The sequence below is a fragment of the Streptomyces sp. NBC_01275 genome, from assembly GCF_026340655.1.
In the GTDB taxonomy this organism is placed as follows: domain Bacteria; phylum Actinomycetota; class Actinomycetes; order Streptomycetales; family Streptomycetaceae; genus Streptomyces.
The window spans coordinates 8,470,475-8,528,145 of record NZ_JAPEOZ010000001.1 but is presented as its reverse complement, the minus strand read 5'-3'; the positions used below and the strand labels follow the sequence as shown (position 1 = coordinate 8,528,145).

At 73.0% G+C, this 57,671-nt stretch carries 44 protein-coding genes and 1 tRNA gene (2 of these 45 running past the window's edge); 23 read left to right on the top strand and 22 right to left on the bottom strand.

What is annotated here, in order from left to right; translation table 11 throughout:
* A protein-coding gene (locus OG562_RS37440; protein WP_266405998.1) for a carbohydrate kinase family protein crosses the window boundary here: on the bottom strand, positions 1-435 show its 5' portion. The gene continues 495 nt to the left of window position 1, outside the view; the window shows 435 of its 930 coding nt (coding positions 1-435); its start codon is at positions 433-435; its stop codon lies off the left edge, out of view.
* Positions 432-1,118: a class II aldolase/adducin family protein gene (locus OG562_RS37435; RefSeq protein ID WP_266405996.1), complete on the bottom strand. Its 687-nt coding sequence runs from the start codon at positions 1,116-1,118 to the stop codon at positions 432-434. Before OG562_RS37435 ends, OG562_RS37440 begins: the two co-directional genes overlap by 4 nt.
* Before the next feature lie 154 nt (positions 1,119-1,272).
* Here OG562_RS37435 and OG562_RS37430 point away from each other — a divergent pair, with 154 nt between their 5' ends.
* Positions 1,273-1,875 carry a TetR family transcriptional regulator gene (locus OG562_RS37430; RefSeq protein WP_266405995.1) on the top strand — a complete coding sequence of 201 codons (603 nt, stop codon included), beginning with the start codon at positions 1,273-1,275 and terminating at the stop codon, positions 1,873-1,875.
* A 191-nt stretch (positions 1,876-2,066) separates the two neighbouring features.
* The gene (locus OG562_RS37425) at positions 2,067-5,270 is read left to right on the top strand and encodes a glycoside hydrolase N-terminal domain-containing protein (protein WP_266405994.1); all 3,204 of its coding nucleotides are present in this window, start codon (positions 2,067-2,069) and stop codon (positions 5,268-5,270) included.
* A 66-nt stretch (positions 5,271-5,336) separates the two neighbouring features.
* Here the strand turns inward: OG562_RS37425 and OG562_RS37420 are convergent.
* Together OG562_RS37420 and OG562_RS37415 are read right to left on the bottom strand one after the other, a co-directional pair.
* Positions 5,337-5,410, bottom strand: a tRNA-Pro gene (locus OG562_RS37420).
* Between the two features lie 44 nt (positions 5,411-5,454).
* Positions 5,455-6,903, bottom strand: a complete 1,449-nt coding sequence (locus OG562_RS37415) for an MFS transporter (RefSeq protein WP_266405992.1) — start codon at positions 6,901-6,903, stop codon at positions 5,455-5,457.
* A 183-nt stretch (positions 6,904-7,086) separates the two neighbouring features.
* Here OG562_RS37415 and OG562_RS37410 point away from each other — a divergent pair, with 183 nt between their 5' ends.
* On the top strand, positions 7,087-7,665 hold the full coding sequence (locus tag OG562_RS37410) for a TetR/AcrR family transcriptional regulator (RefSeq protein ID WP_266405990.1): 579 nt from the start codon (positions 7,087-7,089) through the stop codon (positions 7,663-7,665).
* A gap of 70 nt (positions 7,666-7,735) precedes the next feature.
* On the opposite strand, the gene OG562_RS37405 is transcribed toward OG562_RS37410, so the two are convergent.
* Positions 7,736-8,932: a serine hydrolase gene (locus OG562_RS37405; protein ID WP_266405989.1), complete on the bottom strand. Its 1,197-nt coding sequence runs from the start codon at positions 8,930-8,932 to the stop codon at positions 7,736-7,738.
* A 170-nt stretch (positions 8,933-9,102) separates the two neighbouring features.
* On the opposite strand from OG562_RS37405, the gene OG562_RS37400 reads away from it, so the two are divergent.
* The 12 genes from OG562_RS37400 (at position 9,103) to OG562_RS37345 (ending at position 21,898) form a co-directional block, all read left to right on the top strand.
* Positions 9,103-10,269 (top strand): acyl-CoA dehydrogenase family protein, encoded by a 1,167-nt coding sequence (locus OG562_RS37400; RefSeq protein ID WP_266405987.1) that lies wholly within the window; start codon positions 9,103-9,105, stop codon positions 10,267-10,269.
* A gap of 32 nt (positions 10,270-10,301) precedes the next feature.
* A complete protein-coding gene (locus OG562_RS37395) occupies positions 10,302-11,069 on the top strand; it encodes an SDR family NAD(P)-dependent oxidoreductase (RefSeq protein ID WP_266405985.1) in 768 nt (255 codons plus the stop codon).
* 114 nt (positions 11,070-11,183) lie between these two features.
* A complete protein-coding gene (locus tag OG562_RS37390) occupies positions 11,184-11,972 on the top strand; it encodes a FadR/GntR family transcriptional regulator (protein WP_266405983.1) in 789 nt (262 codons plus the stop codon).
* Positions 11,973-12,143: 171 nt separating this feature from the next.
* A complete protein-coding gene (locus OG562_RS37385; protein ID WP_266405981.1) occupies positions 12,144-12,947 on the top strand; it encodes an enoyl-CoA hydratase/isomerase family protein in 804 nt (267 codons plus the stop codon).
* Between the two features lie 2 nt (positions 12,948-12,949).
* Positions 12,950-13,978 carry an acyl-CoA dehydrogenase family protein gene (locus OG562_RS37380; protein WP_266405979.1) on the top strand — a complete coding sequence of 343 codons (1,029 nt, stop codon included), beginning with the start codon at positions 12,950-12,952 and terminating at the stop codon, positions 13,976-13,978.
* Positions 13,975-15,123 (top strand): acyl-CoA dehydrogenase family protein, encoded by a 1,149-nt coding sequence (locus tag OG562_RS37375; protein WP_266405977.1) that lies wholly within the window; start codon positions 13,975-13,977, stop codon positions 15,121-15,123. Before OG562_RS37380 ends, OG562_RS37375 begins: the two co-directional genes overlap by 4 nt.
* Positions 15,123-16,691: a FadD3 family acyl-CoA ligase gene (locus OG562_RS37370; RefSeq protein WP_266405975.1), complete on the top strand. Its 1,569-nt coding sequence runs from the start codon at positions 15,123-15,125 to the stop codon at positions 16,689-16,691. The genes OG562_RS37375 and OG562_RS37370 overlap by 1 nt, the downstream gene beginning before the upstream one ends.
* Position 16,692: 1 nt before the next feature.
* On the top strand, positions 16,693-17,883 hold the full coding sequence (locus tag OG562_RS37365; protein WP_266405973.1) for a CaiB/BaiF CoA-transferase family protein: 1,191 nt from the start codon (positions 16,693-16,695) through the stop codon (positions 17,881-17,883).
* Complete coding sequence (locus OG562_RS37360) at positions 17,880-18,677, top strand: enoyl-CoA hydratase/isomerase family protein (RefSeq protein ID WP_266405972.1); 798 nt, start codon at positions 17,880-17,882, stop codon at positions 18,675-18,677. The genes OG562_RS37365 and OG562_RS37360 overlap by 4 nt, the downstream gene beginning before the upstream one ends.
* A 117-nt stretch (positions 18,678-18,794) precedes the next feature.
* Positions 18,795-19,928, top strand: coding sequence for an acetyl-CoA C-acyltransferase (locus OG562_RS37355; RefSeq protein ID WP_266405970.1), 1,134 nt, complete (start codon positions 18,795-18,797; stop codon positions 19,926-19,928).
* A gap of 11 nt (positions 19,929-19,939) precedes the next feature.
* Positions 19,940-21,088, top strand: a complete 1,149-nt coding sequence (locus tag OG562_RS37350; RefSeq protein ID WP_323187595.1) for an acyl-CoA dehydrogenase family protein — start codon at positions 19,940-19,942, stop codon at positions 21,086-21,088.
* Between the two features lie 3 nt (positions 21,089-21,091).
* Positions 21,092-21,898 carry an SDR family NAD(P)-dependent oxidoreductase gene (locus OG562_RS37345; RefSeq protein ID WP_266405968.1) on the top strand — a complete coding sequence of 269 codons (807 nt, stop codon included), beginning with the start codon at positions 21,092-21,094 and terminating at the stop codon, positions 21,896-21,898.
* A gap of 29 nt (positions 21,899-21,927) precedes the next feature.
* Here OG562_RS37345 and OG562_RS37340 read toward each other — a convergent pair whose 3' ends face one another.
* Together OG562_RS37340 and OG562_RS37335 are read right to left on the bottom strand one after the other, a co-directional pair.
* Entirely contained in the window at positions 21,928-23,190 is a 1,263-nt protein-coding gene (locus OG562_RS37340; protein WP_266405967.1) for an amidohydrolase family protein, read from the bottom strand.
* 144 nt (positions 23,191-23,334) lie between these two features.
* Positions 23,335-24,414, bottom strand: a complete 1,080-nt coding sequence (locus OG562_RS37335) for a CoA transferase (protein WP_266405965.1) — start codon at positions 24,412-24,414, stop codon at positions 23,335-23,337.
* A 710-nt stretch (positions 24,415-25,124) separates the two neighbouring features.
* On the opposite strand from OG562_RS37335, the gene OG562_RS37330 reads away from it, so the two are divergent.
* From OG562_RS37330 to OG562_RS37300, 7 genes are all read left to right on the top strand, one after another.
* Positions 25,125-32,138 carry a type I polyketide synthase gene (locus OG562_RS37330; RefSeq protein ID WP_266405964.1) on the top strand — a complete coding sequence of 2,338 codons (7,014 nt, stop codon included), beginning with the start codon at positions 25,125-25,127 and terminating at the stop codon, positions 32,136-32,138.
* Positions 32,139-32,182: 44 nt separating this feature from the next.
* Positions 32,183-37,276, top strand: a complete 5,094-nt coding sequence (locus OG562_RS37325) for a type I polyketide synthase (protein WP_266405963.1) — start codon at positions 32,183-32,185, stop codon at positions 37,274-37,276.
* Complete coding sequence (locus tag OG562_RS37320) at positions 37,273-37,590, top strand: acyl carrier protein (RefSeq protein WP_266405962.1); 318 nt, start codon at positions 37,273-37,275, stop codon at positions 37,588-37,590. Before OG562_RS37325 ends, OG562_RS37320 begins: the two co-directional genes overlap by 4 nt.
* Before the next feature lie 2 nt (positions 37,591-37,592).
* Positions 37,593-38,408: an alpha/beta fold hydrolase gene (locus OG562_RS37315; protein WP_266405960.1), complete on the top strand. Its 816-nt coding sequence runs from the start codon at positions 37,593-37,595 to the stop codon at positions 38,406-38,408.
* Positions 38,405-39,583, top strand: coding sequence for a glycosyltransferase (locus OG562_RS37310; protein WP_266405958.1), 1,179 nt, complete (start codon positions 38,405-38,407; stop codon positions 39,581-39,583). Before OG562_RS37315 ends, OG562_RS37310 begins: the two co-directional genes overlap by 4 nt.
* 89 nt (positions 39,584-39,672) lie before the next feature.
* Positions 39,673-40,710 (top strand): class I SAM-dependent methyltransferase, encoded by a 1,038-nt coding sequence (locus OG562_RS37305; protein WP_266409724.1) that lies wholly within the window; start codon positions 39,673-39,675, stop codon positions 40,708-40,710.
* Between the two features lie 185 nt (positions 40,711-40,895).
* Positions 40,896-41,852, top strand: a complete 957-nt coding sequence (locus tag OG562_RS37300) for an alpha/beta hydrolase (protein ID WP_266405956.1) — start codon at positions 40,896-40,898, stop codon at positions 41,850-41,852.
* 45 nt (positions 41,853-41,897) lie between these two features.
* On the opposite strand, the gene OG562_RS37295 is transcribed toward OG562_RS37300, so the two are convergent.
* The 5 genes from OG562_RS37295 to OG562_RS37275 all read right to left on the bottom strand — a co-directional run bounded on the left by OG562_RS37295 (position 41,898) and on the right by OG562_RS37275 (position 48,609).
* Positions 41,898-42,980 carry an Ldh family oxidoreductase gene (locus tag OG562_RS37295; protein ID WP_266405954.1) on the bottom strand — a complete coding sequence of 361 codons (1,083 nt, stop codon included), beginning with the start codon at positions 42,978-42,980 and terminating at the stop codon, positions 41,898-41,900.
* 91 nt (positions 42,981-43,071) lie between these two features.
* Positions 43,072-44,829 carry a thiamine pyrophosphate-dependent enzyme gene (locus OG562_RS37290; protein WP_266405952.1) on the bottom strand — a complete coding sequence of 586 codons (1,758 nt, stop codon included), beginning with the start codon at positions 44,827-44,829 and terminating at the stop codon, positions 43,072-43,074.
* Between the two features lie 13 nt (positions 44,830-44,842).
* Positions 44,843-45,703: an amidohydrolase gene (locus OG562_RS37285; RefSeq protein ID WP_266405950.1), complete on the bottom strand. Its 861-nt coding sequence runs from the start codon at positions 45,701-45,703 to the stop codon at positions 44,843-44,845.
* A gap of 177 nt (positions 45,704-45,880) precedes the next feature.
* Positions 45,881-47,089 (bottom strand): L-2-hydroxyglutarate oxidase, encoded by a 1,209-nt coding sequence (gene lhgO / locus OG562_RS37280; protein WP_266405948.1) that lies wholly within the window; start codon positions 47,087-47,089, stop codon positions 45,881-45,883.
* A 71-nt stretch (positions 47,090-47,160) separates the two neighbouring features.
* Entirely contained in the window at positions 47,161-48,609 is a 1,449-nt protein-coding gene (locus OG562_RS37275) for an aldehyde dehydrogenase (RefSeq protein WP_266405947.1), read from the bottom strand.
* Between the two features lie 184 nt (positions 48,610-48,793).
* Between OG562_RS37275 and OG562_RS37270 the strand changes: the two genes are divergently transcribed.
* On the top strand, positions 48,794-49,081 hold the full coding sequence (locus tag OG562_RS37270) for a putative quinol monooxygenase (RefSeq protein ID WP_266405945.1): 288 nt from the start codon (positions 48,794-48,796) through the stop codon (positions 49,079-49,081).
* 41 nt (positions 49,082-49,122) lie between these two features.
* Here OG562_RS37270 and OG562_RS37265 read toward each other — a convergent pair whose 3' ends face one another.
* From OG562_RS37265 to OG562_RS37220, 10 genes are all read right to left on the bottom strand, one after another.
* Entirely contained in the window at positions 49,123-50,151 is a 1,029-nt protein-coding gene (locus OG562_RS37265; protein ID WP_266405943.1) for a methionine synthase II (cobalamin-independent)-like protein, read from the bottom strand.
* A 3-nt stretch (positions 50,152-50,154) separates the two neighbouring features.
* On the bottom strand, positions 50,155-50,631 hold the full coding sequence (locus tag OG562_RS37260; RefSeq protein ID WP_266405941.1) for a heme-binding protein: 477 nt from the start codon (positions 50,629-50,631) through the stop codon (positions 50,155-50,157).
* Positions 50,628-51,431: an alpha/beta fold hydrolase gene (locus tag OG562_RS37255; protein WP_266405939.1), complete on the bottom strand. Its 804-nt coding sequence runs from the start codon at positions 51,429-51,431 to the stop codon at positions 50,628-50,630. The genes OG562_RS37260 and OG562_RS37255 overlap by 4 nt, the downstream gene beginning before the upstream one ends.
* 26 nt (positions 51,432-51,457) lie before the next feature.
* Entirely contained in the window at positions 51,458-51,829 is a 372-nt protein-coding gene (locus tag OG562_RS37250) for a VOC family protein (RefSeq protein ID WP_266405937.1), read from the bottom strand.
* The gene (locus OG562_RS37245) at positions 51,826-52,641 is read right to left on the bottom strand and encodes a fumarylacetoacetate hydrolase family protein (RefSeq protein ID WP_266405935.1); all 816 of its coding nucleotides are present in this window, start codon (positions 52,639-52,641) and stop codon (positions 51,826-51,828) included. Before OG562_RS37245 ends, OG562_RS37250 begins: the two co-directional genes overlap by 4 nt.
* A complete protein-coding gene (locus OG562_RS37240; RefSeq protein WP_266405934.1) occupies positions 52,638-54,086 on the bottom strand; it encodes an NAD-dependent succinate-semialdehyde dehydrogenase in 1,449 nt (482 codons plus the stop codon). Before OG562_RS37240 ends, OG562_RS37245 begins: the two co-directional genes overlap by 4 nt.
* Before the next feature lie 90 nt (positions 54,087-54,176).
* A complete protein-coding gene (locus OG562_RS37235; protein WP_266405932.1) occupies positions 54,177-55,097 on the bottom strand; it encodes a VOC family protein in 921 nt (306 codons plus the stop codon).
* 177 nt (positions 55,098-55,274) lie between these two features.
* Positions 55,275-56,183, bottom strand: a complete 909-nt coding sequence (locus OG562_RS37230) for a LysR family transcriptional regulator (protein ID WP_266405931.1) — start codon at positions 56,181-56,183, stop codon at positions 55,275-55,277.
* 94 nt (positions 56,184-56,277) lie between these two features.
* A complete protein-coding gene (locus tag OG562_RS37225) occupies positions 56,278-57,225 on the bottom strand; it encodes a sugar ABC transporter substrate-binding protein (RefSeq protein WP_266405929.1) in 948 nt (315 codons plus the stop codon).
* A 73-nt stretch (positions 57,226-57,298) separates the two neighbouring features.
* On the bottom strand, positions 57,299-57,671 hold the final stretch of the coding sequence (locus OG562_RS37220; RefSeq protein WP_266405927.1) for an ABC transporter permease. The gene runs 653 nt beyond the window's last position; the window shows 373 of its 1,026 coding nt (coding positions 654-1,026); its start codon lies off the right edge, out of view; its stop codon occupies positions 57,299-57,301.

Below are 57,671 nucleotides of genomic sequence, written 5' to 3'. Positions count from 1 at the left end.
CACCTCGACGCCGATCAGCTCGGGGCCGCCGAGGTGCAGGTGGGTGGCTTCGGCGAGGGCGTCCCAGGGGACGTCGTCGAGGCCGTAGGTGATGTTGGCGCCGAGCAGGTGCAGCGAGGGCCGGTCGCCGTTGGGGCGGATGGGCAGGACGCTCGCGGAGGTGGCGGTGTCGGTGCGTCTGACGAGGAACTCGGTGTCGATGCCCGCTCTGCCGAGGAGCTGCACCAGCATGTCGCCGGTGGGGTCGGAGCCGACGGCTCCCGCGCTGCGCACCTGCGCGCCGAGCTTGGCGAGGGTGAGGGCGGTGCCGCCGGCCGTCCCGGCGGCGGTCATCCGGATGTCCTCGACCAGCGTCGCGCCCTGTCCCTCGGGTATCGCGTCGACCGGCCGTACCAGTACGTCCAGCACATGGACGCCCATCGTGACGACCTTCATCGGCTCTCCTCCTGCGCGGGCGGTACGGGGTGGGTGGTGCCGTAGTTCCGGGCGATCGCGGCCTCGATCACCGCGAGCTGCTGCTGTTCGTCGAGGACCCGGGGCCGTCCCATGGCGGCCGCGCGCTGGTAGACGCCACAGGCCCATTCGAGCAGCAGCGCGTGCTCGACCGCCTGGTCGAGGGTGGTCGCATGGGTGACCGCGCCATGGTTCGCCATCAGGGCGGCGCTACGGCCGTCGAGCGCGGAGAGCACCGACTCGGCGAGCTCCGGGCTGCCGAAGGTGGCGTACGGCGCGACGCGCACGGTGCCGCCCAGCGCGAGCAACTGGTAGTGGATGCAGGGGAGTTCGTCGAGCACGCAGGACAGGGCGGTGACCATCGGGGCGTGGGTGTGGACGACGGCGCCCGTGCCGTAGCGCCCGTACACGCCTAGGTGGAGTTCCAGTTCGGAGGTCGGCCGCAGGGTCCCGGCCACGACTTTGCCGTCGAGGTCGACCACGGTCACCTGGTCCGGGGTGAGTTCGGCGAGGGCCGCTCCGGTCGCGGTGATCGCGACCCGGTCCCCCGTGCGCACGCTCACGTTCCCCGATGTGCCGATGAGGAGGCCCTCGGCCCCCAGGCGCCGGCAGGCGTCGGCCACGGCGGCCCGCTCCTGACCCAGCGCGGAGCTTGAGTCCGTCATGGCCGCGACGCTAGCCTAAACGTGAAACAAAGTCACGTTCAGGTTCGGAGGTATTTCGGTGGGTCGGTCGGCCGCAGAATCCGGCTCGGAGTCCGGTGCAGGATCCGGCGCGGAGTCCGGCGGGGCGCAGGGTCCCGTCCCGGGCGTCACCCCCTTGCGCCGCACCCCCCGGCAGGCACGCAGCAGGGCGCGGCTGGCCCTGCTGCTGGAGGCGGCCGAGCGCCTCCTGGTCGACGAGGGCGTCGAGGCGCTCACCACGACGCGGGTCGCGGCCGCGGCCAAGGTGTCGGTCGGCTCGCTGTACCAGTACCTCCCGGACCGCGGCGCGATCATCGACGCCCTCGCGGCGGGCTACTTCGCGCGCCTGGAGTCGGTGATGGACGACCTGGCGCGCAGCGCGGCGCAGGAGCCCTGGGACGACCCCGTCGGCGTGCTCGTCGACGCGTACGCCGGGATCTACCGCACCGAACACGGCTTCCGCGCCCTGTGGTTCGGCAGCGGGCTGACCGAGCAGACCCGCGCCGCCGACCGGGAGCACAAGCGCCGGATGGCCGACGGCATCCGCCGGGTCCTGCTCGCGCTGGAGGTCGCCCGCGACGACGAGGCGCTGGCCCGGTCCTGCCATGCGGCGATCCTCGCCGCCGACGCACTAGCCCAGGAGGCCTTCCGCCGCGACCCCCAGGGCGACGCGGCCCTCCTGGCGGAGGCGAAGGTGATGCTGCGCGGCTACCTGGCGGAGGTGACGGCCCGCTACTGACTCTCTCCGGGAGACGTCGCACGCCCGCCGGTTGCCGCCGACCTCGGCGACACAGCAGCCGAGCCGATGGCATCCCACCCCTAGACATCCGATCTATTCACCGGCGACGATGATCGCGCCCCGGGAAGGGCACCGATGCGACCGTCAATTCCTCTGTGAAAGAGCCGATGAATGGGCCTGGAGATCTTACCGTGATCAATGAATTCCCACCGCAGCGACGCAGCATCCTCAAGTACGGCGGAGCCCTCGCCCTTGCCCCTCTGCTCACCGAGCCGGCCGGCGGAACCCCCGTGGGACAGGCCGTCGCCGCAGGAACCGACGCGCCCGCGGCCGTCCGGTGGCCGACCCTGTCCCGCAAGGCGCTGACGTACTCCGTACCCGCCGTCGACTGGGAGTCGCAGGCCCTGCCGATCGGCAACGGCCGACTGGGCGCCATGCTCTTCGCCGATCCCGACGAGGAGCGCATCCAGTTCAACGAACAGAGTCTGTGGGGCGGGGTCAACGACTACGACAACGCTCTGGCGGGCAAGCCGGACAGCGACTTCGACACCGGCATGACCGGCTTCGGCTCGTACCGGAACTTCGGCGACGTCGTCGTCGCCTTCGCCACCCGTGCGCGTCCGAAGGTCACGGCCCCGGGGGGACCGTACAGCTCGTCCTCGTCGGAGGGCGTCGACAACACCTACGACGGCGACCCGAGCACCAAGTGGTGCATCGAGGGGCCTGGTTCGAAGGTGCAGTGGCAGGTCGAGCTCCCCGACCCCGTCGCGGTCGCGTCCTACCGTCTGACGAGCGCCAACGACGTGCCGCAGCGCGACCCGCAGGAGTGGACGTTCTCCGGTTCCGCCGACGGCGCCACCTGGACCACGCTGGACGGCCGCACGCTGGAGACGCCCTTCGAGAGCCGGTTCCAGACGAAGGAGTTCACCTGTGCCGCCACCGCGGCCTACCGCTTCTACCGGTTCGACTTCGTCCCCAAGGCGGGCGTCAGCCACTTCCAGGTGAGCGAGATCGGCCTGTCCGGCGTCGACCTCGGCGGGGCCGGCCCGACGTACCTGTCGTCGCCGAGCGGACACTCCAAGGGATCCGGCGCCGGATCCCGGGCCACGGACATCTCGCGTTCGGTGGACGGCGATCCGGCCACGGTCTGGCGGGTCGACGGCGCCGCACCGGCGGTCGTCTGGCAGGCCGAGCTGACCCGCGAGGCCGTCGTCACCTCGTACACGCTGACGGCGGCCCCGGACCGGCCGCGGGACGACCCCCGGCGATGGCGGCTCGAGGCGTCGCAGGACGGGCGCGCCTGGACGACCCTCGACACGCAGAAGCCCGCAAAGCCCTTCGCCGGCCGCGGCGAGAGGCGGACCTTCCAGGTCGCCAACAGCACGGCCTACCGCGTGTACCGGCTCACTCTGACCCCCGGCGCGTCCTCCACCGGCCTGCAGATCGGGGAGATCGCGCTGACAGGCGCGGGCTTCGACACGCGCACGCAGCGGACGGTCGTCGACTACCGGCGCAGCCTCGACTTCACGCAGGGCGTCCACGTCACCCGCTTCGGCGCGCCGGGACGGCGCGTCCTGCGCGAGGCCTTCGCCGGCCGGTCCGCGGACGTCATGGTCTTCCGGTACACGTCGGACGCCGCCCGGGGGCTCTCCGGAGCGATCTCGCTGACGTCCGGGCAGGACGAGGCCCCGACGAGCGTCGACGCCGCCGCCGGGCGGATCGCCTTCCGCGGCGTCATGGGCAACGGACTCAGGCACACGTGCACCGTCCAGGCCGTGCACACCGACGGCGACCTCCGCGCCGACGGGTCGGTGCTCCGGTTCAGCGGCTGCACGACCCTGACCCTGTTCCTCGACGCCCGCACCGACTACAAGCTCGACGCCGCCGCCGGGTGGCGCGGACCCGATCCGCAACCGATCGTCGAAAGGACGCTGGCCAGGGCGGCCGCCCGGTCCTACGACGAGCTGCGCGCCGAGCACACCGCCGAGACCCGCGCCCTCATGAACCGGGTCTCGGTCGCCTGGGGCGCCTCCGACGCCGCCGTCGTCGCCCTGCCGACCGACGCCCGGCTGGCGCGTTACGCGGCGGGCGGTCAGGACCCGACGCTCGAGCAGACGATGTTCGACTACGGCCGCTACCTGCTGATCAGTTCCTCTCGCCCGAACGGCCTGCCCGCCAATCTGCAGGGGCTCTGGAACGACAGCAACCAGCCGGCGTGGGCCTCCGACTACCACACCAACATCAATGTCCAGATGAACTACTGGGGAGCCGAGACGACGAACCTGTCGGAGTGCCATGAGGCGCTCGTCCGGTTCGTCCAGGAGGTGGCGGTGCCCAGCCGTGTGGCGACCCGCAACGCCTTCGGCGAGGACACGCGCGGCTGGACCGCCCGCACCAGCCAGAGCGTCTTCGGCGGCAACTCATGGGAGTGGAACACCGTCGCGAGCGCCTGGTACGCCCAACACCTGTACGAGCATTGGGCGTTCACCCAGGACCTGGACTATCTCCGCACCGTCGCCCACCCGATGATCAAGGAGATCTGCGAGTTCTGGGAGGACCAGCTCAAGGAGCGCGAGGACGGGCTCCTCGTCGCGCCGAACGGCTGGTCCCCCGAGCACGGGCCGCGCGAGGACGGCGTCATGTACGACCAGCAGATCATCTGGGACCTGTTCCAGAACTACCTCGACTGCGAGGCGGTGCTCAAGGCGGATCCCGCCTACCGGACCAAGATCGCGGACCTCCAGGCACGCCTCGCGCCGAACAAGATCGGCCAGTGGGGTCAGCTCCAGGAGTGGCAGGAGGACCTGGACAGCCCCACCGACATCCACCGCCACACCTCGCACCTCTTCGCGGTCTACCCGGGCCGCCAGATCACCCCGGGAACGCCTGCCTTCGCGGCCGCCGCGCTCGTCTCGCTCAAGGCGCGGTGCGGCGAGAAGGAGGGCGTCCCGTTCACGGCCGCGACGGTGTCCGGCGACAGCCGACGCTCATGGACCTGGCCCTGGCGGGCGGCGCTCTTCGCCCGCCTGGGAGACGGGCATCGCGCCCAGATCATGCTGCGCGGGCTGTTGACCTACAACACGCTGCCCAACCTGTTCGGCAACCACCCGCCCTTCCAGATGGACGGCAACTTCGGCATCACGGGCGCCGTGGCGGAGATGCTCCTGCAGAGCCACGACGGCGTCGTCCACCTGCTGCCCGCCCTGCCGGACGCGTGGAAGGCCGAGGGGTCCTTCACCGGGCTCCGCGCCCGTGGCGGCTACGAGGTCGGCTGCGCGTGGCGGGACGGGAAGGTCACGTCCTACAGCGTCGTGGCCGACCGGGCGCGCAACCGGAGGAGCGTCACCGTGCGGGTGAACGGCGTCGACAAGAAGGTGAAGCCGATCAAGCCCTGACGACGGCAGCGGAAAGGGCTGTTTCGGATTGCTCCGAAACAGCCCCTGAGCTGTGACTCCTTCGAGTCGGGACGACAGGATTTGAACCTGCGACCCCTTGACCCCCAGTCAAGTGCGCTACCAAGCTGCGCCACGTCCCGTCGCGCTTCCGCGGCGGTGAACCGCGGGAACGCGCAGGTAAACCCTACCGTACGCGGGCCGGTGCGGCGGCCGGGGCCGGCTGCGCGGTCGGGGCCGGTTGCGCGGTCGGGGCCGCGGGGCGGGCGGTGCGGCGGACGGGGACCAGGAGGGCGGCGAGGGCCGCGCCCAGGCAGAGCAGGGCCAGCAGGGTGAAGCCGTGGGTGTAGCCGGAGTCGTAGGGCAGGCCCGAGGGCTGGAGTCGGCCGGTGACCAGAACGCCGGTGACGGCCGCGCCGATGGAGCCGCCGATGGTGCGGATGTTGGCGTTCATGCCGGTGGCCGCGCCGGTCTGCTCGGCGGGAACGCTGCCGACGATCAGGTTGGCCATGGAGGCGAAGGCGAGCCCGATCCCGAGGCCGAACACGCCTGCCACAAGGGCGACTTGCCACTGGCGGTCGTGCCAGAGGGCGAGGAAGCCGAGGGCCAGGGCGCCGAGCGCGGCGCCGGTGGTGAGCAACGTCTTGGCGCCGAGGCGGGGTTCGAGGCGGCCGCTGAGCACGCCGGAGACGAACATCGCGACCAGCATCGGCAGCATGAGGAGCCCGGAGGCGGTGACGCTGGCGCCGAAGCCGTAGCCGGCCGTGGACGGGGTCTGGACGAAGCCGGGCAGGAAGGACCAGATCGCGTACATGCCCGCGCCGAACAGCAGGGCGGCGAGGTTGGTCGTCCACACGGCGGGCAGCCGCATGATGCGCAGGTCGATGAGCGGGCTGCGGGAGCGGGCCTCGGTCAGCAGCCACAGGACGAACAGGACGACGGCGAGGGCGAACAGACCGATCACGCGGACCGATCCCCAGCCCCAGCCCCCCGCCTGACTGAGCGGCAGCAGCAGGGCGACCAGCCAGCCCGACAGCAGCACCGCGCCGAGCCAACTGACCTTGCCCTCGGCCCTGTTGGGCGACTCGGGCACGTAGCGCAGGGCGATCAGCGCGGCGGCGGCGACGATGGCGACGGGGATCCAGAACAGCCAGCGGTAGTCGAGCGCGGAGACGATGGGTCCGGCGGCGACCATGCCGACGCCGCCGCCGGCGGCGATGACGGCGGACAGGTTGCTGATGCTGCCGGGCACCTCGGAGGCGGCGAACTCGTCCCGGATGATGCCGAAGGACAGCGGGAACAGGGCGCCGCCGACGCCCTGGACGACCCGGGCGACGATCAGGACGCCGATGGTCGGCGCGAGCGCGGCGAGCAGACAGCCCGCCAGGACGGCGACCAGGACCGCGACGAGGGTGCGCTTCTTGCCGATCAGGTCGCCGACGCGGCCGAGGATCGGGGTGAAGACGGAGGCGGACAGCAGATACGCGGTCATCACCCAGGTCGCGGTGGACTGCGAGGTGTGCAGGGCGTGCTGGACGGTCGGCAGGGCCGGCGCTATCAGCGACTGGAGCATGGAGAACACGCCGGCGCCGGTCGCGAGGACCGCGAAGGTGACGCGGGTGGAGGTGCGAGGCATGAGAGACCTCTCGGAAAGCGGAAAGAGGAAAGAGGAGCCGAAAGAGGAGCCGAAGGAGAGGCCAAGGACAGGCCGAAGGAGGAGGAAGGGGAGAAGAGGGCCTCGGACTGTTAAAGTGGAGGCACCCCTCCACTGTAGCGGAGGCACCCCTCCGGTTCAACCGGGTCCACTCGGGAGGCAGCAGTGACGGCCCAGCCGTTCCCCGTCAGCGAGATCGTCGCGGCCCAGCGCCCGCAGCGTAAGGACGCGGCGCGCAACTACGACGCGCTGCTGGCCGCCGCGCGCGAGGCGTTCGCCGAGCACGGCTCCGAGGCGTCCCTGGAGGACATCGCCCGGCGCGCGGGCGTCGGCATCGGCACCCTGTACCGCAACTTCCCGACCCGCCGGACGCTGTTCGAGAGCGTCTACGCGGACGAGGTCAACGCGCTGTGCCGGGCGGCCGTGGAACTCGCCGGCCTGGAGCCCTGGAAGGCGCTCACGTCCTGGCTCGACCGGTTCGTGGGCTACATGGTCACCAAGCGGGCGGTGCGCGAGGCGCTGGAGGACGGGTCGGAGATCTTCCAGGCCTGCCGCGACTCGATGTACGCGGCGGGCGGCCCGCTGTTCGAGCGGGCGCAGCAGGCCGGGCAGGCGCGGGCGGACATGGACTTCGGCGATCTGCTGCGCCTGGTCGCGGGCATCACGGCGACCGCCTTCGTGGACGACGCCCAGCGCGACCGCGTCCTGGCCATCGCCCTGGACGGGGTGCGCGCCGGGCGCTGAGGCTGCGGGAGCCGAGGCTTCGGGCGCTGAGGCTTCGGGAGTTGAGGCTTCGGGAGTTGAGACTTCGGGGTCAGCCCGCGAGCGGGTGGCCCGGGTCCAGCAGCCGCGCGATCCGCTCGGTGACGGTCTGCGCGGTGTTGCCGCCGGGCGCGTTCGGACCCACCGTCGTGGACACGGCGATGGACAGCCGCTTGTGCGGCTCGTACGCCATCACGGCCGCGTAGCCGAAGAAGGACGGGTTCTGCACCACCCAGCCGTTCTTGACGACCACGCCGACGCCGAAGTGGAAGTCCTTGGTCATGGGCAGACAGATCGTCGCCGGGCAGCTGGCGGTGGGGTGGCCGAGGCCGACCGTGCCCGGGTTCAGCTGGGTGCGGAAGGAGCGCTTCGACAGCAGCTCGCCCGAACCGACGGCCTGCCCGGAGCGGGCGAGGTCGCAGACGTCCTGGGTCAGGATGGCGCCGGGGGCGGTGGTCCAGGAGGGGTTCCAGTACGTGGACTCCTCGTAGGTCCCGCGCTCGTCGTCGTAGGCGTGCAGCACGGGCTGCGGGATGACCGCGGTGTCGTTGCTGCGCGTGTTGCGCAGCCCGAGGGGGCCGATGACGCGTTGTCGCAGCAGCCGGTCGAGCGGGGTGTGGGTGATCTTCTCCAGGGCGCGGCCGAGGAGGACGAAGTTGGCGTGCGAGTAGCTCCAGTTGGTGCCGGGCTTGTACCACAGGGGGTGGCTCAGGGAGATTCCGACGACCTCCCTGGGGGTCCAGTGCTGCCACGGGTCGGCGTAGAGCTTCTTCAGGAAGACCGGGTCCGAGACGTAGTCGTGCAGACCCGAGGTGGAGTCGCCGAGCATGCGCAGGGTGATCTTGTCGGCGTGCGGCAGGTGGGGCAGCCAGCGGGAGACCGGGTCGTCCAGGCCGACCTTGTGCTCCTCGACGAGCTGGAGCAGCACGGTGCCGAGGAAGGCGATGCCGACCGATCCGGTCCTGAAGTGCATGGCTGGGGTGGCGGGCACGTCCGTCATGGACTCGCCGACCGCGCCGGTGACGAGTTCACGCCCGTCGACCGTGACCTTGACCAGGGCGGCCTTGAGGTCGAGGTCCTTGCGGGCCTTGCGGGCGATGTCGAGGACCTTGCGCGCCTGGCCCTGCGGGTTGCGGGTCGCGGCGCAGGCCCGGTCATGGGGCGGGGGGCCGGCGGTGGCGACCGCCGTCTGGAGCGTCGAGGCGAGGAGAGCGGCGGCACACAGCACCGCCGTACGGGTACGCGTCATACGGGCACTATGGGTCGACCGCCGCGACGCCCCCGTGGACAACACTCCGGGCGACGCCTCCCCGGACCCGTACGGCGGATGCCGTGGAAAAGCGGCGCTCTTGACAGGCTTTTTGGTCTGACCTTTGATAGGTTCAACCAATCAGCGGCCGGTAGAGGGGTGTCCCCGCCGTGGACTTCGAGCTGACCGAGGACCAGAACACGATCCGCAAGGCCGTCGCCGGTCTCCTCAAGGACTTCGACGACCGGTACTGGATGGAGAAGGACCGCGATCACGTCTTCCCCTCCGAGTTCTACGACGCCGTCGCGCGCGGCGGCTGGCTGGGACTGACCGTCCCCGAGGAGTACGGCGGTCACGGCCTCGGCATCACCGAGGCCACGCTGCTGCTGGAGGAGGTCGCGCGCTCCGGCGGCGGGATGAACGCCGCCAGCGCGATCCACCTGAACGTCTTCGGCATGCATCCCGTGGTGCTGCACGGCTCCGAGGAGCTGAAACGACGGACCCTCCCCCGCATCGCCACGGGCGACCTGCACGTCTGCTTCGGGGTCACCGAGCCGGGCGCCGGGCTGGACACGACGAGCATCACGACGTACGCGCGACGCGACGGTGACGCGTACGTCGTCAGCGGCCGGAAGGTGTGGATCTCCAAGGCGCTGGAGTCGGAGAAGATCCTGCTGCTCACGCGCACGGCGAAGCGCGACGCGGGGGCCAGGCCCACGGACGGGATGACGCTGTTCCTCACCGACCTCGACCGGGCCCGGGTGGACGTCCGTCCGATCCCGAAGATGGGCCGCAACGCGGTCACCTCCAACGAGCTGTTCATCGACGAGCTGCGGGTGCCCGTCGAGGACCGGGTCGGCGAGGAGGGCCAGGGGTTCCGGTATCTGCTCGACGGACTCAACCCCGAGCGCATGCTGATCGCCGCCGAGGCGCTCGGCATCGGCCGCGTCGCCCTGGAGCGGGCGGTGCGCTACGGCAACGAGCGCGAGGTGTTCGGACGGCCCATCGGCATGAACCAGGCCGTCCAGTTCCCGCTCGCCGACTCGCTGGCCCGCCTCGACGCGGCCGAACTGGTGCTGCGCAAGGCGACCTGGCTGTACGACCAGGGCCGGCCCTGCGGGCGGGAGGCCAACACCGCCAAGTACCTCTGCGCGGACGCCGGGTTCGACGCCGCCGACCGCGCGCTGCAGACGCACGGCGGCATGGGCTACTCCGAGGAGTACCCGATCGCCCGCCTCTTCCGCGAGGCCCGGCTGATGCGGATCGCGCCGGTCAGCCAGGAGATGGTCCTGAACTATCTGGGCTCGCACACGCTGGGCCTGCCGCGCAGCTACTGAACAGCCACCGCATATCCACCGAGGAGTGGAAGATGACCGACAGCACGGGCCTGTTCGATCTGACGGGACGTTCGGCGCTGGTCACCGGCGCGGCCGGCGGCATCGGCGCGGCGGTCGCCGAGGCGCTCGCCCGGGCCGGCGCCGCGGTGCTGGTGACCGACGTGGACGGCACGGCCGCGGCGACCGTCGCCGGGAAGCTCACCGCCGCGGGGCATACGGCGGACAGCGCGGCGCTCGACGTGACGGACCGTACGGCGGCCGACGCGGCGGCGGCGCGGGCGGCCGGGCTCGCCGACGGGACGCTGCACATCCTGGTGAACAACGCCGGGGTCACCGCCCCGGCCATGTTCGAGAAGCTGGAGGAGGACTCCTTCCGGCGGATCCTCGACGTCCATGTCCTCGGCGCCTACCACTGCGCGCAGGCGGCCCTGCCGTTCCTGCCCGAGGACGGCCGGGGGCGGATCATCAACGTGACCTCGTCCGCGGGCCTGGTCGGCACCCTGGGCCAGGTGAACTACTCGGCCGCCAAGGCCGGGATCATCGGCCTGACCAAGTCCCTGGCCCGCGAACTGGCGCGCCGGCGCGTCCTGGTGAACGCGCTGGCGCCGCTCGCCGCGACGCCGATGACCGAGACCATCCGCACGAACGAGAAGTTCGCCGCCCCGATGCTGGCCCGGATCCCGCTGGGCCGCTGGGCCGAGCCGGAGGAGGTCGCGGGGGCGTTCGTCTTCCTCGCCTCCGACGCCGCGTCGTTCGTGACGGGGCAGGTGCTGCCGGTGGACGGCGGCATGGTCATGTGACGGAGACGTCGGCGGGGACGGCATGGTCATGTGACAGCGGCCCGCGCCCCTGTGTTGAATGGCCGATGTTGAACGGTCCGGCCGAAACGGGCCCCGACGAGAGGCCTCCACCCCGTGACCGGCTCCGAGCACCCCGCCCCCGCCCCGCGCTCCGAGCACCCCGCCCCGCGCTTCGGCACGCTGACCGTCCCGAAGGCGTCGGACGTGCTGGCGGCGGAGGTGCGCGAGCGGATCCTGTCCGGGGAGCTCGGCGAGGGCACCGCCCTGCCCCCGGAGCGGCAGCTCGTCGAGCAGACGGGACTCAGCCGGGCCACCGTGCGGGAGGCGCTGCGGATCCTGGAGGTCGAGGGGCTTGTGGACATCCGCCCCGGGCGCGGCGGCGGGGCCTTCGTGCACCGGCCGGGGCGTGAGTCCCTGGCGAGCACCGTGCAGTTGGTGATCCGCGGCCAGCGGATCCGGCTGGCGGCGCTGCACGAGACGCGCGAGGCGGTCGAGCCGACCTGCGCCGCACTGGCGGCGCAGCGCCGCACGGACGAGGACCTCGCGGAACTCGACGCCGCCAACGCCGAGTTGATCGAGGCGGGCGACGACATCCAGCGCTTCCTGCGGGCCAATGTGCGCTGGCACAACGCGGTGGCGCGGGCCAGCGGCAACGAGCTGCTCATCGGGTTCCTCAGCGCGCTCTCGCAGGCGATCCACGCGGCCACGGACCTGGAGCAGTTCATGGACGCCGGCATCCGGGAGGTCACCGCCCGCGCGCACACGAGGATCACCGAGGCCGTCCGGGCGGGCGACTCGGCGGCGGCCATGCGGCGGATGTCCCGGCATGTGTGCGGGTTCGCGCGCGCGGCCGCCGAGGTGGACGGGCGGGAGCGCGTGGAGCTGACGAAGCCCGAGAGCTGACCCCCACCCCCTGACCCCCGCCCTCACCCTCACCCTCACCCTCACCCTCACCCTCACCCCACTGTCCTGCCCCCACTCCACTGTTCTGCCCCCCACTCATTCGAGAATGTGATTCTCTAATTCGCGCAACACCATTGACAGTTTCGGTCTGACCTTTCATACCATCCGGGTATGAGCGAGGTGAGTCCAAGTCCCGTACTGACCGTGGCCGCCGACGGCGACGTCCGCGTGGTCACGCTGAACCGCCCCGACCGGCTGAACGGCGTGTCCGAAGATCTCCACCGCAGGCTCTCCGAGGTGTGGCGGGAGCTCGCGGACGACAGCAAGGCGCGTGCCGTCGTCCTGACCGGCGCGGGGCGGGCGTTCAGCGCGGGAGGCGACCTCGACCATCTGCGCCGCCACCACACCGATCCGGAGCTGCGGGAGCGGTCGATCCGCCTCGACCGGACGATCCAGACCGAGATGATCCGCTTCCCGCTGCCGGTCGTCGCCGCCGTCAACGGCCCGGCGGTGGGCCTGGGTTGCTCGCTCGCGCTCGGCTGCGACCTGGTGCTGATGGCCGAGGACGCCTATCTGGCCGACCCGCATGTGTCGGTCGGTCTGGTGGCGGGCGACGGCGGGGTGACGCTGTGGCCGCTGCTGACCAGTCTGCTGCGGGTCAAGGAGTACCTCTTCACCGGCGACCGGATCCCGGCCGCCGTCGCGGTCGAACTGGGCCTGGCCAACCGGGTCGTGCCCGGCGACCGGCTGTTGGAGGAGGCGCTGGCCCTCGCCCACCGGCTGGCCGCCCAGCCCGCCGAGGCGCTGCGCGCCACGAAGGCCGCTCTGTCGGCGGTCGTCGAACAGGTCTCGCGCGGCGGCATGGAGGCGGCGCTGCTGGCGGAGCGGGCCACGATGACCAGCCCGGACCACATCCGCATCGTCGAATCACTCGCCTCCCGGTCCGCCCGCCGGGCGGCGGCCGAGGAGGACTGAGCGTGGAGTCCGAGGAGTTCCTACTGGTCGGCGAGTTGCTGCGGTCGTTCGCCACCCGCTACCGGATCGGTTCGGCGGACGAGGTGAAGCCGGCCGCCCGCACGGCCGCCCAGGAGGCCCTCGCCGAACTGGGCCTGGCCAAACTGCGCCGTACGGCGCTGCCGGTCGCCACCGTCCAGGAGTGCGCGCTGCTCGCCGAGGAGCACGGCAGCCGGCCGCTGACCACCTCCCTGATCGGCACGGTCCTGCTCGCCCCCGAGCTGCTGCGCCTCCTCGGCGACGACCAGGGCGACGGAGCCGACGACGGCGAAGGCGAGGCGAGCGGCGCCCTCACGATCGCCCTCGCCCCCGATCTGCGCTTCCCCGGCCCGGCCCCCGTCCACCTCGTCGCCTGGGACTGCGAGGGCGCGGACGGCGCCCTGTGCGTGGACGCCGAAGGGACCGTCACCCGGGCCGCGTTGGGCCCGCCCGCCCCCAACGCCGACCTGCTGCGCAGCGTACGGACCGCTCTTCCCGGCCCCGTCGTCGGACGGCTCGACCCCGACCGCCTTCAGCGCTGGCAGGCATACGCCCTGGTCGTCGTGGCGAGCGAACTCGTCGGCGCGGCGCGGGCGTTCGTCGAGGCGAGCGTGGACTACGCCCGCGAGCGCCGCCAGTACGGTCAGCCCATCGGGGCCTTCCAGGCCGTACAGCATCTGCTGGCCGACGCGACGGTCCTGGTGGAGGCGTGCACCAGTGCCACCCGGTATGCCGCCTGGTGTCTGGACCACGAGCCGCCCGGGCGGGCGCTCACCGCGGCGCGCGTCGCCAAGGCGGAGGTCAACGTCTCGGCCGTGGAGGCGGTGTACGCCGGCATGCAGGTGTTCGGGGGCATCGCGCAGACGTGGGAGCACAGGGCCCACCTGTATCTGCGCAGGGTGCTGCTGGGCGCGACCGTGCTGGCCTCCACGGCCGACCTGCTGCCCGTCCTGGCCGAGCCCGAGGACGACTCCACGGGCGAGGCGACCAACGAGCCGGAGGCCGTGCGATGACCGTGGACGCTCCCCTGCACTTCGGGGACTCGGCGGACCTGGAGCGGCTGCGCCGCGAGGTCCGTGTCTGGCTGGCCGGACACCCGCTGCCCGAACGCCTCCCGGACGAGCCGACGCCCGTCTTCCTGCACCGCTGGCACCGCCTCCTGCACTCCGGCGGCTGGGTCGGCCTCGACGTCCCGCGGGAGTACGGCGGCCGTGGCCTGACGTCCCTTCATCAGGTCGCCGTCAGCGACGAGTTGGGGGCCGGCGGCGCGCCCGGGGTGCCCCGCATCGGCTATCTCGCGCACGCCCTGCTGGAGTTCGCCTCCGCCGAGCAGCGCCGACGGCTGCTGCCGCGGATGCTGGCCGGCGACGACGTCTGGTGCCAGGGCTTCAGCGAGCCGGGGGCCGGCTCGGACCTGGCCGGTCTCACCACGTACGCCGAACGCGGCGACGACGGCTCCTACACCGTCCGCGGCCAGAAGCTCTGGACGAGCTACGCACAGTACTCCGACTACTGCCTGCTGCTGGCCCGCACCGACCGCACGGCTCCTCCGCACTCCTCGATCACCGCGTTCGTGCTCCCCCTGGACCGGCCCGGGGTGACCGTGCGCCCGCTGCGGGCGGCAGGCGGCGACGACGAGTTCTGCGAGCTGTTCCTGGACGACGTGCGGCTGGCGCGGGAGGAACGGATCGGGGCCGAGGGGGACGGCTGGGCGCTGGCGATGACGACGGTGTCGTACGAGCGCAACGCGCTGGACACCGGGCATCTGTCGAAGTACGGGCTGCTGGTGGAGCGGCTGCGCCGGGCCGCGCGCGAGCGGCGCGGACAGCTGCCGGACGGACTGCTGTCGGAGATCGGGCGCTGCTTCGTCGACTACGAGGTACTGGTCGCGCACGCCCGGCGGCGGATCGCCGAACGGCTCGCCGGGCAGCTCGCGGGACCGGAGTCGTCCGTCGACAAGCTGCTGATGACCCGGGCCGAACAGCGCCTGTACGAGACGGCGTTGAAGGTGTTCCCGCAGGAGGTGCACGGCCCGGGCGGGGACGTCTTCGCCGAGTACCTCTACTCCCGGGCCGCCTCCGTGTACGGCGGCACGTCGCAGATCCAGCGGAACATCATCGCCAAGCGCCTGCTGCGCCTGCCCCATGGAGCCAAGTGATGCGTCACGACCAGGAGTTCCAGAGCATTCCCCAGGTCATCCGGCGGGCCGCTCGGCGGTTCGGGGACGCTCCCGCCCTCGTCGACGGCGAACTTCGCCTGAGCTTCCGGGACTTGGAGGCACTGATGGTGCGGGCCGTGCGTTCGGCGCTGGCGCTGGGCGTCGGACCGGGCGACCGGGTGGGGCTGTGTGCGCCGAACTCGGCGGAGTGGATCGTCGCCGCGCTCGGCATCCAGGGGGCCGGCGGGGTCGTCGTCCCGCTCAACACCCGTTTCAAGGCGGGGGAGATCTCCTACATCCTGCGCAGGTCCGGGGCGAAGGCCCTGTTCGCCGCCGCGTCCTTCCTCGGCGTCGACTTCATCGCCGACCTGCGCGCGGCCGATCCCGGCCTGCCCGCGCTGGACACCACCGTCTCCCTCCTCGGGCCGCGCGGGTCCGCAGGGCTGTCCTGGAGCGAATTCCTGCACCTGGGCGGCGAGTCGGAGGAGCGGGTCGCGCACACGGCGATCGACGGGCTCACCCCCGACGACGTCTCCGACGTGATGTTCACCTCCGGCACCACCGGCCATCCCAAAGGCGTGATCCTCACCCACGGCCAGTCGCTGCGCGCCTACGGCTGGATGTCCGAGGAGTACACGTTCCGCGCCTCGGACACCTTCCTGGTGATCCCGCCGTTCTTCCACTGCTTCGGCTACAAGGCGGGCTGGCTGGCCTCGTTCCTGCACGGCGTGACCGTCGTCCCGATGCCGGTCTTCGACGCCGGGCGGGCGCTGGAGATCATCGAGCGGGAGCGGGTGAGCGTCCTGCTCGGCCCGCCGACCATCTTCCAGGACCTGCTGCACCACCCCGACCGCCCGGCCCGCGACCTCACCTCCCTGCGGGTCTCCATGACCGGCGGCACCACCGTCCCGGAGCCCCTGGTCCGCGCGATGAAGAAGGAGCTGTCCTTCGAGATCGTGATGAGCGCGTACGGGCTCACCGAGTCCACCGCCCTGGTGACCACCACCCGGATCGGGGACGACGAGGAGACCGTCGCCCGGACCACCGGCCGCCCGATCCCGGACGTCGAGGTCCGCATCGCCGAGGACGGCGACCGCGGCGTCGGGGAGATCCTGGTCCGCGGCTACAACGTCACCCGCGGCTACTGGGACGACCCCGGGGCCACGGCCGAGGCGATCGACTCCGACGGCTGGCTGCACACGGGAGACGTCGGACGCCTCGACGCGGACGGCAATCTCTCGATCGTCGACCGGAAGAAGGAGATGTACATCGTCGGCGGGTTCAACGCCTACCCGGCCGAGATCGAGAAACTGCTGCTCGGCTACGAGCCCGTCGCCCAGGTCGCGGTCGTCGGCGTGCCGGACGAACGGCTCGGGGAGGTGGGCTGCGCGTTCGTCGTGCCCCGAGCGGGAGCGGAGATCGGCGAGGCGGACGTCGTCGCCTGGGCGCGCGAGCACATGGCCAACTTCAAGGTGCCCCGCCATGTGCGGTTCGTGGAGCGGCTCCCGCGCAACGCGAGCCAGAAGGTGCTCAAGCACGCCCTGCGCGAGTCCTTCGGGAGCCGCTGACATGAGCGGCGACGGACCGCTGGCCGGGATCACGGTCGTGGCGCTGGAGCAGGCGGTGTCGGCCCCCATGTGCACCCGCACGCTGGGGGACTTCGGGGCCCGGGTCGTCAAGGTGGAGAACCCGGCCGGCGGCGACTTCGCCCGGCACTACGACGACGTGGTCGGCGGCCTCGCCGCACACTTCGTGTGGGCCAACCGGGGCAAGGAGTCCGTCGCCCTGAACCTCAAGTCGCAGGCCGGCCTGAACGTCCTGCACCGGCTCCTGGCCCGCGCCGACGTCCTCGTATCCAACCTCGCCCCCGGCGCGATGGCCAAACTCGGCCTCTCCGCACCCGACTTGGCGATGAGCCGCCCCGACCTGGTCGCCGTGGAGATCGACGGCTACGGCCCCGGCGGCCCCCTCTCCCACAAACGGGCCTACGACCTGCTGATCCAGGCCGAGTCGGGGGCGTGCGCGGTGACGGGCCACCCGGGACACCCCGCCAAGGCAGGGCCGCCGGTGGCCGACGTGTGCAGCGGACTGTACGCGGCCCTCTCCGTGACGGCACTGCTCTACGGCAAGGGACGGGGGCGGCCGCCCTCCTCGGTGGCGGTCAGCCTCTTCGACACCATGGCCGAGCTGATGGGCTACCCGCTGACCTACACCCGGCACTCGGGGGTCGACCAGCAGCCCCTGGGCATGAGTTCGCCCGCGGTGTCGCCGTACGGGGCGTATCCGACGGCCGACGGGCAGACTGTCGTGCTCGGCACGACGAACGACCGGGAGTGGGACCGGCTCGCCCGCGAGCTGCTCGAACGGCCCGACCTCGCGGACGACGAACGGTTCCGCACGAACGCGGGACGGGTCGCGCACCGGGCCGTGCTGGACGCCGCGATCACCGCCTGGTGCACCGGGCACGACCTCGCCCACGTCCAGGACCGCGCGGACGCGGCCGGGCTCGGCAACGCCCGCTACAACACGCCGAGCGAGGTCGTCGCGCATCCGCAGCTCGCCGCCCGCGACCGCTGGCGGGAGATCGACACACCGGCCGGGCCGGTCCCGGCGCTGCTGCCGCCGCCGGTGATCGACGGCTACGACCCGCCCATGGGCGCGGTGCCCGCGCTGGGCCAGCACACGGACGCCGTGCTCGCCGAACTCGGCCTGGACGCAGCGGAGATCGCCGCGCTGCGGGAGCAGGGAGCGGTGGGATGACGGTGCTGCTGACCCGGGACGCGGACGGCGTGCGCACCCTGACCCTGAACCGTCCGCACCGGCGCAACGCCCTGGACCCGCAGTTGTGGGAGGCGCTGCGCGCGGCCCTGTCCGAGGCGGGCGGCGACCGGAGCGTACGGGCGCTGGTGCTGACCGGGGCGGGCGGGGCGTTCTGCTCCGGAGCCGACCTCTCCCGGGGTGTCAGCGCGGCCCATCCCCTGTACCGGATGCGGACGTTGACGGATGTGGCGCTGCTGCTGCACGAGCTGCCGGTGCCGACGGTCGCCAAGGTGACCGGGGTGGCGGTGGGTGCGGGCTGGAACCTGGCGCTCGGCTGCGATCTGGTGGTGGCGACCCCTCAGGCGTCGTTCTCGCAGATCTTCGCGCGCCGCGGGCTGTCCCCGGACCTCGGCGGCTCCTGGCTGCTGCCGAAGCTCGTCGGGCTCCAACAGGCCAAACGGCTTGCGCTGTTGGCGGAGACCGTGGACGCCGAGGAGGCCCGGGCGCTCGGCCTGGTCACCTGGGTGGTGGACGCGGGCGAGGTCGACGCGTTCGTCGACGACCTCACCGCGCGGCTGACGGCCGGGCCGCCGGTCGCGCTCGCCCAGACCAAGGCGCTGCTGAACGAGGGCGGCGACCGCACCCTGCGGGACGCCCTCGCGGGCGAGGCGCGGGCCCAGGCGGTGAACTTCGCCTCCGCCGACGCCCCGGAGGCGTACGAGGCGTTCACGCAGAAGCGCGCACCGCACTTCACGGGCCGCTGGGCGGTACCCGGACGAGCGGACGACACGTGACCGGACGAACGAACAGACGGTCACGCGGACAGACGGACAGACGGGCAGACGGGCAGACGGGCAGACGGGCAGACGGCCGGAATACCGGACGGCACGTGAGACGAAGGAGGACGCGTGATGCGGGAAGCGGTGATCGTGGCGGCGGTGCGCACGCCCGTCGGCCGGCGCGGCGGAGGGCTGGCGGACGTGCACGCGGCCGACCTGTCCGCCGCCGTGCTCACGGCGCTGGCAACGCGGACCGGGCTGGACCCCGAGACCGTCGACGACGTGATCTGGGGGTGCGTCTCCCAGGTCGGCGACCAGGCGGGCAACGTCGGCCGGTACGCGGTCCTCGCGGCGGGCTGGCCCGAGAGCGTTCCGGGGACGACGGTCAACCGGGCCTGCGGATCGAGCCAGCAGGCGCTGGAGTTCGCCGTGCAGTCGGTCCTGTCCGGCCAGCACGACGTGGTCGTGGCGGGCGGGGTGGAGGTGATGAGCCGGGTGCCGCTGGGCTCGGCCAAGGCGGGCGGCACCCCGTACGGACCCCAAGTCCTCGCCCGCTATGGGGACTTCTCCTTCAACCAGGGAATCTCCGCCGAACTGATCGCCCAGAAGTGGGGGTTCACGCGCGGGCGACTGGACGCGTTCGCGGCACTCTCGCACGAGCGGGCGGCGGCCGCGCAGGACGCGGGCGCGTTCGAGGAGGAGATCGTGCCGGTGGCCGGCGTCCCGGCCGACGAAGGGGTACGGCGGGGCAGCAGCGTCGAGACCCTCGCCCGGCTCAAGCCGTCGTTCGCGGACGACGGGGTGATCCACGCGGGCAACGCCTCGCAGATCTCCGACGGAGCAGCAGCCCTGCTGATCACCACCCCCGAGAAGGCACGGAAGTCGGGACTGACCCCGCTGGTGCGCTACCGGGCGGGCGCGGTGGCCGGCTCCGACCCGGTGCTGATGCTCACGGGCCCGATCCCCGCGACCGAGAAGGTGCTGCGCACAGCGGGCGTGGAGCTGTCCGAGGTCGGGGTGTTCGAGGTGAACGAGGCTTTCGCACCGGTGCCGTTGGCCTGGCTGGCGGAGACCGGCGCCGACCCCGACCGCCTCAACCCGCTCGGCGGAGCGATCGCACTCGGCCATCCGCTGGGCGCTTCGGGGGCCGTGCTGATGACTCGCATGATCCATCACATGCGCGCGCACGGCATCCGCTACGGCCTGCAGACCATGTGCGAGGGCGGCGGCACCGCGAACGCCACTCTCGTCGAACTCGCCTCCTGACAGGAGCTGTTGTGCAGCGCACGCTCTTCACCGACGACCACGAGGCGTTCCGGGAGCTCGTGCGGGACGTCGTGACCGACGAGGTCGTCCCGCACTACGCCGACTGGGAGAAGGCCGGTCGCGTCCCCCGCGCCTTCTTCGAACTCCTCGGTTCCCTCGGTCTGTTGGGCATGGCGGTTCCGGAGGAGCACGGCGGCGGCGGCCGGCCCGACTACCGCTTCAACGTCGTCCTCCAGGAGGAGGCGGCCCGCGCCCTGGTCACCCTCGGCACGGTGCGCACCCAACTCGACGTCGTCCTGCCCTACTTCCTCGCCTACGCGAACGAGGACCAGCGCCGCCGCTGGTTCCCCGGGCTCGCCTCCGGCAAGCTGCTCACCGCCATCGCGATGACCGAGCCCGGCACCGGCTCCGATCTCGCCGGGATCCGTACGACCGCCGTACGCGACGGGGACTCCTACGTCCTCAACGGGACGAAGACGTTCATCACCGGCGGGCTGCTCGCCGACCTGGTGATCGTGGTGGCGCGCACCGCGTCCGACCCCGACGACCGCCGGGCGGGCCTCACCCTGCTGGTGGTGCAGGACGGCACGCCCGGGTTCACGCGCGGGCGGGTCCTGGACAAGATGGGCATCAAGGTGCAGGACACGGTCGAGCTGGCCTTCGACGACGTACGGGCGCCGGTCGCCGACCGGCTGGGCGAGGAGGGCGCGGCCTTCGGCTATCTGGGCCACAACCTGCCGCAGGAGCGCATGACGGTCGCCGTCGGGTCGGTGGCGCAGGCGCGGGCGGCCCTCGACACGACGCTCGCGTACGTCAAGGAGCGCAAGGCGTTCGGGCGGACCGTCGCCTCCTTCCAGAACACGAAGTTCGAACTCGCCGCCGTGGCCGCGGAGATCGAGGCCGCGCAGACCATGCTCGACCGCGCGGTCGCCGAACTCGTCGAGGGCCGGCTCTCGGGCGCCGACGCGGCGAAGGTCAAGCTGTTCTGCACCGAGATGCAGGCCCGCGCCGTCGACCGATGTCTTCAACTCTTCGGCGGATACGGCTACATGCTGGAGTATCCGATCGCCCGGCTGTACGCGGACGCACGCATCACCCGCATCTACGCCGGGACCAGCGAGGTCATGAAGGTCATCATCGCCAAGTCCCTGGGGCTGTGAGACATGGACGAAGAGAAGGGGGCCGTCGAGGACTTCTCCCACCGGCCGGGCGTCGCGTTCGTCGCGGGCGGCACCGGCGGCATCGGCGCGGCGGTCGTGCGGGCCCTGGCGGCCCGCGGGAGCGCGGTGGCGTTCACCTACCGGTCCGCCCGGGAGGCGGCCGAGGCCCTCGCCGCCGAGGCGGAGGGGGCGGAGGGGGCGAACCGGGCGAAGGCGCTGGTGCCGCTCCCCGTGGACCTGACCGACGAGCGGGCGACGGCCCGGGCGGTGGCCGAGACCGCGCAGGCGTACGGCGGGATCCACACACTGGTGTACGCGGCCGGGCCGCATGTGCCGATGCGCCACCTCAGCCGGGTGTCGCCGGGCGAGTACCGCGCCCAACTCGAGGCCGACGCCGTGGCGTTCTTCAATCTCGTCCATCCCGCCCTGCCGGTGCTGCGCGAGAGCCGGGGCAGCGTCGTCGCCGTCACCACCGTGGCCACCCGCCGCTTCCCGGTGCGCGACGGGCTGTCCTCAGGCGCGAAGGGCGCCGTCGAGGCGGTCGCCCGCGCCCTGGCCGCCGAGGAGGGACGGTACGGGGTCCGCGTCAACTGCGTCGCTCCCGGCATGCTCTCCGACGGCATCGCGGCCCGGCTGATCGCCTCCGGCGAGCTGGACGACGAGGCGCTCGCCGTCACCCGGCGTAACATCCCGCTGCGCAGGTTCGGCACGGCGGCGGACATCGCGGAAGCCGTGACCTTCCTCGCCTCCGACCGGGCCGGGTTCATCACCGGGCAGGCGCTGGGCGTCGACGGGGGCTACAGCGTGTGAAGTCGACGGGGGGGGCCGGGCCAGGGCGGTTACAGCGGGTGAATCCGCCGGCCCCCGACATACGCGCCCCGCACGACGTCCGCCGAGAGCACGTCGAGCGCCTCGTGCAGGGGTACGTGGAGCAGGCACAGGTCGGCGACGGAGCCCGCCGTCAACCGGCGCGTGGAGGCGGGGTGTTCGGGTGAGCCGAGGAACAGGTTCAGGGCCGCCTGCGGTGTGACGCCCTCCCCGTCGGCCCGGTCGACGGCCGCCCGCATCACCGCCCACGGGTCGTGCGTGCCGTACGGCGCGTCGGTGCCGGCGGCGACCGGGACGCCGGCCTCGGCCAGGGTGCGGCAGCGGTAGAGGTGGGGGCGGTCGTCGGGGTGGACGTCGACGGCGTAGGCCTGGGCGCGTTCCACGGGGAAGTGCGGCTGGGTCACCACGGTGACGCCGAGCCGTCGGATCCAGTCGACCGTCTCGGCGGGGACGACGGCCGCGTGCTCGATCCGGTCGCCCTCGACCGGGCCGGCCTCGTCCAGGGCGAGCAGGGTCACCAGCAGCTGTACCCGCGTCACGCAGTGGACGGCGACCGGGCGGGGGCGCAACCGGGCGACGGCGGCGGCGAGTTCGGCCGGGGCGGGGAGGGTCGGGTCGTCGAGCATCAGCTTCACGGGCGGGTCGACGCCCATCACCAGCAGCCGCTGCGGCAGCGCCGACAGGGTCCGGGCGAGGTCGTCGGCGGGGTGCGGGTCGGCGTTGGTGAACCCGGTGACGCCGAGCCGGGCCGCCCGTCGGCCGACCGCCTCGACGTCGAGGCGGACCGGCGGGACGAGTCGGCGCAGGCGCGCGTCCGCCCGCCACAGCCGCCCGTCGCCGTCGCCCTTCTCCTGATCCAGCCCGGTCGCGTGCAGGGCGGCGCTGTTGAGGAACCACATCGCGCCGCTGCGGTGCTGGACGCGCACCGGCCGGTCGGGGGCGATCTCGTCCAGCACCCGGCGGTCGAGCTCTCCGGCGACGCTCTCGTGGTAGCCGACGGCCCGCACCCACTCCCCCGGCGCTCCGCCGCGCAGCGCCGCCGCCAGCTCCTCCCGGCCGCGCAACTCGGCGGGGCCGACCCGTACGGAGGCCGCCTCGGCGGCGAGGGCGGTCAGGTGGACGTGGTGGTCGTGCAGCCCCGGAAGCAGCGCGCCGCCCCGCCCGTCCACGTCGACCGACCCGGCCAACCGCCGCCCGACCTCGACGACCCGCCCACCCTCGACCCGCACGTCGACACGGCCCCACCCCACCACCCCGACGTCCCGGATCAGCACAACGCCTCCCCGTCGCTCCCGGTCACCACAGCCGGCCCACCGCACCAGCCCGCACGAACACGCACGTCGACCACACCCCCACCCTCACCCCACACCCAGGCACGGGCACAGAAGCGACCCCACCCCGCCGCCTCCACCCCGGCGTCAGCACAGCGGCCCCCGTCCGCCCCCGGTCACAGCCGCCGGCCCGCCGGAGCGGGCCAGTGCCGCGGCGCAGGCCGACATGGACACGCACAGCAGTTCGCCGCCTCCGGCCGCCAGGGAGCGGGCGGTCGCGTGGGCGGCGTACAGGCCGGTGACGGGGTCGGCGAGGGCGTCGCCGAGGAAGACCGGGGCACCGTGCGGATCGCGGCCGGTCAGACCGCCGGCCACGGCCGCGTCGTCGCCGAAGGCGATGCGGTCGTCGTCCCGCCCGTACCCGGTGATGCTCACCCAGACGCGGCCAGGGCGGGCCGCCAGGAAGCGTTCGGCGTGGACGCCGAGCCGGCGCAGCGCCCTCGGCCGGGAGGCCTCGACGACGACGTCCGCCTCGGCGGCCAGTGCGGCGACGGCCCCCGTGGCGAAGTCGAGCACCCGGCTCTCGTGGCCGTCGTGCAGCCAGCGATAGAAGTCAGGGGGCCCGGAGCGGGCCCCGTCGGGTCTGGCGTCGCTCTCCACCTTCGTGACCTCGGCCCCGGCCAGCCCCAGGAGTCGGGCGCAGAGCGGGCCGGCCCACAGCGCGGAGAGGTCGAGGATGCGGAGACCGGCGAGAGCGCGCGGCCGGCGCTCTCCGTGACGTGCGGCGCGTACGGGGGGCCGGTCGTCGCCGGCCGAGGCGTGGGCCGCCGCCGGGATGCCCAACAGCTGGGCGGAGCAGGCGAGTTCGGCGGACGTGACGTTCCGTGCCGCACCGGGCAGGTCCGCTCCCGGAGCCCCCAGGAGGGCCAGGAGCGCGGGCAGTGCGGCGGTGTCGTCGGGGCGGGCCAGGTTCACGGCGGCCCAGCCGTCCGCCGTGGCGAGGAGCCGGCAGGAACCGCCCGCCGAGGTGCGGCCGGGCGGCCCGAGGCCGGCCAGGCGCGCCCGGAGGAACAGGGCGGTGGGCAGATCGACCGGCACACCGGTGAGGGCGGTGAAGTCGCCCACGACCTCGGCGAGAGGGCCGAGGTACGGGGCCACGGTCCCGATCCACCGCTCCTCCCCCTGCTCCTCCCACCGCCCCTCGCCAAGAGCGGTGTTCTCCACCACGTGAACACCCTTCTCTCCCGAGGTGAGGCACCGGTCAGGGTCTTCATGCCCTCTTGGGCATCGCCGGCGCCACCCACGCGAACCGGCCACCGGCGACCACCGGCGACCACCCGCGACCACAGAGGAACGGGCGTCTCACCCGTCGATCCTGGAGCGCGACTACGCAGTCGAGCCGGTCGACGACCTCCCGAGGACCGGCTTGACTGCGTAGTCATCCCAGTGTCGGCAGCGGGTCCCGCCCACGTCAAGACCCTCGGGGCCCCACGCGACCCCACCACCCCCTCGGTCCGCCCAGCCTTTCCCGGTCACTCCACGGCCGATACACAGATTTTCCCTGCCCTACCCCCGACGCCGGGAATGCGCATCTCTATTCGGACAAGCAGTCCAAAGGAACCCATTTCTTGCGGTCGTTCATGTTTCTACAGTGTGAGTAGGGAGTGAACGCATCCATGGCCGAAAGGAATTCATCCGATTTCCTCCACCCTGGCCGTCCGCTCACGACTGACCGAATCACAACGGCCGCTTCCCTGTTGATGGTTCAAACGTTGACCGGTGAGTAATAACCCCACTACCTTCGCAACGCGTTTCATGTGTTCGAGCACGCGACTTTAAATCGGCGTTCCGCGGTGACCTGCCCGCTGGAATCCGGTGCGCCGCCTTTGCCGTCCTGAACCCCCCACCGTGCAGTTTCACCCTTGATTCGGAGAATCATGACGTTCACTGTGCGCTCCGAGGACATGATCATCGGCATCACTCCTTTCGGCGAGCCCGATGCCGGGCTCGCTCTGGCGGTCGGTCGCGCCGGCGGTCTCGGCGTGCTCGATCTCGGCCACGGCGACCGAAGATCACGCGAGGCGCTGGCCCGGCTGCGGCGCGCCTCCCCCGGCGCGTTCGGCGTCCGGATCGGTCCGCGCTGCCGGCTGGCCCCGGCGGATCTGGGCCCGGACGGCCCGCACACGGTCGTCCTCGCCGCGGACGCGCCCTGGCCGGTCGCGGACCTCGTCGACGGGTACCGCGTCCTGGTGGAGGTCACCGATCTGGCGGGCGCGCGGGAGGCCGTGCGCGCCGGGGCCCACGGGCTGATCGCGCGAGGCGCGGAGTGCGGCGGCCGGATCGGCGAGCTGAGCACGTTCGTCCTGCTCCAGCAGCTGCTGGCCGCGCGCGACGTGCCGCTGCCGGTGTGGGCGTGCGGTGGGATCGGCCCGCGCACGGCCGCCGCCGCGGTGGCGGGCGGGGCGGCCGGGGTGGTCCTGGACGGCCAGCTGGCGTTGCTCGCCGAGTCGGCGCTGCCCGAGCCGGCGGCCGCGGCCCTGCGCACCCTGGACGGCTCGGAGACCGTCGTGCTGGCCGGACACCGCGTCCTGCTGCGGCGCGGCCCGGACGCCCCGCGGGTCCCCGAGGACGCCGGTCCGCAGACGGTGGCGGCGCTGCTGGGCGCGCAGGACCCGCGCAGCCGGCTCCTCCCGGTGGGCCAGGACGGTTTTCTCGCCGCCCGCTTCGCCGACCGCTGGGGTGACGTCCGGCGGACGGTGCGTGCGCTGCGGGACGCGGTGCTGGACGTCGTACGCGATGACGCGGCCGGAGCGGCGCTGCGGGCCAAGTCGCCGATGAGTGGGCGGCTGGGCACCGAACTGCCCCTCGCGCAGGGCCCGATGACGCGGGTGAGCGACGGGGCCGCGTTCGCCGCGGCGGTCGCGGCCGAGGGGGCGCTGCCGTTCTTGGCGCTGGCGCTGGCGGACGGCGGGCGGGCGCGGGCGATGCTCGCCGAGACCCGGGACGCGGTGGCCGGCCGACCCTGGGGGGTGGGCGTCCTCGGCTTCGCACCGGAGGACGTGCGCACCGCCCAGCTGGAGGCCGTACGGGAGTTGCGGCCGACGCACGCGATCATCGCGGGCGGACGGCCGGCCCAGGCGCAGGCGCTGGAGCGGGACGGCATCCGGACCTTTCTGCATGTGCCGTCGCCCGGGCTGCTGCGGCAGTTCCTCGAGGCGGGCTCCCGCCGGTTCGTGTTCGAGGGCTCGGAGTGCGGCGGGCACGTCGGACCGCGCGGCAGCTTTCCGCTCTGGGAGGCCCAACTCGCCGTCCTGGACGACTTCTTGGCGGGCCCGGGCGTGGACGCCGGGGACGTCGAGGTGTTCTTCGCGGGCGGGGTGCACGACGAGCGGTCGGCCGCCATGGTCGCCGCGCTCGCCGCGCCGCTGACCGCGCGCGGCGCGGCCGTCGGCCTGCTGATGGGCACCGCCTACCTGTTCACCGAGGAGGCGGTGGCACACGGCGCGATCCAACCCCTGTTCCAGCGGCAGGTGTTGGCCGCCGAGCGCACGGCCCTGCTGGAGTCGGCGCCGGGCCACGCCACCCGCTGCGTGCCCAGCCCGTTCGCGGCCGGCTACCGCGTGGAGGAGACCCGGCTGCGCGCCGAGGGCGTGCCGGACCGGCGGATCTGGGAGGAGCTGGAGCGGCTCAACGTCGGCCGGCTGCGCATCGCCAGCAAGGGCGTCACCCGGGACCCCGACGGCGCGCTCACCCCCGTCGACGAGCAACGCCAGCTCGCCGAGGGGATGTTCATGGCCGGCGAGGTGGCCGTGCTGCGTTCGGCGACCACCACGGTCGCGGCGCTGCACGCCTCCGTGACGACGGGTGCGGCCGACTTCCTCGCCCGGCGGGCGGCCGAACTGGGCGTCGCGGGCGAGGCCTCGCCGCAGGAGGCTCCGGCCCCGCTCGACATCGCTGTCGTCGGCATGGCCTGCATGTTCCCTCAGGCGCCCGACCTGCCCACGTTCTGGGCGAACGTCGTCGGGGGCGTGGACGCGGTCGCCGAGGTCCCGCCGGAGCGCTGGGACCCGGCCGTCCACCACGGCGAGTCCACCCCGTCGAAGTGGGGCGGCTTCCTGCCCCGCATCCCCTTCGACCCGCTGCGCTACGGCATCCCGCCCGCCTCCCTCGGCAGCGTGGAGCCGGTGCAGCTGCTGTCCCTGGAGGCCGCCCGGCGCGCCCTGGAGGACGCCGGATACGGCGACGGGGGGCGGGAGTTCGACCGCTCGCGCACCTCGGTGGTGTTCGGCGCGGAGGCGGGCAGCGACCTGTCGAACGCGGCCACGCTGCGCGCCGTGCTGCCCTCCTACTACGGCGAGGTCCCGGCCGGCCTGGACGAACAGCTCCCGCAGCTCACCGAGGACTCCTTCCCCGGCATGCTGGCCAACGTCATCTCCGGGCGCATCGCCAACCGGCTCGACCTCGGCGGCGCCAACTACACCGTCGACGCCGCCTGCGCGTCCTCGCTCGCCGCGGTCGACGTCGCCTGCAAGGAACTCGTCGGCGGGACCAGCGACGTGGTGCTGTGCGGAGGCGCCGACCTGCACAACGGCATCAACGACTACGTCCTGTTCTCCTCGGTGCACGCCCTCTCCCCCACCGGCCGCTCCCGCGCCTTCGACGACTCGGCGGACGGCATCGCGCTCGGCGAGGGCGTGGCCTGCGTCGTCCTCAAGCGCCTCGCGGACGCCGAGCGCGACGGCGACCGGATCTACGGCGTCATCAAGGGCCTCGGCTCCTCCAGCGACGGCCGCTCCCTCGGCCTGACCGCACCCCGCCCCGAGGGCCAGCGCTCCGCGCTGGAGCGGGCCTACCGCAACGCGGGCGTCTCACCGGCCGACGTCGGGCTCGTCGAGGCGCACGGCACCGGGACGGTGGTCGGCGACCGCACCGAACTACGCATCCTCGGCGAGGTGTTCGCCGACGCCGGAGCCAAGGCGGGCAGCTGTGTGATCGGCTCGGTGAAGTCGCAGATCGGACACACCAAGTGCGCCGCGGGCCTGGCCGGGCTCATCAAGACGCTGCTGTCGCTGTACACGGGCGTACGGCCGCCCACCCTGCACGTCGACGCGCCCAACTCGGCCTGGGACGCGGACAGCAGCCCGTTCGCCTTCCACGCCGAGGCGAGGCCCTGGGCGACCCCGGTCGAGGAACGGATCGCCGGGGTGAGCGCGTTCGGCTTCGGCGGCACCAACTTCCATGTGGTGCTGGGCGCTTACGCCGACGGCGTGCCCCCGGTGCGCGGGCTGGACGCCTGGCCGGCCGAGCTGTTCCTGTTCCGCGGACGGGACGAGAACACGGCCCGCCGTGCCGCTGAGGAACTCCTCAAGACCGCCGAGACCGAGCACCGGCCCTGGCGGCTGCGGGACCTGGCGCTGAGCGCGGCCCGCCGCTCGGACGCCGGCGGGGATCCGGTGCGCATCGCGGTCGTGGCGACGGACGTCGACGATCTCGTCGTACGCCTGCGGCAGGCGCTGCAAGCGACGGAGTCGGGGACGGGCGGGTCGGGTCCGGGCGGGTCGGGTCCGGGCGGGTCGGGTCCGGGGCGCGGGGTGTACCTCGCCGACCGGGACCCGTCCGAGAACGCGCCCGAGGGCGGCGGCAAGGTCGCCTTCCTCTTCCCCGGGCAGGGCAGTCAACGCACGGGCATGCTCGCCGAGTTGTTCGTGGCCTTTCCCGAGCTGCGGCCCTATCTGGAGCTCGGGCGGGCCCACGCGGACACGCTGTATCCGCCGGCCGCGTTCGACGAGGCCGGGCGGGAGCGGCAGCGGGCCGCGCTGACCGACACCCGGGCGGCGCAGCCGGCCCTCGGCATCGCCGGGCTCGCCGCGCACGCCGTGCTCACCGCGGCCGGGGTGCGCCCCGACATGGCCGCCGGGCACAGCTACGGCGAACTGGTCGCCCTCTGCGCGGCCGGCGCCCTCGACCCGCAGACGCTGCTGGAGCTGAGCGCCGAGCGGGCGGCGGCGATCCTCACGGCGGCCGGGGAGTCGGGCGAGGAGCCCGGGACGATGGCCGCGGTCTCGGCCGGCGCCGAGGACGTCGGCCGGGCGCTGAAGGCGTCGGGCGCACCGGACTCCGTCGTCGTCGCCAACCGCAACTCTCCGAAGCAGACGGTGATCTCGGGCCCCTCGGACGCCGTCGCCGACGCCGTGCGGCTGCTGCGCGAGGCGGGCCTCGGGGCCAAGCGGATCCCCGTGGCCTGCGCCTTCCACAGCCCACTGGTCGCAGGCGCCGCCGACCGGTTCGCGCAGGCCCTCGCGGCCCGTCCGGTGCACGCGCCCGAGTTCCCGGTGTGGTCCAACCGCACGGCGGCCCCGTACGCCGACGGCGCCGACGCGGTGCGCGCCGAGCTGGCCGCGCAGATCGGCGCGCCCGTCGCCTTCGTCGAGCAGGTGGAGGCGATGTACGAGGCGGGGGCCCGGGTCTTCGTCGAGGCCGGTCCCGGGTCGGTGCTGACCGGGCTGGTCGGGCAGATCCTGGGGAGCCGTCCGCACCGCACGGTGGCCTGCGAGCCGCGCCCCGGCAGCGGTCTGCCCGGCTGGCTCGACGCCCTGGCCCGGCTCGCCGTCGCGGGGCTGCCCGTGCGCACCGGGTGGCTGCTGCGCGGCCGGGACGCCGTGGACGCCGTACGCACCCCGGTGCCGAAGCGCCCCGGCTGGACGGTGGACGGACAGCTGGTCCGCACCGCCTCCGGCGACCTTCTGCCCGGCGCGCTCGCCCCTGCCCGTCGCGTCGCGGAGCCCACCGCGTACGCGGAGAACCTGGAGACGACTGTGACGACCAACCCCCCACACGGCGTCCCGTCCGACCGGGACGCGCTGATCTCCGAATTCCTGCGCACCAGCCGGGAGATGATCGCCGCCCAACGGGACGTCCTGCTCACCTACTTCGGATCGACCCCCGGGGTGCAGATCGCCGCCCCCGTGGTCGTGCAGTCGCCGGTGCTCCAGGCGGCTCCCCAACTCCCGGCGGCCCAACCGGTGACGGCCGCCGAGCCGATCCCCCGGTCCGCTGCCGCGCAGCCCGTATCGGCCCCGGCCGCCCCGGCCGGTCCCCCGGCGCCCGCCGACGTCCAACAGGTCGTGCTGGAGATCATCAGCGAGCGCACCGGCTACCCCATCGACATGATCGAGCCCGACCTCGACCTGGAGGCGGACCTCAGCATCGACTCCATCAAGCGGGCCGAGATCGCCGGTGAACTGGCCAAGCGCCTGGGCGCCGGAGCCGGCGCCGACCTGACCTCCATGGACGACGCCGAGCTGGAGGAACTGGCGAAGGCGCGGACCGCCGCCGCGGTGACCGACTGGCTCACGGCACGGCTGGGCGCACCGGCCGCGCAGGCCACCGGCCCCGCCACCGCCGCTCCCACCACTCCTGCCGCTCCCGCCGAGCCGGTCCTGGCCGCCGCGCTCCCCGAGGAGCCGGAGGTCGTCGGCGAACCGCCCAGGCGGCACGTCCTGCGCCCGGTCCTGCTCGACGCCCCCGCCGACGCCACTGCTCCCGGCGACCCGTCGGCCGCGCTCGCCGGGACCCGCTGGACCGTCCTCGGCGACGCCCCCGAGGTCGTCGCCCGCCTGGCGTCGTACGGCGCCGACGTCGACGTACACGGCCGGGAGCATGCGTCGGCGGAGGCGGACGGGCCGGTGGACGGGGTGGTGTATCTGGGGGCGCTCACGGCCGACGACGCGCCGGTGCTGCCGGACGCGTTCCCCGTGCTCAAGGCGGCGCTGGCGCGCGGTCCGCGGTGGCTGCTGGCCGTCCGCCGGGCCGACGGCCAGACGCCGGACCCGCGCTCGGCGGGGCTGCACGGGCTGTTCCGCACCGTCGCCCGGGAGTACCCGGAGACGGTCGCGCGGGTCGTCGACCTGGTCGACGCCTCGCCGGACTCCGTCGCGGAGGCCGTGGTCGCGGAGGCCATGGCGGCGGACCGCACCCCGGTCGTGCTGCGGACCGCGGCCGGCCGGCACGGCTTCGAGCTGGTCGAGGCCCCGCTGGGCGCGCTCGGCAGCACCGGCGCGGGACCGGCCGGGGACGGGGTCGCCGAGGCGGCCGCGCTCGGCCTGGACCGGGACTCCGTGGTGGTGCTGGCGGGCGGTGCGCGGGGCATCACCGCACAGTTCGCCGCCGCGCTCGCCGGGGCCGCCCACTGCCGTCTGGAGCTGCTGGGCCGTACGCCCGCGCCGGACGGCCCCGAGGACGCGGACACCGCTGCCGCGCACACCCCGGCCGAACTGCGTGCGGCGTTCGCCGCCCGCGGCGGTCTCAAGCCGGCCGAGATCAACCGGGCCGCCGAACTCCTGCTGGCCCAGCGGGAGATCACCGCGACGCTGACCGAGCTCACCGCGCTCGGCAGCCAGGTCCGCTACCGCTGCGTCGACTTCCGGGAGCCCGAGGCGGTGTTCCAGACGGTGAAGGAGATCCATGCGGAGCACGGCCGGCTCGACGGCGTGGTGCACGCGGCCGGGGTGATCGAGGACCGGCTGATCGCCGAGAAGACGCCCGAGTCCTTCCAGCGCGTCTACGGCACCAAGGCGACCGGCGCGGACGCCCTGCTCACCGCGCTGGAGGAGCTGCCCGCCGCGCCCGCGTTCACCGTGCTGTTCGGCTCGATCTCGGCCGTCCTCGGCAACCGGGGCCAGGTGGACTACGCGGCCGCCAACGACGCCCTGGAGACCCTGGGGGCCGCCTTCGCGGCCCGGACCGGCCGGCGCGCGGTGACCGTGCACTGGGGGCCGTGGGCGCCCGCGGCCGGTCACGCCGGCATGGTCGGGGCCGAGCTGGCCCGCGAGTACGCCCGGCGCGGCATCCGGCTGATCGACCCCGAGGAGGGCACCGCGGCGCTGCTGCGGGAGCTGGCCTGGGGCGAGGAGTCGGCCACGGCCGTCGTCTACACCGCGTCGGGCTGGTGACGGCCGCGGTGGCGTCACCTCGACAGGCGGGACTCTCCACCGAGGTGACTTCTCGTCAAGTGCCGGTCGCCATCGTAGGGATGGCGGTGCTGCTGCCCGGCGCGGCCGACCTGGACGCGTACTGGCGCAACCTGCGGGACGGCGTGGACGCGATCGGGGAGGTGCCGGACGGGCGTTGGGACGCCGACTACTACCGTCCCGGCACCGCCGGGGACCCGGCCGTCGCGGACCGGGTGTACTGCCGGCGCGGCGGATTCGTGGACGGGCTGGCGGAGGTGGAGGTCACCCGGTTCGGGATCATGCCGAACTCGGTGGCCGGCACCGAGCCCGACCAGCTCATCGCCCTGCACGTGGCCTCCGCCGCCCTCGCCGACGCGGGCGGCACGGACCGGCTCCCCGACCGAGGGCGCGTCGGCGTCGTTCTCGGCCGGGGCGGCTACCTCACCCCCGGCCTGGTCCGGCTCGACCAGCGGGTGCGCACGGCGGGCCAACTCGTCCGCACCCTGGGCGAGTTGCTGCCCGACCTGACGGACGGCCAACTCAACCGGGTGCGGGAGGCGTTCACCGAGCGGCTCGGCCCGGACAGTCCCGAGTCGGCGATCGGCCTGGTGCCCAACCTCGCCGCGTCCCGGGTCGCCAACCGGCTCGACCTGCGCGGACCGGCGTACACCGTGGACGCGGCCTGCGCCTCCTCGCTGGTCGCCGTCGACCAGGCGGTCGGCGAACTCGCCTTCGGGCGCTGCGACCTGATGCTCGCCGGAGGCGTCCACCACTGCCACGACATCACGCTGTGGAGCGTCTTCTCCCAGTTGCGCGCCCTCTCCCCCAGCCAGCGCATCCGGCCCTTCCACCGGGACGCCGACGGCATCCTGATCGGCGAGGGCACCGGCGTGGTCGTCCTCAAGCGGCTCACCGACGCCGAGCGGGACGGCGACCGGATCTACGCCGTGATCCGGGGCACCGGGGTGGCGAGCGACGGCCGGGCGGCCGGGCTGGTCAACCCCGACCCCGGCGGTCAGGCGCAGGCCGTGCGGCAGGCGTGGCGGGCCGCCGGGCTCGACCCCGCCGCCCCCGGCTCGGTCGGCCTGCTGGAGGCCCACGGCACCGCGACCCCGGCCGGCGACGGCGCCGAACTGAGCACGCTGGCCGCGGTGTTCGGCCCCGGCGACGGGGATCCGGACGCGGTCATCGGCTCGGTCAAGTCGATGATCGGGCACACCATGCCCGCCGCCGGCGTCGCCGGTCTGGTCAAGGCCGCGCTCGCCGTCCACCACGGCACCCTGCTGCCGACCCTGCACTGCGACGACCCGCATCCCGCGCTGGCCCGCACCCGCTTCCGCCCACTGGAGAAGGCGACCGACTGGGAGACGAGCGCCGAACGGCCGGTACGCCGGGCGGCCGTGAACGCGTTCGGGTTCGGCGGGATCAACGCACATGTGGTGCTCGAGTCGGCACCGGGCGCCCACGCCTCGGCGCAGGCCGCGCCAAGCGCGCACTCTTCGGCGCCGGCTTCACCAGGCGCGCCTGCCCCGGCGAGGACTGCGACAGGCGCGCACTCCTCCGTGATGACCAGCCCAGGCGAGCGCGCCTCCGCGAAGGCTGAGCCAGCCGGGCTCGTCCCGGCGAAGGCTGAGCCACGCGTGCCCGACACGGCAGAAGCTGAGCCAGGTATGCGCCCTTCGGCGCAGGCCGCGCCAAGCGCGCCTGCCTCGGCAAAGGCTGCGACAGGCGCGCACTCCTCCATGACGGCCGCACCAGGAGTGCGCGCCTCCGCGAACGCCGACCCGGACACCCCCGCCTCCGCCTCCGCCTCCGCCTCCGCCTCCGCCTCCGAGAAAGCTTCCCCCGACGGGTCTGCCTCTGCGAAGGCCGACCCCGGCGCCCGCGCCCCGGCACCCGCCCGTGCGGTCGCCGTGACCCAGGTCGTCGAGCCAGAGCGGGTCCTGCTGCTCGCCGCGGGCTCCCCCGACCGCCTCGCCGCCCTCCTCGACGGCGACGACGACGCCGTACGCGCCGCCGGGCTCGACCCCGCCCACCCGCACCCGGGCGCGGGGCCGGCCCGGCTCGGGATCGTCGATCCGACCGCCAAACGGCTCGCCCTGGCCCGCCGGGCGGTCGCCAAGCGGCGCGCCTGGCACGGGCGCAGCGACGTCTGGTTCCGGCCCGACCCCCTGCTGGGCGCGGGACGCGGAAGGCTGGCGTTCCTCTTCCCCGGTCTGGAGGGCGACTTCACCCCCCGGGTCGACGACGTCGCCGCCCACTTCGGACTGCCCGCCCCGGCCCTCGCCGAGGAACAGGCCGGTGACATCGGCCGGCACGGCTTCGGCGTCGTCGCCGTCGGCCGCCTCCTCGACACCGCGCTGCGCCGCAGCGGCATCGTGCCGGACGCCGTCGCCGGGCACAGCGTGGGCGAGTGGACGGCGATGGCGGCGGCCGGGCTGTACGCCGGAGACGAGGTCGACGCCTTCATGGCGGCCTTCGACCCGGACTCGGTGACGGTGCCGGGCCTCGCCTTCGGCGCGATCGGCGCGTCCGCCGAGCGCGTGCTCGCGGCACTGCGCGAGGAGGGCGGGACCGAGGCCGGGCTGGTGCTCTCCCACGACAACGCGCCCGGGCAGTCGATGGTGTGCGGGCCGATGGCCGCGGTGGAGGACTTCGTGCGCGCCTTCCGCGCCCGAGGCGTGCTCAGCCAGGTGCTGCCGTTCCAGTCGGGCTTCCACACGCCGATGCTGGAGCCCCACCTCGGCCCGATCAAGGAAGCCGCCGGCCGGTTCCGGCTGCATCCGCCGCACACCCCGGTGTGGTCCGGGACGACCGCCGCGCCCTTCCCTGCCGCCGAGGCGGAGATCCGCTCCCTGTTCGTACGGCACCTGCTGGAACCGGTCCGCTTCCGGCAGCTGGCCGAGGCCCTGCACTCGGCCGGCCATCGCGTGTACGTCCAGGTCGGCCCCGGTCAGCTCGGCTCCCTGGTCGGCGACACCCTCGGCGGCCACGATCACCTGGTCGTCGCCGCCAACTCCCCCCACCGCACGGGCCTCGCCCAGCTCCGCCGGGTGGCGACGGCACTGTGGGCGGCGGGGGCGCCGGTGGCTCCCGCCCTCACCCAGAACAACCAGAACAACCAGAGCCGCCAGAACCGCCAGGGCAACCCGAACAACGAGAACGACCAGGCAGGCCGCCTCAGGTCACAACGGCCGCCGGTCCGGCTGGACTTGGGCGGCGCGCTCGTCTCCCTCGCGCCGGACAGGCTCGCCGAACTCCGAGCGGAACTCCGCACCGACCTCCGCACAGAACTCCGCACCGACCTCCGCACTGAACTCCGTACAGAACCGCGCACCGAGTCCCGCCCCGCCCGCGCAGCGGCCCTCGCGGGCGGCCCCTCCCCGCTGGACGCCCTCGTCGAACGCTCCCCGATCGCGGCCGAGTTGAGCGCCCTCCTCCGTGACACGGCGGACACGGCAGCGGCCCTGCTCAATGCCCCGGCCCCAACGACCGGCCCCGCTCAAGTCCCCGCCCCTCCGCCCCCGGCACCTGCGGCCCCGCCGCGGCCCGCTCCCCGCCGCACCACCGTCCACGTCTCCCCCGACGCCATGCCCTACCTCCTGGACCACTGCTTCTTCCCCCAGCGCCCCGGCTGGCCGGACGTCGCCGACCGGTGGCCGGTGGTCCCGGCGACGACGATCGTGCAGCACATCATGGACGCGGCGCGCGAGGCCGCCCCCGGCACGGTTCCCGTCGCCGTGCACGGAGCCCGGTTCGAGGAGTGGCTGACCGCCACGCCCGCCGTCGACGTGACGGTGACCGCGACCCCCGAGGGCCCGGACCGGATCGCCGTCTCCTTCGGCCCCCGAGCCCGCGCCACGGTCGAACTGGCCCCCCGCTACCCGTCTCCGCCCCCGGCCCCCTGGCCCGCCGACCCCACCGCCGAAGGCACTGCTCAAGGCCCTCCCGAACGCACCCCCGACCACACCGCCGCCCAGCTCTACGGCGAGCGCTGGATGTTCCACGGCCCCGCGTTCCAGGGCGTCACGGAGCTGACCGCGCTCGGCGACCGGCATGTCCGCGGGATCATCACGACCCCGCCCGCGCCCGGCGCGCTGCTGGACAACGTCGGCCAGATCCTCGGCTACTGGATCATGGCGACCCGCACCGAGCGGACCGTCGTGTTCCCGGTGGGGATGCGGGAGATGCGCTTCCACGGACCGCATCCGGCGCCGGGGACCGAGGTCGGCTGTCTGGTGCGGATCACCTCGCTCACCGACGCGGTCCTGGAGGCCGACGTACAGCTGACGGTCGGGGGCGTGGTGTGGGCGGAGCTGTACGGCTGGCAGGACCGTCGCTTCGACAACGACCCGAAGACCCGTCCCGTGGAGCGTTTCCCGGAGCGTCACACGCTCTCCGAGGCCCGACCGGGCGGCTGGACTCTGCTGCACGAGCGGTGGCCGGACCTCGCGTCCCGCGAGCTGATCATGCGCAACTCCCTTGGGGGTGTGGAGCGTTCGCAGTACGCCGAGCACGCTCCGCGCGGGCGTCGACAGTGGCTGCTCGGCCGGATCGCGGTCAAGGACGCGGTACGGCAGTGGCTGTGGGACCAGGGCGAGGGCCCGGTCTTCCCGGCGGAGCTGCGGGTGCGCAACGACGAGGCGGGCCGTCCGTACGTCACCGGCGTGCACGGGCGCGAACTTCCCTCGCTGGACGTGTCGTTGGCCCACTGCGCGGAGGCGGGCGTCGCGCTCGTCCGGCCGCACGTCCCGGGTCCGGGCCCCGGCATCGACGTCGAGGAGGTGCTCGACCGTACCCCGGAGACCGTCGCCGCCGCCCTCGGCTCGGACGAACTGCGGCTGCTGGACGTCCTGTCGGCCGCGTCCGGCGACTCCCGGGCACTGTGGTTCACCCGCTTCTGGACGGCGAAGGAGGCGGTCGCCAAGTCGGAGGGCACCGGGTTCGGCGGGCGGCCGCGGGACTTCGTCGTCCTCGACGCGACCCCGGCCGGCGACCGGCTGACCGTCGCGGGCCGGCTGGAACGCGCCTACTCCGTCCACTGCGAACCGGCGGCCAACCCGCCCCGTCTGCCGGCCCGGGACTACGTCGTGGCCTGGACGACGGGCCCCACTCGAGCGAAGGAGTACGACCGATGACCTCCCCCACCCCCGTCACCGCCGACGAGGAGGCCGTCCTCGCCGACCTCACCGGCATGCTCACCCGGCTCCTGGAGGACGAGTACGGCGTCGACGACGTCGAGATCGGGATGCAGACCACCTTCAACCGCGACCTGGAGCTGGAGAGCATCGACCTGGTGACCCTGGCCGGTCTGCTCCAGGAGCGGTACGGAGACCGGGTCAACTTCGCCGAGTTCCTGGCCGGCATGGAGTTCGACGAGATCATCGAGCTGACCGTGGGCCGGCTCGTCGAGTACGTCGTGACCAGCCTGAAGGCCGCGGGGGCGAGCTGAGCATGGCGATGGTCGACACCGGCGCCGTCCGGTTGCACGTACAGCGGATCGGCCCCCGCCAGGGCCGGCCGGCCACCGCCACCGTGGTGCTGGTGCACGGTCTGCTCACCGACAGTCTGGCCAGCTACTACTTCACCGTCGCGCCCGCGTTCGCGGCGGCCGGCCTCGACGTCGTCATGTACGACCTGCGCGGCCACGGCCGCAGCGAACGCCCCGCCGACGGCTACACGTTGGACGACAACGTCGACGACCTGGAGGCGCTGCTCGACCGGCTGGCGGTGACCGGCCCGGTGCACCTGGTCGGCAACTCCTACGGCGGCACGGTCGCGTTCGGCTACGCGGCCCGCCGCCCGGAGCGTGCGGCCAGCGTCTCCCTGATCGAGTCCGAACCGGCCACCGCCGCCTGGGCGGTGAAACTGGGCGGGATCCTGGACCGGGTGGTGACCCAGCTCGCGCACAACGAGTCCGACGCGATCGCCTGGATCACGGCGAACCGCGGCCACAACACCGCCCGGCTGGCCAAGGGCGCGGCCCGCCTCGCCCGCGAGACCACCCTGGGCCGGGACATCCCGGCCAGCCGGATACTGACGGAGGATCAGATCCGGGCGGTGCGCTGCCCGGTGCTCGGGGTGTACGGCGGCGACTCCGACCTCGCCGAGCTGGCGCCGTGGTTGGAGTCGACGCTCCCGGACTGCCGGACCGTGGTGATCCCGGGGCATGAGCACTCGGTGCTGGTGGAGGCCTCGGGGACGGTGGGCGGTCAGATCCTGTCGCTCATCGACGGGGCCCGGCGGGTGGGGGCGGAGGCGGCCCGGTGAGCCGGTTCCTGTTCGTGGTCCCGCCGTTGGTCGGGCACATCAACCCGACGGTCGGCGTCGCCGCCGGACTCGCCGCGCGGGGCCACACGACGGCATGGGCGTGCCCCGATCCTGGGCTGGTCCGGCGGCTCGCGGGGCCGGACGCCGGGGCGGTGTTCGGGTGCGCCGGGGCTCCGCAGGGCGAGCGGCCCGCCGACCTGCGCGGTCCGGAGGCGCTGAAGTTCCTCTGGGAGTGGTATCTGCTGCCGTTGGCGGAGGCGATGGCGCCGGGCGTGCGGGCGGCCGTCGAGGAGTTCCGGCCGGATGTCGTGGTCGCCGACCAGCAGGCCTTCGCCGGCGCGCTGGTCGCCGAGCGGCTGGGCCTGCCGTGGGCGACCTCGGCGACCACGTCGGCCGAGTTCACCGACCCGCTGGCCGGACTGCCCAAGGTGCGGGAGTGGCTTGAGGAGCGGCTTGCCCGGCTGCGGGCGGCCGTCGGGGACCCGGCGGGCGACGCCGACCCCCGGTTCTCGCCGCATCTCGTACTCGCTTTCAGCGCACCGGAGTTGGCGGGTTCCGCCGCGGGGGTCCGCTGGGTCGGCCCGTCGATCGACGCCCGCCCGGCCGCCTCCGGCTTCCCGTGGGAGTGGCTCGACGCAGGCCGGACCACCGTGCTGGTCACGCTCGGCACCGCCAACGCCGACGTCGGCGGCCGCTTCCTCGACGTGTGCCGCAGTGCGCTGCGCGAACGGGCCGACCGGGTGCAGGCGGTGCTCGTCGACCCCGGCGGCACGCTGGAGGCGACGGGACCGGAGGCGCGGGGCGAGGACAAGGACGTGTTGATCGTGCCGCACGTGCCGCAACTCGCCCTGCTGGAAAGGGGGGTCGGCGCAGTGGTGTGCCATGGCGGGCACAACACGGTGTGCGAGGCGCTGTGGCACGGGTCGCCCCTCGTGGTGGCCCCGATCCGCGACGACCAGCCGGTGGTGGCCGGGCAGGTCGTGGACGCGGGGGCCGGGGTGCGGGTGCGGTTCGGCCGGGTCACCGCGCAGAAGCTGGGCGCCGCGCTCGACTCGGTGCTGGACGAGCCCGGGTACCGCGCCTCGGCGGACCGGATCCGTACGGCGTTCCGCGCCGCGGGCGGGGCCCCCGCCGCCGCGGCCCATCTCGACGAGCTGGCCAGGGAGTTCAGATGAGCGAGAAGACCGAGCGCGACGAGACCGCACGCGAAGAGACCGAGCCGACCGCGGTCCCGGCGTCGGCGTCGGCGTCGGCCGCCGAGCGGATCGCCGCGCTGCGTCCCGCCTACCAGGCGGACATCGCCGCCGGCCTGGACCGCTTCTTCGAGCCCCGGCGCACCAGCTGCCCCTGGTGCGGCTCGGACGAGCTGACCGCGCGGCTGCGCACCACGGACCTGCTCCAGCACAAGCCGGGCCGCTTCGCCCTGGACCGCTGCGAGGGGTGCGGACACACCTTCCAGAATCCCCGACTCAGCGCGGAGGGGCTGGAGTTCTACTACCGGGACTTCTACGACGGGCTGGGCGAGAAGAAGCTCGGCGACACCTTCGGCGGGCGTACGGCGATGTACCGGGGCCGGGCCGAGTCGATGCTGCCGCACGATCCCGAGCCGAAGACCTGGCTGGACGTCGGCACCGGGCACGGTCACTTCTGCGCGGCCGCGAGCGAGGTCCTGCCCGGGACGACGTTCGACGGACTGGACTTCACCGACGGCGTCGAACTCGCCGAGCGGGAGGGCCGGGTGGAGCACGGCTACCGGGGCAGCTTCCCCGACCTGGCGCCCGAACTCGCCGCCCGCTACGACGTGGTGAGCATGTTCCACTACCTGGAGCACAGCACCGACCCCGACCGTGAGCTGCGCGCCGCCCGGGAGACGGTACGGCCCGGCGGGCATCTGCTGATCGAGGTGCCGGACCCCGAGAGCCGCTACGCCCGGCTTCTGGGCCGCTTCTGGCTGCCCTGGCTCCAGCCGCAGCACCTGCACTTCGTGCCGGTGGCCAATCTGTGCCGACGCCTGACGGACCTGGGCTTCACCGTCGTGGACGAGCAGCACGCCGAGCCGCACGACCCGGTGGACCTGCTGGCCGCCGTATGGCTGGCGCTGGACCACGCGGCACCGCGCGACGACGCGCCGTGGCTGCCCGAGCCGCCGAACGCGCTGCGCCGCGTCCTGCGCGCGGCGCTGCTGATCGCCGGGATCCCTGCGCTGATCGCGGGGACGCTGCTCGACCGGTTCGCGGTCCGGCCGCTGTCCCACCGACTGGGCGTGTCGAACGCGTACCGGATCGTGGCGCGACGGGACTGACCGGCCGGAGGGCTCTGCGGCCGGCCGGCCGGAAGGCTGCGCGGCTGATCGGCCGCAGGGCCGCGCGACTGGCCGGGCGGAGGATCCACGGGTGCGCGGACGGGGGCCTTCGTGCTAGCTTCGCGCCAGTATCCATCATCAGGATTCCTGGCGATTGATGGTGTCGCCCGACGAACGGAAGCCGCATGTCCCTCCTGGCCAGACCGGCGGTGGCCGCCCGTGCCGCCAAGACGATGCAGGGGCTCACCCGACTGGCGAGCCGCAGGTCCGACGGCCCCGGCTCGACGACCGCCTGGCAGTCCCGTCTCCCGGAGTACCCGCGTGAGGTGCGCGAGCTGACGGTGCCGACCTCCGTCGCCCCGGCGCCGGTCACCGTCCACGCGCCCCCGGCCGGGACGCCGACGCCCGCGCCCGTCCACGTCAACTTCCACGGCGGCGGCTACGTCATCTCGGCGCCGGAGATCGACGACGCGCTGTGCCGGTTCCTCGCCGCCGAGGCGGGGGTGGTCGTCGTCAACGTGAAGTACGTCGTCGCCCCGCAGCACCCGTTCCCGGCCCCGCCGACGCAGGCCTTCGAGGTCGTGCGCTGGGTCGCCGAGCACGGCGCGGAGCACGGCTGGGACGGCGACAGGCTCACCGTGGGCGGACAGAGCGCGGGCGGCGGGCTGACCGCCGCCGTGGCCCGCCAGGCCCTGGAGCAGGGCGGCCCGTCGATCGCCCTCCAGGTGCTGCACTATCCGCCGCTGGACCTCTCGACCAGTGCCAAGGACAAGAAGGCGGCCGTCGCCAAGCCCATGCTGCGGCCCTGGATGGGCGACATGTTCGACACGTCGTACGTCCCGGACAAGAGCGAGCGCGCCCACCCGCTCGTGTCGCCCGCCGGCGCCGCCGACACCACCGATCTGACGGGCATCGCCCCGGCACTGGTGATCACGGCCGAGTACGACCTGCTCCGCAACGAGGCGACGCGCTACGCCGAGCGGCTGGCCGCGGTCGGCGCCCTCGTCGAGCACCACGACGTCGTCGGAGCCGACCACGGCTACGACACCAAGGACGACGAACGGGCCCGTGTCACCTACGCCCTGATCGCCCGTCACATCAGGAAGGCGACGGCCGACGCCGGGGCGCCCGACGCCCCGTGAGAGGTGCGGGCGACCCCGTCGCCGCCCCGGGGAAGCCGCTGTCCCCTATCCAGCGGCTTCCGGCAGGGCGACGCCCAGCTTCTCGGCGCGCTCGGTCAGCTCGCGCCACACCTTCGGCGCCACCGGAACGCCCTTCTCCCCCCGGCCGACGGCCACCGCCGCGCTGCGCTCGCCGGGGTAGAAGACGCCCTCCGCGTCGTCCGCCGCGGGCAGGCCCTTGAGCGTGTCCAGCGTGGCGTCGACGGCCTCGGCGAAGGCGTCCACGCCCCCGAAGGCGGCCGGGTCGACGGCGATGAGCAGCGCGTTCTGCCGGTGCCCCCGGCCCGCCGGGTCGTCCGAGTGGAACGCGGCGAAGATCGGCGCGCCGACGAGCACGCTGGTCAGCACCTCGAAGGCGAGGGACATGCCGGAGCCCTTGGCCCCGCCCAACGGCATTGGCATGACCGCCAGTTCCGGGTCGGTGGTCGGGGTGCCGTCCGCGGTGGCCGCCGCGCCCTCGGGCAGCGGGGCGCCGCCGGCCTTCGCCTGGCGGATCTTGCCGAGGGCGATGGTGGCGGTGGCCATGTCGAGCAGCAGCGGGGCGTGAGCGGAGGTGGCTGCGGTCGGTACGGCGATGGCGAGCGGGCTGGTGGCGACGGCCGCGCCCTTGACGCCCGTGTAGCCCATGTTGGGCATTCCGGCGACGAAGCCGATGCCGACCAGGCCCTGTTCGGCGATCCGCGACACGTAGTAGCCGATGGCGCCGGTGTGCACCGTGCGGCGCACGCCCACCGCGGCGACGCCGGTCGTCCTGGCCCGGGTCACCGCCTCGTCGGCGGCGGCGCTGAGGGCCACCGGGCCGGGGGCGCGGTCGGCGTCCAGGACGGCGGCGGCCGGGGTGGTGGACTCGACGGTGAGGTGGGCGTCGGCGTTGGCGACGCCCTTGTCCAGCAGGTCCAGGTAGGCGGGGACCCGGGCGATGCCGTGCGAGTCGACGCCGCGCAGCGCCGCCCAGACGAACACGTCGGCGGTGGTGCGGGCGTGCTCGGCGCTGAGGCCGCCCTTCTCGAGGAGGGCCGCGGAGAAGGTGCGCAGGTCGGCTGCGGGGACGAGCACCTTGCCCGGCTTGGGGGTGGGTGTGTCGGACATGGTGGCGGGTGCCTCCTGGTTCAGCGGATGGCTCGGCGAGTGACTCGGCGGGTGACTCGGCGGGTGTTCAGCGGATGACTGTGCGGGTGATTCAGCGGGTGACGAGGACGTCGACGACGGCGGTGGTGCCCTCCGTCACGGCCTTGAGGGCGCGGTCGAGGGCGGGCGCCAGCGCCTCGGCCGTGTCGACGGTCTCGGTGTGCATCCCGAACGGCTCGGCGAACTGGGCCAGTCGGGGCAGCCGGTGCAGATCGGTGCCGAGCCACTCGCCGGTCTCGGCGGCCGCTCCCTCGGGGTAGAACCTGCGGTGGTTGAGGTTCATCGACTTGTAGACCCGGTTGTTGAACACCACGATCAGCACCGGGAGTTCGTACGCCTTGCCGGCGTCGTACGACGGGATGACCGGGTTGTAGGCGAACGCGCCGTCGCCGATGGTGAGGACCACCGGCCTCTCCCGCGCGGCGAGTTTGACGCCGAGCGCGACGGCGATGCCCTGGCCGAGGCCGCCCTGGACGTAGAAGTACGAGTCGGGGTCGGCGGTGGGCAGATGGCGCTTGACGACGCGGCTGTGGGTGATGGTCTCGTCGACGACGATGCCGTCCCGGCCGTCGAGCAGCGCGCGCAGGGCGGCGGCGACCAGCACCGGGTCGACGCCCGCGGCCTGTCGAACCTCGCGGGCCTTGGTCTCGGCCTGGGCGAGCCCGGTCTGCTCCGCGGCGAACCGGGCCTCCTGGGCCGCCCGGCGTTCGGCGACGGCCGCCTCGTCGAGGTCCTTCGCCCGCTTGGCCAGCTGGCGCAGGGTGTTGGCGACGTTTCCCTCCAAGTACCGGTCGGCGAACAGCACTTGGTAGACGACGTGCGGGCGCTGCGGCACCTCGTCGATGACGACGACCCGCGCCTTGGACGGGCGGCGCGACGGCGGGTAGAAGGGGGCGCGGCAGTTGACGAGGAGGATCAGGTCCGCGGTGTCCATCCACGGGCCGATGTCGCTGCCGGCGTGCAGCGGATGGGTGCGCGGGAAGTTGCCGCACACCGCCGAGTCCGGCTCGACCACGGGGATGTCCCACGCCTCGGCGAAGGCGACCAGGGCCTCGAAGCCGCCCGCCTCGCGCCCCGCCGTCTCCGTGACGATCACGGGGTTCGTCGCCTCCCGGATCAGCTGCGCGACCGGGTCGACCTCCTCGGGCGAGCTGTGCGTGGAGCCCGGCGCGACGATCGGCTTGGCCTCCCGGCCGTCCCAGTCCGCCAGGAGGGTCTCCAGGGGGATGTTCAGATAGGCCGGTCCGGCCGGGGCGCGCCAGGACAGTTCCGCCGCCCGGGTGATCATCGTCGGCAGCGTGTGCACGCCGGCCGCCTCGGTCGACCACTTGGTGAACGGCTGGGCGATGCCGTGCGGGCCGCCCACGATCGACAGGTTGCGGTACCACTGGCCGCCCGGGTCGTGCCCGGGGGCGTCACCGTAGGTGGTCGACTCCGAGGAGGCGACCACCATGGGCACGCCCGCGAGCAGCGCGCCGTGCACCGCCATCGAGCCCTGGAGCAGACCGGGGGCCGCGTGCAGGAGGACGCCCTGGGGCCGGCGCCTGACGAGGCCGTAGCCGGTGGCCATGCCGACGGCGACGGTCTCGTGGGTCAGGTCCAGATACGCCGGGGCCGGCTCTCCGTCGCGGTGGCGCCGGGCCAGGGACTCCCACACCGGGGCCCATTCGGACCCCGAGGAGCAGAAGAGGTAGTCCGCGCCGACGGCGTTGAAGGCGGACACGAAGGCATCCCCGCCGTCGCGGCCGTCACCGCCGTCACCGCCGTCACGGTCGTCGGCGCCCGGGCCGTTGTCGTTGCTGTCCGTCATCTCTGGTGTGTCCTCAGCCCTCGATCGGCCAGTTCAGGACCTCGGAGATACCGCGGCCCATGATCCACTCCAGCTCCTCGGGCGTGAAGTCCCAGTGCTTGGTGAACTGTTCGATGGTGTCGGTGTAGGTGATGCCGTGGCCCAGCAGGCGGGTGATGTCGGTGCCGTAGAAGCAGCGCTGCGGGCCCATCTTGTCGACCATCTCGCGCACGTACTTCTGGATGTTGTTGTTCGGGAACGGCTGGGTCGAGTAGCCCGGGAGCGCCGAGACCTTGACGTAGATGTTCGGGTGGGCGGCGAGGTCGGCGGTCTCCGCGACCCAGTAGCCGATCGCGTCGTCGACGCAGCGGGCCATGATGCCCATGTGGTCGATGATGATCTTCAGCTCGGGGTGCTTGGCGGCGATCTCGCCGAGCTCACGCTTCCAGATCGGGGCGTGGACCATCGTCGGGATGCGCAGTTCCTCGGCGACCGGCCAGTACCAGTCGTTGGTGCCGTCGATCATCCAGTTGCGGTCCTGGGGCCGGTGGAAGGTCAGCCGCGTACCCTTGACGTGCGGGTTCTGCGCGAAGTCCGCGAGCATCGCCTTGCCCTCTTCGGGCTTGTTCTGCGGGATGCGGGCCATGATGCCGAAGCGGTCGGGGTGCGCCTCGCAGGCCTGAAGGGCGTAGTCGATGCGGTCGCCCTCCCAGGACGGCGGCAGGATCAGCGCACGGTTGACGCCCGCCTCGTCCATCAGCTCCAGGGCCTCCTCGTAGGAGAAGGGGTCCTCGCGGTGGCCGTTGAGGCGGATCCGCTCCCGGGCGCCGGGAACCCAGGGGCGGTCAGGGGTCTCTTCCAGCCAGATGTGGATCTGCGTGTCGACGACGAACATGCTGGTGCTTCTTTCTCTCGGCAGACTCTCGGCAGACTCTCGGCAGGACAAGGCCGAACAAGGCAGAAGAAGGCGACGGGCCTTGTGGAGGGAACGCTAGGCGGGCGGAAAGGCCTTGCGGAGCCTCTGGGAGCGCAAGCTGTTGTTGCGTGAAAGTGCCCTGTACAGAGGGCACTTTCAGCTTGCGGAAGGGTGCTTGAACACCGCGTCGGCGATGTGTTCGGCGATCGCCATGGAGGCCGTCGCGGCCGGCGACGGCGCGTTGCGGACGGCGGTGACGCGGCCCACCTGATGGATGCGGAAGTCGTCCACGAGGGCGCCGTCCCGGTCCAGGGCCTGGGCCCGCACGCCCGCGCCGCCGCGCACGACGTCCCGGACGCCGACCGCGGGGACGTACAGCTTGGCGTCCTTCATGAAGGCGGCCGCGGAGAAGGAGCCGCGGTACTCCTTGACGCCGGTACGCCAGTGCTGGGCCGCCATCCTCCAGACCCCGGGGTAGGCGGCGAGGCCGAGGAGGTCCCGTGGGGAGATCCTGGTCCGGGTGTAGCCCTCCCTGGCCAGGGCGAGGACCGCGTTGGGGCCGACCTCCACCGAGCCGTCGACGCGCGGGGTGAAGTGGACGCCGAGGAAGGGATAGCGCGGGTCCGGCACCGGATAGACCAGGCCGCGCACGAGGTCCCTCTTCTCCGGCCTGAGCAGCATGTACTCGCCCCGGAACGGGACGATCCGCGGCTCCCGCCCGTCCTGCGCGAGCCTGGCCACGGCGTCGGACTGAAGCCCCGCGCACAGGATCAGCCGGTCCACGCGGACCCTCTCCTGCCGGGAGACGACCTCGATGCCGCCGGGCAGGTCGGTGACGCCGGTGACCGGGAAGCCGAGTCGCACCTCGCCGCCGGCGTCGAGGACGTCCTGGGCGAAGGCGCGGGCGATCGCCGGGTAGTCGGTGATCGCGGTGCGCGGGGAGTGCAGGGCCGCGATGCCGCCGGCGTGCGGCTCGAGCTCCCGGATCTCGTCCCGGGAGATCCTCCTCAGGTCGGGCACGTGGTTGTTCCTGGCCCGTTCGTAGAGGTTCTCCATCCGGCCCAGCTCGTCCTCGCGGACCGCGACGACCAGTTTGCCGATCTCGCGGTACGGCAGCGCGCGGTCCTGGCAGTACTCCCGCAACAGGGACACGCCCCGGACCGTCAGGTCGGCCTTGAGGCTGCCGGGCTTGTAATAGATGCCGGCGTGGACGACGCCCGAGTTGTGGCCGGTCTGGTGGAGCGAGACCTCCTGCTCCTTCTCGAAGACCACGACCCGGGCGCCGGGGCGGCTCAGGGCGATCTCGCGGGCCGTGGCCAGACCCACGATGCCCGCGCCCACGACGCCGATCGTCTCCTCAGCCATCGGCGGGCTCCTCTCGGCGTTCTCTGCATTCTCCGCCGGCTCGGCGTTCTCTGCGGGCTCTTCTCATGTCTTCAGCCACCGAAGTGCACGGCGACCGTCTTGACCCGCGTGGAGAACCGCAGGACTTCCTCGCCCTGCTCCTTGTAGGCGGTTCCCGAGTCGCGGAACCCGCCGAACGGCAGATGGACGTCCCACCCGGTGGTGGTCGTGTTGACGGCGACCTGCCCGCACTCGGCCTCGTCGGCGAAACGGTACGCGGCGGCGAGGTCGCGGGTGAAGACGGCGGCGGCCAGACCGAAGGCGGAGTCGTTGACGGCCTCGACGGCCGCGTCGAAGCCGTCGACCGCGCGCAGGGCGAGGACCGGCCCGAACACCTCCTCGCGCCACAGAGCCGTCTCGGGGGTGACGTCCCCGAGCACGGTCGGCAGCACATAGCAGCCGTGGGCGCGCTCGCCCTCGACGTCGGCCCGGCCGCCGGTGAGGACGACGGCCCCCTGCTCGACGGCCTGTGCGAGATCGGCCAGCACGCTGTCGCGCTGCCGGGGGCTGGAGAGCGGGCACAGGGTGGTCGCCGGGTCGCTGCCCGGGCCGACCTTCAGCGTCTCGACCTCGGCGACCAGCAGCCGGGTGAACTCCTCGTACACCGGCCGCTCGACGATCACCCGGCTGGTGGCGGTGCAGCGCTGACCCGCCTGGCCGAACGAGGCGGCCACGACGGCCTTCGCCGCGGCCGGCAGATCGGCGTCCCGCAGGACGACGGAGGCGTTCTTGCCGCCCAGCTCGCCCTGGAAGCGGACGTTTCGGTCGGCGAGGCGACGCCGGATGCGGTTGCCGACGGCGTTGGAGCCGGTGAAGGTGACGCCGACGATCCGCGGGTCGTCCAGGAGCGCCTCCTCGATCTCTGCCGTACGGCCGGTCACCACGTTGAGGACCCCGGCCGGCAGGCCCGCGTCGTGCAGGGCCCGCGCGAAGTGCAGGCCGGACACCGGGGTCTCGGTGGCCGGCTTGAACACGGCCGCGTTGCCGGCCGCGAGCAGCGGGGCGAGCTTGCGGGCGGGGGTGATCAGCGGGTCGTTCCACGGGCTGATCACCAGGATCACGCCGATCGGCTCGCGCTGGGTGTGCGTACGGTGGTGCGGCCGTACGTCGTGCAGAAGGGTGCCGTAGCCCTGGCGGGCGAGACCGGCGTAGTACTCCAGGAAGTCGGCGGCCTTGAGGGTCTCGCCGGTCGCCTCGGTGAGGGTCTTGCCGTTCTCGGCGGTGACGTCGGCGGCGATCGCCTCGACCCGCTCGCGGAGCAGACGCGCCGCGTCGGTGAAGATCCGGGCCCGCTCGAAGGGGCTGGTGCGCTTCCAGACGGCGAAGGCGCGCTCGGCGTGGTCGAAGGCCCGGGTCACGTCCTTGGCCGTGAGGGCCGGGACGCGGGCGAACGGGGTGCGGACGTCGGCGGGGTCGAGGACGTCGATCCATTCGGCGCTCGCCGCCCACTCCCCGCCCACGAGGGTTTCCACGGTACGCATGTAAAGGGGTCACTTCCTTTGTCGGCCAGGGTGCGGACTGCCACTGTGCGGACTGCGACGACACACCATGTCGGGGCGGTGCCACCAGCCCCGTGGCGGCAGGCATTGGTTGCGCCGCGCGCGGGTGGGCGCGGGCATGATCCATGCTGGAATCGCCGGGCCGGACCGACCCGAGGAGAGACACATGGCCTATGCAGTCGTCGCCCACTACCGCTGCGAGCCCGCCGACGAGGCCACCGTGCGCGCCGCGCTGCTCGAGGTACGCGAGCACACCCGCGCCGAGCCCGCGAACGAGGCGTACGAGGTGCACTCCGTGGCGGACGAGGCGGGCGGCTTCCTGCTCTACGAGCGGTACGCCGACCGGGCCGGATTCGACGCGCACAAGGCGGCCGAGCACTTCCAGGAGCTGATCGTGGCTGCGGTGTGGCCGCTGCTGACGGACCGGACGGTGACGTTCGCAGAGGTGCTGTAGAGCGAACTGCCGGGCAACTCAAGGGAGTTGCCCGGCGGCTGTCAGAACTCGTTGCCCCAGCAGTAGCGGGCGACGGTCTCCACCAGGACAAACTTGCGGCGCTGTTCCTCCGCGTTCAGCAGCGGCCGGCTCGCCACGTCGGCGAAGCCCCGGGACGGCGACACGGCCGCGTCCTCCAGGTCCTTGAACTCGCCGACCGCGTCGATCCGGGCCATCACCGTGTCGACGTCCTCCAGCTCGGGCACGGTCGCGTCGACCACGCCCAGGCAGACGTCCCGGTCCTCCGGCAGCGCCCTGACGAGGTCCAGCTCGGCGTCGGCGCCCTGGTCGAACGGCAGGATCCAGCGGTCGGCCGGGACGGCCCCGTACAACTGCTCGGCCCGCGCCCGGTCCACCGCCGCCGGGGCGGCCCAGCCGGGGGCGACTCCTATGCGCACCCCCTCGGGACGCTCGTCGAGCCGTACGGCCAGGGCCTCGACGGCGAGCGCGTCCTCGAAGGAGAGCGCGCCCGGGTCGGCCGGGTCGGTGGCCAACTGGCCCAGCAGGAGCGGGTTGTTCAGCTGGATCAGCCGGACGCCCCTGGACACCAGCAGCGCGATCTCCGCCCGGACGATCTCGGCGAGGGCTTCACCGAGCTCACGGGCCGAGGACGGGCCGAGGCCCGGCCGGAAGGTGGTCGCGGCGAGGTACGCCGGGGACGGCAGCGACGCCTTCGGCGCGATCACCGTCAGCTCGGCGAGCCGGGCGGCCCAGTCCGCGAGCAGGGGGCCGCCGGCCTTGGGGAGCGACTCGGCGACCCAGCGCACCAGGCCGTCCTCGCCCACCTCCTCGGTGCGCCGGAAACCGCAGACGCCGGCGAGGACGGCGCTGCGGAAGTCCTCCCGCGGGAGGTCGCCGTCGGTGACGACGGTGGAGCGCAGCCTGCGCTGGAGGACGACGGCCTCCTCGACCGCCCGCAGCTGCGCCGCCCGCAGCGCCTCCGGGTCGCCGGCCGCGCGGGCGGCGGTGAGCTCGGCGGGGCGGACCAGGCTGCCGTGGTGGTCGATGCGGTAGTTGAAGGTGTCCGCCATGGGTCACACGTCCTTTCCGGGCCCGGCCGGCCCGCCGGCGACGCCCCAGGCGGCGAACTCCAGCTCGTAGCCGAGGGAGGCGAGGACCTCGTCGGCGATTGCCTGGTCCTCCTCGGCGGTGCCGCCGGCGATGCCGAGACCGCCGATGATCTCGCCGTCCCTCTTGATGGTGACGCTGCCCTCGGTGGCCATGATCGGCCAAGCGGCGCCGGGGAGTTGGGAGAGCTGGGCGAAGAAGACGGGCTGGCTCTCCTGCCACTTCTTCAGCATCTTGCCGGGCCGCTGCATGACGGCCGCGGTGTAGGCCTTGGCGCGGGCGATGTCCGGGGTGAGGGGGCGGGCCCCGTCCGGGCGGCGGATCGCGACGACGAAGCCGCCGGAGTCCACCACGGCCACGCTCACCGCCTTGCCGACCGCCTGGGCGCGCTGGTGGGCGGCGGCGATGATCTCCTCGGCCGCGTCGAGGCTGATGTTGCTCATGCTGCTTCCTTCTGGGCGGTGAGAGTGCGACGCAGACGGGCGACGGCCTCGTTGTAGGCCTGGGGCGTCTCCCAGTACATGGAGTGCGGGGCGCCCGGGACGATCTCCAGGTGCGAGCCGGGCAGCAGTTCGTGGGCGCGGGTGACGGTCTGCACGCTGAGCACGGCGTCCTTCTCGCCCGCCAGGAAGGCGACCGTGACGCCCGAGGCCTCGATCTCCTCCAGGGAGGGGCCGTTGGTGTCGAGGTTGCGCAGGTCCTGCATCCGGGCGACGTTGAAGGTGCCCATCTGCTGGAACAGGAAGGTGAGGTCTGCGCGCTCCTGCTGGAACGGCTTGGTCAACAGGCGGTCGATGACCGGGAGTTTGACGGCCTCGGCGCGGTCGGCGGCGGCCAGCTCCTTCAGTTCCGGGTGGCTGACGCCGCCCAGGGAGTGGCCGAGGACGACCGAGGAGACCCGCTCGGGGCGCAGCAGGCCGGCCCGCAGGGCGGCGACGGAGCCGATGGACTGGCCGACCAGCATGACGTCGGTGAGGTCCTCCTGGTCGAGGACGGCGACGACGTCGCCCGGGAAGTCCTGGCCGTCGAACTCCGGCCTGGACGAGTGCGCAGGGATGGGTGCGCCGGACTTGCCGAAGCCGCGCAGGTCGAGGGTGACCACGGTGAACTGCTCGCGCAGCGCGGCGACCTGCTGCCACCAGGCGGCGTGGTGGCCGCCGCTGCCGTGCACGAACAGGATCGCCGGACCGCTGCCGTGGCGCTCGTAGTAGAGGGAGGTGCCGTCGGAGTCGGCGAAAGGCATGGGAAAGAACTCCTAAGCGGTGACGATCAGTTGGGGCGCTTGGCGTGGTAGACGAGCTCGATCATGGTGTGGTCGGGGTCGTGGATGTAGCAGAACTTCGACTGGTTCTCGGGCCGTTGGACGGGCCGGGTGTGGCGGATGCCCAGCTCCTTGAGGTGGGCGAGGAAGTCGTCCCAGTCGTCGACCTCGACGGCGAAGTGGTAGGGCGCCATGCGTTCCATCTCCTCGACCGGGGTGAAGTGCAGGTCGAAGTCGCCCCGGGTCATCAGCACCACGCGGGTGTTGGACTTGGGCATGATCCGCTTCATGCCGAAGACCTTCGTGTACCACTCGGCGGTGCGGTCGGGGTCCGTGGTCGGGAAGTTGACGTGGTGGATGTAGCGGGGTGCGTTGCTCATGACGGATTCCCTTCGAGGTGAACGGGGTTGGACAGCACGCCGATGCCGCCGATCTCGACCTCCACGGTGTCCCCGGGCTCGATCTGGCAGGCCGACTCGGCGCCCATCCACAGCACGTCCCCGGGGTGCAGGGTGTTGTGCCGGGTGAGCTCGACGATGTGGTCGAAGGGGTCGAACACCATGTCGCCGGTGGGGAACGAGGCCCGTTCCTCGCCGTTGACGCGGAGCGTGGTCGTCTGGGCGAGCGCGTCGACATCGGTCTCGATCCACGGGCCCATGGGCTTGAAGGTGTCGCTGTTCTTGCTGCGCCAGAACGAGCGGTCCTGGTGCTGCCAGGTGCGGGCGCTGACGTCGTTGCCGATGGTCCAGCCGAAGACGGACGCGCGGGCGTCTTCGTAGGTGGCGCGGCGGATCGTACGGCCGATGACGGCGACGAGTTCGGGCTCGGCCTCGAAGCGGCCCACCACCTCGACCGGTTTGACGATCGGTGAGAGATGGCCGGTGAGCGCGTTGTTGGCGCGGTAGCCGACCTCGGGTCGGTCCGGCAGGACGGCGGCGGTGTCGCCGACGCGGGCCGCGTGCTCGATGTGGCGCGGGTAGTTCATGCCGACGGCGTAGAAGACGGGCGGGATCACCGGCGGGAGCCAGACGGCGGTGTCGCGCTGGACGGTGCCGATGACCTCGGGACCGCTGTCGCTCTGCGGCTGCCGCCACGTGGCCTCCAACGGCGAGCCCGACAGCAGTTCGACGGCCTCCTCCCCCACGCGGCCCCACAACGGCCGGCCGCCGACCGAGACTCGCGCGTACCTCATGGCGCCAGCAGGTGGGAGACGCGCTTGGTGACCAGGTAGGCGTCCAGCGCCTCGGGGCCGCCCTCACGGCCGTAGCCGCTGTCCTTGACGCCGCCGGAGGGGGCCTCGTGGACGGAGCCGCCGCAGTGGTTGAGGGAGAGGATGCCGGCCTCCAGCTCGCCGGCGAGCTTCTCGGCGGTCGCCGCGGAGGCGGTGAAGCCGTAGGCGGCGAGACCGTACGGCAGGGCGTTGGCGGTGGCCAGGGCCTCGTCGAGGTCGCTGAAGGGCACGATCGGCGCGATCGGCCCGAACGGCTCCTCGTGCAGCAGCTCGGCGTCCTCGGGTACGTCGGTGAGGACCGTCGGCGCGAAGAAGTAGCCGGGCCGGTCCGGGCGTTCGCCGCCGGTGAGGACCTTCGCGCCGCGGGCGACGGCGTCGGCGGTGAGCCGTTCCAGGGACTTCAGGCGGCGCTCGTTGGCGAGGGGGCCCATGGTGGTGCCCGGTTCCAGACCGTCGCCGACGACCACCGCCTCCGCCGCCTTCACGAACTCGGCGGTGAACTCCTCTACGAGGCTCTCGTGGACGAGGAAGCGGCTGGGCGAGGTGCAGACCTGTCCGGCGTTGACGAACTTGGCCTGGGCGGCCTTGCGGGCGGCCTGCACCGGGTCGGCGTCCGCGCAGACGATCACCGGGGCGTGGCCGCCCAGCTCCATCAGGGACGGTTTCATGACCTCCCCGGCCCGGGCGGCCAGGAGCTTGCCGACCGGGACCGAGCCGGTGAAGGCGACCAGGCGGATCACCGGGGAGGCGATCAGGTGGGCGGAGACCTCGGCGGGCTCGCCGAAGACGAGGTTGAGCACCCCGGCCGGGAGCCCGGCGTCGACGAAGCAGCGGACCAGCTCCATGGCCGTGGCCGGGGTCTCCTCCGAGGCCTTGATGACGATCGAGCAGCCGGCGGAGAGCGCGGAGGAGATCTTGCGCATCGGCCCGCCCGCCGGGAAGTTCCACGGGACGAAGGCGGCGACGGGCCCGACCGGTTCGCGGCGCACGGTGAGGACGGTGCCGGGCGCGGAGGGGATGATGCGGCCGTAGGCGCGGCGGGCGTCCTCGATGTGCCAGCGCAGGGTGTCGGCGACCCGGCGGGCCTCGCCGGCGGCCTCCGTGAGGGGCTTGCCCTGCTCCAGGGTCATGATCCGCCCGACCTCGGCGGCGCGCTCGGTGAGCAGGTCGGCGGCGGCGTGCAGGATCGCGGTGCGCCGCGCCACGGGCGTCGCGCGCCATGTCTTGAAGCCCTCCGCTGCGGCGGCGAGCGCGCGGTCCAGGTCGGCGGGGGTGGCCAGGGGTACTTCTCCGATCACCTCCTCGGTGGCCGGGTTCACGATCGGGGCGGTCCGTCCGGTGCCGCCCTGGCGCCACTCGCCCGCGATGTGCAGGCGGACGGCGGGGTAGCCGTGGTCGGTGGTCATGGGTGGGTGCCCTCTCAGGGGTCGGTCAGAACGTCACAAGGGCTGGGCGGAACGCCACAAGGGCTGGGCAGAACGTCACGGGGGCTGGGCTCAGGAGGCGGAGGCCGCGTCCTGGTCGCGGTTGGTGCGCAGCGCCCAGATGTGGTGCGGCGGGGTGGTCTCGTGGACGCGGGTCTCGAAGGTGTCGTCGACGCGGTCCATGTCGGCGGCGTACTCGACGCGGCCCCCGCAGGGGGCGTGCAGGAAGCGGAAGACGTTCGAGCCGACGGTGTGGCGGCCGAGTCTGCGGGCCTCCCGCCAGCCCTTCTCGATCATGAAGTTGCCGCCCTCGATGACGTCGTCGAAGCCGGGGACCTCGTAGGCGACGTGGTTGACGCTCACCCGGTCGGGGCGGTGGCACAGCAGCATCGTGTGCTGGTCCTCGTCGCCCGGGGCCCGCATGAAGACGCCCATCGGCTCCACTACGTCGGTCGGGCGGAAGCCGAGGACGTCGGTGTAGAAGGCGACGGCCTCGTCCTTGCCGGCCTTCGCTATGTTCAGCGCCACATGGCACATCCGCAGCGGGTACGCGCGCGTGAGCGGCTCCAGCGGGGTGTTCCAGCGGTTGACGCCGCCCAGCGCGTTGGCGGGGCGGGGCGTCACGGCGACCTTCCTGGGCCGGGCGAGGGCGAGGCCCACGCCGAAGCCGCTGAGGTCGACGGTGTGCAGGACGCCGTCGGCGCTCTCGCGCACCTCCCGGTCCCGGCCGGCGGCCGCGGCCAGGCGCTCCAGCTCCTCGCGGGTGTCGACGCCCCAGACGACCTCCCGCAGGGTGGGTCCGGTCTCCACCGCCGGGGGGAGCAGGGGGCCGGGGTCGGTGTCCAGATGCAGCGTCTGCCCGGTGAGCGTCTCGAACACGGCGTGCTCGTCGGTCCGCTCAACGAGGAACAGACCGAAGTCGTCGAAGAACCGGACGCATGCGTCGAGGTCGTCGATGCCGTAGGTGACCGATTCGATTCTCTGGATTCCCATGGATTCCTCGTTTCCGGGTCGCCTGGTGAGCGTAGGTTTGAGGTGGCCGGAGCCTCAATGGCCCGAGCTCTACGGAACGCGCAACCCTTTGTTGCGCCCACCGGAGGGCGCACCTTTCGAATGGCGCGTCTCCCGGATTGCGCATCTCCCGGATTGCGCGTCAACCCGATCGCGCGTCTACCGGATCGCGGGAATCGGGTTCTGCGAGAACCAGTCGGAGAGGAAGTCCAGGAACACGCTGATCTTGCGCGGGGTGTCCTGCCCGGGCCCGTAGATCGCGTACAGCGGACGGTCGGGTACGGCGAGCTCCGGCAGCAGCACCTGAAGGGCGCCGGAGACGAGGTCGTCGTAGGCCGGTCGCTGGGGGAGGAGGGCGATGCCCCGGCCGTGCACGGCGGCCTTCTGCAGGGCCAGGTAGGAGTTGGACGAGAAGGCGATGTTGCGGATCTTGTGCAGGGTGCTGGCGTGGCCGTGGCCGATGCGCCAGACCGGGTCGTTGACGTGCACCAGGCAGTCGTGGCCGGCGATGTCGTTGGGGTGCGCGAGGGCGCCCTGGCGCTTGATGTAGCCCTCCGAGGCGCACAGCACGAACGGCAGGGAGGAGATCTTCTTCAGGCGGACGCTGGAGTCCCGTAGATCCCTGGTGTGGAAGGCGACGTCGAATCCGCTGTCCAGGAAATCGTAGGTGCGGTCGGACATCCCGCCGAGTTCGAAACGGACCTGGATTTTCGGATGGGCCGCGGAAAAGGCGGCGATCGCGTCGCCCAGGTCCAGGCTGCCTATCCATTTCGGACAGATGATGCTGAGCGTGCCCTCCGCGCGGTCGTGCGAGTCGGCGAGCGCCGCGTCCTGGGCCTCGATCTCGTCGAGGATGCGGGCGGCGAACTCCGCGTAGCGCTGTCCCGGCTCCGTGAGGCTCACCGAGCGGGCGGTGCGGTTGACCAGGCGGACCCCCACCTGTCGTTCCAGCTCGGCCACGTGCCGTGACACCAGTGACCCGGAGGAGCCCAGTTTCTTGGCGGCTCCGTTGAAGCTTCCGGCCTGAGCGACAGTGACGAAGCTGTGCATCAGCAGCAAGCGGTCCATGTTTCCTCCGTTTGCGGCCCCCGCCCGCGGCGTCGAGAGCGGGAGCGTTCATGCGGCTCGGAACAGCCCGGCCGGCCCGGTCGCCCCAGGTCCCTTACTTCGGGCAGTACTGGGGGGCCTCGCTCAGGTTGTCCTCGGTCACCAACAGAAGAGGAATGTTGGCAATCTTGTCAACCTTCTTCTCGTCCAGGAGTCCGACGGCGTTCTGTACGGCCGTCTCGCCGATCGTCTTCGCCGAGTTCGCCACGGTGGCCGAGAACGCGCCGCTCTTGACGGCGGCCAGCCCCTCGTCGGTGCCGTTCGCGGTGACGATCTTGACGTCGTCGGCGCCGGCCGCGTCGAACGCCTTGCGCACCGCGAACGCCATCTCCTCGTTGGCGACGAACGCGTAGTCCAGGTCGGGATGGGCCTGGATCATGTTCTCCGCCACGTCCTGGGCCTTCGCCGGGTTGAACATGCCCGGCTGGTCGGCGACCACCTCGGCGGTGGCCGGAAGGGCGTCCTGGAAGCCGCCCACGAGCAGGTCCGAGGCAGCGCCGGGAGCGCCGGCGACGATGCCGACCTGGACCTTCTTCGTCCCCGCGTCCTTCGCCACCCAGCCGGCGTCGAGGCTGCCGACCTTCTTGAGGTCGACGACGGCCGCGCCGAGGATGTCGTCGACGTCGCTGGTCGACACCGAGGTCAGGTAGATCGGTATCCCCGCGGCCTTGGCCTTGGCGATGTCGCCCTTGAGGGAGTCGACGTTCACCGTCTGCACGATCAGCGCGCTCACGTCGCGGGAGATCATGTCCTCGATGTTGGACAGCTCGGTCCCGGCGTTCTGGTGGGAGTTGGCCGTGTAGAGCTTCGCCCCCTCCGTCTTCGCCCGGCCCTCGACGGCCTTCAGCAGACAGCTGTGGAAGTTGGTGTCGCCGCCGTTGACGAAGCCTAGGGAGACGCTGTCGGAGCCGCCGGCGTCGTCGTTGCCGCAGCCGGTCAGCACCAGGGCGCAGCCGGTGACGGTGGCGTACAGCGCTCTGCGCGAACGGACGGGAAGTCGCATGGTGGACCGCCTTTCAGGTACGGGAGTGCAGAAGACAGGGGTGGGCGAGAAGCCGGGTGGGCGAGGAGCGAGGTCAGTGGCGGGACGCGCCCGAGCGGGACTTGTGCATCTCGTTGGCGACGGCCGCCACGAGCAGCACCGCGCCGACGGAGACCGGCTGGTAGTTGCTGGAGAAGTCCAGAAGGTTCAGGGCGTTGGCCACCACGCCGAGCAGCACCAGGCCGAGGGCGGTGCCGATGACCGTGCCGTGGCCGCCGGCCAGCGAGGTCCCGCCGATCACCACCGCGGCGACGACGGCCAGTTGCAGCGAGAGCCCTGCGGTGCCGCCGGGGCTGGAGGAGCCCAGCCGGGACAGCAGCATCAGGCCGGCGAGTCCGGAGAGGGTGCCGGTGAGGCCGTACAGGGTGAGCTTGCGGGCGGTGACGTCGATGCCGCTGAGCCGGGCG

Coding starts and splice junctions, on each gene's coding strand:
- OG562_RS37435 (WP_266405996.1), bottom strand. CDS start 1,118: ATGACGGACTCAAGCTCCGCGCTGGGTCAGGAGCGGGCCGCCGTGGCC.
- OG562_RS37415 (WP_266405992.1), bottom strand. CDS start 6,903: ATGCCTCGCACCTCCACCCGCGTCACCTTCGCGGTCCTCGCGACCGGC.
- OG562_RS37405 (WP_266405989.1), bottom strand. CDS start 8,932: ATGACGCGTACCCGTACGGCGGTGCTGTGTGCCGCCGCTCTCCTCGCC.
- OG562_RS37395 (WP_266405985.1), top strand. CDS start 10,302: ATGACCGACAGCACGGGCCTGTTCGATCTGACGGGACGTTCGGCGCTG.
- OG562_RS37385 (WP_266405981.1), top strand. CDS start 12,144: ATGAGCGAGGTGAGTCCAAGTCCCGTACTGACCGTGGCCGCCGACGGC.
- OG562_RS37375 (WP_266405977.1), top strand. CDS start 13,975: ATGACCGTGGACGCTCCCCTGCACTTCGGGGACTCGGCGGACCTGGAG.
- OG562_RS37370 (WP_266405975.1), top strand. CDS start 15,123: ATGCGTCACGACCAGGAGTTCCAGAGCATTCCCCAGGTCATCCGGCGG.
- OG562_RS37365 (WP_266405973.1), top strand. CDS start 16,693: ATGAGCGGCGACGGACCGCTGGCCGGGATCACGGTCGTGGCGCTGGAG.
- OG562_RS37360 (WP_266405972.1), top strand. CDS start 17,880: ATGACGGTGCTGCTGACCCGGGACGCGGACGGCGTGCGCACCCTGACC.
- OG562_RS37355 (WP_266405970.1), top strand. CDS start 18,795: ATGCGGGAAGCGGTGATCGTGGCGGCGGTGCGCACGCCCGTCGGCCGG.
- OG562_RS37345 (WP_266405968.1), top strand. CDS start 21,092: ATGGACGAAGAGAAGGGGGCCGTCGAGGACTTCTCCCACCGGCCGGGC.
- OG562_RS37330 (WP_266405964.1), top strand. CDS start 25,125: ATGACGTTCACTGTGCGCTCCGAGGACATGATCATCGGCATCACTCCT.
- OG562_RS37320 (WP_266405962.1), top strand. CDS start 37,273: ATGACCTCCCCCACCCCCGTCACCGCCGACGAGGAGGCCGTCCTCGCC.
- OG562_RS37315 (WP_266405960.1), top strand. CDS start 37,593: ATGGCGATGGTCGACACCGGCGCCGTCCGGTTGCACGTACAGCGGATC.
- OG562_RS37300 (WP_266405956.1), top strand. CDS start 40,896: ATGTCCCTCCTGGCCAGACCGGCGGTGGCCGCCCGTGCCGCCAAGACG.
- OG562_RS37295 (WP_266405954.1), bottom strand. CDS start 42,980: ATGTCCGACACACCCACCCCCAAGCCGGGCAAGGTGCTCGTCCCCGCA.
- OG562_RS37290 (WP_266405952.1), bottom strand. CDS start 44,829: ATGACGGACAGCAACGACAACGGCCCGGGCGCCGACGACCGTGACGGC.
- OG562_RS37285 (WP_266405950.1), bottom strand. CDS start 45,703: ATGTTCGTCGTCGACACGCAGATCCACATCTGGCTGGAAGAGACCCCT.
- lhgO (WP_266405948.1), bottom strand. CDS start 47,089: ATGGCTGAGGAGACGATCGGCGTCGTGGGCGCGGGCATCGTGGGTCTG.
- OG562_RS37275 (WP_266405947.1), bottom strand. CDS start 48,609: ATGCGTACCGTGGAAACCCTCGTGGGCGGGGAGTGGGCGGCGAGCGCC.
- OG562_RS37270 (WP_266405945.1), top strand. CDS start 48,794: ATGGCCTATGCAGTCGTCGCCCACTACCGCTGCGAGCCCGCCGACGAG.
- OG562_RS37265 (WP_266405943.1), bottom strand. CDS start 50,151: ATGGCGGACACCTTCAACTACCGCATCGACCACCACGGCAGCCTGGTC.
- OG562_RS37260 (WP_266405941.1), bottom strand. CDS start 50,631: ATGAGCAACATCAGCCTCGACGCGGCCGAGGAGATCATCGCCGCCGCC.
- OG562_RS37255 (WP_266405939.1), bottom strand. CDS start 51,431: ATGCCTTTCGCCGACTCCGACGGCACCTCCCTCTACTACGAGCGCCAC.
- OG562_RS37250 (WP_266405937.1), bottom strand. CDS start 51,829: ATGAGCAACGCACCCCGCTACATCCACCACGTCAACTTCCCGACCACG.
- OG562_RS37245 (WP_266405935.1), bottom strand. CDS start 52,641: ATGAGGTACGCGCGAGTCTCGGTCGGCGGCCGGCCGTTGTGGGGCCGC.
- OG562_RS37240 (WP_266405934.1), bottom strand. CDS start 54,086: ATGACCACCGACCACGGCTACCCCGCCGTCCGCCTGCACATCGCGGGC.
- OG562_RS37235 (WP_266405932.1), bottom strand. CDS start 55,097: ATGGGAATCCAGAGAATCGAATCGGTCACCTACGGCATCGACGACCTC.
- OG562_RS37230 (WP_266405931.1), bottom strand. CDS start 56,183: ATGGACCGCTTGCTGCTGATGCACAGCTTCGTCACTGTCGCTCAGGCC.
- OG562_RS37225 (WP_266405929.1), bottom strand. CDS start 57,225: ATGCGACTTCCCGTCCGTTCGCGCAGAGCGCTGTACGCCACCGTCACC.